At 70.8% G+C, this 48,130-nt stretch carries 43 protein-coding genes and 1 tRNA gene; 19 read left to right on the top strand and 25 right to left on the bottom strand.

What is annotated here, in order from left to right; all coding sequences use genetic code 11:
* The coding region (locus VHC63_01030; protein ID HVV35156.1) for an amidohydrolase family protein at positions 1–1,034 on the top strand (1,034 nt) is incomplete at its 5' end.
* 29 nt (positions 1,035–1,063) lie between these two features.
* On the opposite strand, the gene VHC63_01025 is transcribed toward VHC63_01030, so the two are convergent.
* From VHC63_01025 to VHC63_01005, 5 genes are read right to left on the bottom strand one after another with little or no spacing between them, the layout of a single operon-like run.
* The gene (locus tag VHC63_01025; GenBank protein ID HVV35155.1) at positions 1,064–1,822 is read right to left on the bottom strand and encodes an MTAP family purine nucleoside phosphorylase; all 759 of its coding nucleotides are present in this window, start codon (positions 1,820–1,822) and stop codon (positions 1,064–1,066) included.
* Positions 1,815–2,873 carry an NAD-dependent epimerase/dehydratase family protein gene (locus VHC63_01020; protein ID HVV35154.1) on the bottom strand — a complete coding sequence of 353 codons (1,059 nt, stop codon included), beginning with the start codon at positions 2,871–2,873 and terminating at the stop codon, positions 1,815–1,817. Before VHC63_01020 ends, VHC63_01025 begins: the two co-directional genes overlap by 8 nt.
* Positions 2,874–2,875: 2 nt before the next feature.
* The gene (locus VHC63_01015) at positions 2,876–4,246 is read right to left on the bottom strand and encodes a hypothetical protein (protein HVV35153.1); all 1,371 of its coding nucleotides are present in this window, start codon (positions 4,244–4,246) and stop codon (positions 2,876–2,878) included.
* Positions 4,210–5,352: an ATP-binding protein gene (locus tag VHC63_01010; GenBank protein HVV35152.1), complete on the bottom strand. Its 1,143-nt coding sequence runs from the start codon at positions 5,350–5,352 to the stop codon at positions 4,210–4,212. Before VHC63_01010 ends, VHC63_01015 begins: the two co-directional genes overlap by 37 nt.
* Positions 5,349–6,044 carry a response regulator transcription factor gene (locus VHC63_01005; protein HVV35151.1) on the bottom strand — a complete coding sequence of 232 codons (696 nt, stop codon included), beginning with the start codon at positions 6,042–6,044 and terminating at the stop codon, positions 5,349–5,351. Before VHC63_01005 ends, VHC63_01010 begins: the two co-directional genes overlap by 4 nt.
* Positions 6,045–6,157: 113 nt before the next feature.
* Between VHC63_01005 and VHC63_01000 the strand changes: the two genes are divergently transcribed.
* The 5 genes from VHC63_01000 to VHC63_00980 are packed head-to-tail and all read left to right on the top strand — an operon-like array spanning position 6,158 to position 9,654.
* Positions 6,158–6,808: a DUF2064 domain-containing protein gene (locus VHC63_01000; GenBank protein ID HVV35150.1), complete on the top strand. Its 651-nt coding sequence runs from the start codon at positions 6,158–6,160 to the stop codon at positions 6,806–6,808.
* The gene (locus VHC63_00995) at positions 6,805–7,971 is read left to right on the top strand and encodes a molybdopterin-dependent oxidoreductase (protein ID HVV35149.1); all 1,167 of its coding nucleotides are present in this window, start codon (positions 6,805–6,807) and stop codon (positions 7,969–7,971) included. The genes VHC63_01000 and VHC63_00995 overlap by 4 nt, the downstream gene beginning before the upstream one ends.
* A complete protein-coding gene (locus VHC63_00990) occupies positions 7,968–8,414 on the top strand; it encodes a hypothetical protein (protein ID HVV35148.1) in 447 nt (148 codons plus the stop codon). The genes VHC63_00995 and VHC63_00990 overlap by 4 nt, the downstream gene beginning before the upstream one ends.
* On the top strand, positions 8,411–9,001 hold the full coding sequence (locus VHC63_00985; protein HVV35147.1) for a methyltransferase domain-containing protein: 591 nt from the start codon (positions 8,411–8,413) through the stop codon (positions 8,999–9,001). Before VHC63_00990 ends, VHC63_00985 begins: the two co-directional genes overlap by 4 nt.
* Entirely contained in the window at positions 8,998–9,654 is a 657-nt protein-coding gene (locus VHC63_00980) for a glycosyltransferase family 2 protein (GenBank protein HVV35146.1), read from the top strand. The genes VHC63_00985 and VHC63_00980 overlap by 4 nt, the downstream gene beginning before the upstream one ends.
* A gap of 47 nt (positions 9,655–9,701) precedes the next feature.
* Here the strand turns inward: VHC63_00980 and VHC63_00975 are convergent, their stop codons facing one another.
* The 7 genes from VHC63_00975 to VHC63_00945 all read right to left on the bottom strand — a co-directional run bounded on the left by VHC63_00975 (position 9,702) and on the right by VHC63_00945 (position 15,455).
* Positions 9,702–10,040 carry a hypothetical protein gene (locus tag VHC63_00975; protein ID HVV35145.1) on the bottom strand — a complete coding sequence of 113 codons (339 nt, stop codon included), beginning with the start codon at positions 10,038–10,040 and terminating at the stop codon, positions 9,702–9,704.
* 131 nt (positions 10,041–10,171) lie between these two features.
* Complete coding sequence (locus tag VHC63_00970; protein ID HVV35144.1) at positions 10,172–10,540, bottom strand: hypothetical protein; 369 nt, start codon at positions 10,538–10,540, stop codon at positions 10,172–10,174.
* A gap of 336 nt (positions 10,541–10,876) precedes the next feature.
* A complete protein-coding gene (locus tag VHC63_00965; GenBank protein ID HVV35143.1) occupies positions 10,877–11,329 on the bottom strand; it encodes a hemerythrin domain-containing protein in 453 nt (150 codons plus the stop codon).
* On the bottom strand, positions 11,322–12,020 hold the full coding sequence (gene ric, locus VHC63_00960; protein ID HVV35142.1) for an iron-sulfur cluster repair di-iron protein: 699 nt from the start codon (positions 12,018–12,020) through the stop codon (positions 11,322–11,324). The genes VHC63_00965 and ric overlap by 8 nt, the downstream gene beginning before the upstream one ends.
* On the bottom strand, positions 12,017–12,661 hold the full coding sequence (locus tag VHC63_00955; GenBank protein ID HVV35141.1) for a helix-turn-helix domain-containing protein: 645 nt from the start codon (positions 12,659–12,661) through the stop codon (positions 12,017–12,019). Before VHC63_00955 ends, ric begins: the two co-directional genes overlap by 4 nt.
* Before the next feature lie 53 nt (positions 12,662–12,714).
* Positions 12,715–13,941 carry a hypothetical protein gene (locus VHC63_00950; protein ID HVV35140.1) on the bottom strand — a complete coding sequence of 409 codons (1,227 nt, stop codon included), beginning with the start codon at positions 13,939–13,941 and terminating at the stop codon, positions 12,715–12,717.
* Between the two features lie 50 nt (positions 13,942–13,991).
* Positions 13,992–15,455 carry a hypothetical protein gene (locus tag VHC63_00945; protein HVV35139.1) on the bottom strand — a complete coding sequence of 488 codons (1,464 nt, stop codon included), beginning with the start codon at positions 15,453–15,455 and terminating at the stop codon, positions 13,992–13,994.
* Between the two features lie 133 nt (positions 15,456–15,588).
* On the opposite strand from VHC63_00945, the gene VHC63_00940 reads away from it, so the two are divergent.
* Positions 15,589–15,661, top strand: a tRNA-Arg gene (locus VHC63_00940).
* A 378-nt stretch (positions 15,662–16,039) separates the two neighbouring features.
* Here VHC63_00940 and VHC63_00935 read toward each other — a convergent pair.
* Genes VHC63_00935 through VHC63_00920 form a run of 4 tightly spaced genes read right to left on the bottom strand, consistent with a single transcriptional unit; the run spans position 16,040 to position 22,347 of the window.
* Positions 16,040–17,269 (bottom strand): cytochrome P450, encoded by a 1,230-nt coding sequence (locus VHC63_00935; protein HVV35138.1) that lies wholly within the window; start codon positions 17,267–17,269, stop codon positions 16,040–16,042.
* A gap of 19 nt (positions 17,270–17,288) precedes the next feature.
* Positions 17,289–18,800, bottom strand: coding sequence for a hypothetical protein (locus VHC63_00930; GenBank protein HVV35137.1), 1,512 nt, complete (start codon positions 18,798–18,800; stop codon positions 17,289–17,291).
* A gap of 2 nt (positions 18,801–18,802) precedes the next feature.
* Entirely contained in the window at positions 18,803–21,601 is a 2,799-nt protein-coding gene (locus VHC63_00925; GenBank protein ID HVV35136.1) for a branched-chain amino acid ABC transporter permease/ATP-binding protein, read from the bottom strand.
* Entirely contained in the window at positions 21,598–22,347 is a 750-nt protein-coding gene (locus VHC63_00920) for an ABC transporter ATP-binding protein (GenBank protein ID HVV35135.1), read from the bottom strand. The genes VHC63_00925 and VHC63_00920 overlap by 4 nt, the downstream gene beginning before the upstream one ends.
* 74 nt (positions 22,348–22,421) lie before the next feature.
* On the opposite strand from VHC63_00920, the gene VHC63_00915 reads away from it, so the two are divergent.
* Positions 22,422–23,021, top strand: coding sequence for a TetR/AcrR family transcriptional regulator (locus VHC63_00915; protein HVV35134.1), 600 nt, complete (start codon positions 22,422–22,424; stop codon positions 23,019–23,021).
* Positions 23,022–23,026: 5 nt separating this feature from the next.
* Here VHC63_00915 and VHC63_00910 read toward each other — a convergent pair whose 3' ends face one another.
* Positions 23,027–23,812, bottom strand: coding sequence for an SDR family NAD(P)-dependent oxidoreductase (locus VHC63_00910; protein HVV35133.1), 786 nt, complete (start codon positions 23,810–23,812; stop codon positions 23,027–23,029).
* 106 nt (positions 23,813–23,918) lie between these two features.
* Between VHC63_00910 and VHC63_00905 the strand changes: the two genes are divergently transcribed.
* The 7 genes from VHC63_00905 to VHC63_00875 are packed head-to-tail and all read left to right on the top strand — an operon-like array spanning position 23,919 to position 31,086.
* On the top strand, positions 23,919–25,142 hold the full coding sequence (locus VHC63_00905; protein HVV35132.1) for an aromatic ring-hydroxylating dioxygenase subunit alpha: 1,224 nt from the start codon (positions 23,919–23,921) through the stop codon (positions 25,140–25,142).
* A complete protein-coding gene (locus VHC63_00900) occupies positions 25,139–25,957 on the top strand; it encodes a hypothetical protein (protein ID HVV35131.1) in 819 nt (272 codons plus the stop codon). Before VHC63_00905 ends, VHC63_00900 begins: the two co-directional genes overlap by 4 nt.
* Positions 25,958–25,960: 3 nt before the next feature.
* Complete coding sequence (locus tag VHC63_00895; GenBank protein HVV35130.1) at positions 25,961–27,148, top strand: cytochrome P450; 1,188 nt, start codon at positions 25,961–25,963, stop codon at positions 27,146–27,148.
* Positions 27,148–28,017 (top strand): hypothetical protein, encoded by an 870-nt coding sequence (locus tag VHC63_00890; GenBank protein ID HVV35129.1) that lies wholly within the window; start codon positions 27,148–27,150, stop codon positions 28,015–28,017. Before VHC63_00895 ends, VHC63_00890 begins: the two co-directional genes overlap by 1 nt.
* Positions 28,014–29,081: a phosphotransferase family protein gene (locus VHC63_00885; protein HVV35128.1), complete on the top strand. Its 1,068-nt coding sequence runs from the start codon at positions 28,014–28,016 to the stop codon at positions 29,079–29,081. The genes VHC63_00890 and VHC63_00885 overlap by 4 nt, the downstream gene beginning before the upstream one ends.
* On the top strand, positions 29,078–30,004 hold the full coding sequence (locus VHC63_00880; GenBank protein HVV35127.1) for a hypothetical protein: 927 nt from the start codon (positions 29,078–29,080) through the stop codon (positions 30,002–30,004). Before VHC63_00885 ends, VHC63_00880 begins: the two co-directional genes overlap by 4 nt.
* On the top strand, positions 30,001–31,086 hold the full coding sequence (locus VHC63_00875) for a phosphotransferase (GenBank protein HVV35126.1): 1,086 nt from the start codon (positions 30,001–30,003) through the stop codon (positions 31,084–31,086). The genes VHC63_00880 and VHC63_00875 overlap by 4 nt, the downstream gene beginning before the upstream one ends.
* Here VHC63_00875 and VHC63_00870 read toward each other — a convergent pair.
* The 3 genes from VHC63_00870 to VHC63_00860 are packed head-to-tail and all read right to left on the bottom strand — an operon-like array spanning position 31,061 to position 37,185.
* Complete coding sequence (locus VHC63_00870; protein HVV35125.1) at positions 31,061–31,696, bottom strand: helix-turn-helix domain-containing protein; 636 nt, start codon at positions 31,694–31,696, stop codon at positions 31,061–31,063. The genes VHC63_00875 and VHC63_00870 overlap by 26 nt on opposite strands.
* A 3-nt stretch (positions 31,697–31,699) precedes the next feature.
* Positions 31,700–33,472, bottom strand: a complete 1,773-nt coding sequence (locus VHC63_00865; GenBank protein ID HVV35124.1) for a hypothetical protein — start codon at positions 33,470–33,472, stop codon at positions 31,700–31,702.
* 8 nt (positions 33,473–33,480) lie between these two features.
* On the bottom strand, positions 33,481–37,185 hold the full coding sequence (locus tag VHC63_00860; GenBank protein HVV35123.1) for an ATP-binding cassette domain-containing protein: 3,705 nt from the start codon (positions 37,183–37,185) through the stop codon (positions 33,481–33,483).
* Positions 37,186–37,340: 155 nt separating this feature from the next.
* On the opposite strand from VHC63_00860, the gene VHC63_00855 reads away from it, so the two are divergent.
* Both VHC63_00855 and VHC63_00850 read left to right on the top strand, forming a co-directional pair.
* Entirely contained in the window at positions 37,341–40,022 is a 2,682-nt protein-coding gene (locus VHC63_00855; GenBank protein ID HVV35122.1) for a cation:proton antiporter, read from the top strand.
* 141 nt (positions 40,023–40,163) lie between these two features.
* Complete coding sequence (locus VHC63_00850; protein HVV35121.1) at positions 40,164–41,699, top strand: ammonium transporter; 1,536 nt, start codon at positions 40,164–40,166, stop codon at positions 41,697–41,699.
* A 106-nt stretch (positions 41,700–41,805) separates the two neighbouring features.
* On the opposite strand, the gene VHC63_00845 is transcribed toward VHC63_00850, so the two are convergent.
* Positions 41,806–42,396, bottom strand: a complete 591-nt coding sequence (locus tag VHC63_00845) for a helix-turn-helix domain-containing protein (GenBank protein ID HVV35120.1) — start codon at positions 42,394–42,396, stop codon at positions 41,806–41,808.
* 52 nt (positions 42,397–42,448) lie between these two features.
* Between VHC63_00845 and VHC63_00840 the strand changes: the two genes are divergently transcribed.
* Positions 42,449–43,828, top strand: coding sequence for an AarF/ABC1/UbiB kinase family protein (locus VHC63_00840; GenBank protein ID HVV35119.1), 1,380 nt, complete (start codon positions 42,449–42,451; stop codon positions 43,826–43,828).
* 15 nt (positions 43,829–43,843) lie between these two features.
* Here VHC63_00840 and VHC63_00835 read toward each other — a convergent pair whose 3' ends face one another.
* Genes VHC63_00835 through VHC63_00825 form a run of 3 tightly spaced genes read right to left on the bottom strand, consistent with a single transcriptional unit; the run spans position 43,844 to position 47,000 of the window.
* Complete coding sequence (locus VHC63_00835) at positions 43,844–44,671, bottom strand: fumarylacetoacetate hydrolase family protein (protein ID HVV35118.1); 828 nt, start codon at positions 44,669–44,671, stop codon at positions 43,844–43,846.
* A complete protein-coding gene (locus tag VHC63_00830) occupies positions 44,668–46,140 on the bottom strand; it encodes a bifunctional 3-(3-hydroxy-phenyl)propionate/3-hydroxycinnamic acid hydroxylase (protein HVV35117.1) in 1,473 nt (490 codons plus the stop codon). The genes VHC63_00835 and VHC63_00830 overlap by 4 nt, the downstream gene beginning before the upstream one ends.
* Positions 46,140–47,000, bottom strand: a complete 861-nt coding sequence (locus VHC63_00825) for a VOC family protein (GenBank protein HVV35116.1) — start codon at positions 46,998–47,000, stop codon at positions 46,140–46,142. The genes VHC63_00830 and VHC63_00825 overlap by 1 nt, the downstream gene beginning before the upstream one ends.
* A gap of 65 nt (positions 47,001–47,065) precedes the next feature.
* Here VHC63_00825 and VHC63_00820 point away from each other — a divergent pair, with 65 nt between their 5' ends.
* The gene (locus VHC63_00820; GenBank protein HVV35115.1) at positions 47,066–47,674 is read left to right on the top strand and encodes a TetR/AcrR family transcriptional regulator; all 609 of its coding nucleotides are present in this window, start codon (positions 47,066–47,068) and stop codon (positions 47,672–47,674) included.
* 88 nt (positions 47,675–47,762) lie between these two features.
* On the opposite strand, the gene VHC63_00815 is transcribed toward VHC63_00820, so the two are convergent.
* Positions 47,763–48,130: hypothetical protein (locus VHC63_00815; protein ID HVV35114.1), on the bottom strand; the 368-nt coding region annotated here is incomplete at its 5' end.

Raw genomic sequence — 48,130 nt, 5'->3', positions numbered from 1 at the left:
TGAGCGTCACCGTCGGGGTCGTCGACGGGCGCGTCACCCGCACCGAACCGGCGCGGTCCACCCTCGTTGCGGACAACGTGTGGCTGGTGCCAGGGTTCGTTGATGCCCACTGCCACGACGGGCTCGAGGACGACGGTGCCGTTGACGAGGCGAGGCAGCGGCAGCAAGCGACCGAGGACCGCGACGGCGGCACCCACGCCATCCGTGACTGCGGCGTGCCGGCCGACACCCGCTGGATCGACGCCGCGGACGACCTCCCGCGGATCATCCGCGCGGGTCGTCACATCGCGCGGCCGAAGCGCCACACCCGCGACATCGGGCTCGAGGTGGAGCCGGACGAGTTGGTCGCGACGGTGGAGGCCGAGGTGCCCCGCGGCGACGGCTGGATCAAGCTCGTCGGCGACTGGATCGACCGCGACCGCGGCGACATCGCTCCCCTGTGGCCGTTCGCCGAGCTGACCGCCGCGATCGCGCGGGCGCACGAACTGGGTGCCCGCGTCACCGCCCACGTGTTCGGCGAAGAGGCGCTGCCCGACCTCATCGCCGCGGGCATCGACTGCATCGAGCATGGCACCGGTATGTCGCCCGACGTGATCGACGCGATGGCGGCGCGACGCATCGCGCTCGTGCCAACGCTGATCAACATCGCCCGCTTCCCCGAGATCGCCGAGAAGGGCCACCGCTTCCCGGTGTACGCCGACCACATGCGGTCGCTGCATCGCACGGTGTACGCGCGCGTCCGCGACGCCTACGAGGCGGGCGTAGCGATCTACTCCGGCACCGACGCCGGGAGCGAAGTCGTCCACGGCCGCATCGCCGACGAGGTGCTGGCGCTGCGCGGTGCCGGGCTGTCGGCCGCCGACGCGTTGGGCGCGGCCTCGTGGCGCGCCCGCGAGTGGCTCGGCGTGTCCGACGGCCTCGCCGAAGGCAGCGACGCCAACTTCGTCGTGTACCCCGCCGACCCGCTGACCGACGTCACCGTGTTGCGCCACCCGAAGTACGTCGTGCTGCGCGGCGCGTTGTTCGCCCGTTAGACGTCGGCGGTCGAGCGGGCGAGCGCGTCTCACCCGGCGGCGAGGCCGCGGGCGGCGTCGAGCACCACGGCGCGCAGGCGCGGCAGGTGACGGGCAAACTCTTCGAACACCGCTTCCTGCGTGACGGCGGCAACGTCGGGGCGATCCTCGAGGCCGGCGTCGAAGTCGGTCACCAAGCCCACTGCGCCATACGAGAGGCCGAGTTCAGTGGCCAAGACCGTCTCGGGATACTGCGTCATGTTGATCACGTCGGCGCCCCAGCTGCGATACAGGCGCGACTCGGCGCGCGTGGCGAAGCGCGGCCCGTCGATCACCACGACGGTCGCGCCGTCGGCGGCCGGCTCGCCCCGTTCGCTCGCAGCCGCCAGCAGCGCGGCGCGCACCGCCGGCGCGTAGGGGTCGGCGAAGGGCGCGTGCGCCGGACCTTCCTCGAAGGAGTCGTAAATCGTGTCGGCCCGGCCCCGCGTGCGGTCGATCAGCTGGTCGGGCACCACCAGCGTCCCTGGCCCCCACTCGCCCACCAGCGAGCCGCAGGCGAACGACGCCACCACGTGCGCCACGCCGAGGCAACGCAACGCCCACAGGTTCGCGCGGTACTCGACCCGGTGTGGGGGCAAGGTGTGGCCGGCCCCGTGGCGCGGCACGAAGGCCACCGGGACGCCGGCGAGATCACCGATGTGGGCTTCGGCCTCGCCCCAGGGCGTCGCGACGCGCACGGGCGACGTGTCGGCACCGAGGTCGTAGAACCCCGAACCGCCGATGACGCCCACCGTGACGGTGCTATCCATCCCGCTCTCCTCGACGTAAGGGAGCGTGCGCGAAGGCGCGTACCCCGGTGGCAAAGTCGACGGTTGCCCGGAAGCCGATGTGTTCCGCCGCCGCAACCGTGCTGCCTACGACGTGGCGGACGTCGCCGAGCCGGAAGGCGCCGGTGACGATCGGGGGCGGGGCCGCGTTGCCGAAGGCGCACGCCAGCACCGTCGCCATCTCGCCCACCGTGTGCGGCTGCCCCGACGCCACGTTGAGGGCGCCGCACCAGTCGGAGCCAAGCGCCAGCACGTTCGCCGCCGCGACGTCGTCGACGTGGACGAAGTCGCGCAGCTGGCCACCGTCCTCGAACACGCGCGGCGCTTCGCCGCGCTCGAGCGCGCTACGGAAGATGCTGGCCACGCCGGCGTAGGGCGTGTTGTTCGGCATCCGTGGGCCGTAGACGTTGTGATAGCGCAGCGCGCACACCGCCGCGCCCGACTCGCGGCCGAAGGCGGCGGCGAGATGCTCGCCGTGCAGCTTCGTCGCGGCATACACGTTGCGCGGATCGAGCGGCGCGTCCTCGGGCACGGCTTGGGACGCCAGCGCCGCGCCACAGACAGGGCAGGGCGGCTCGAACTCGCCGCGTTCCAACGCGTCGACGCGGCGCGGTCCCGGGCGCACGTCGCCGTGGACCGAACACGAGTACCGGCCTTCGCCGTACACCACCATCGAAGACGCCACCACGAGGCGGCCACGGAACCGCGCGCGCCACAGCGCGTGCAGCAGCGTCGCGCTGCCCTGGTCGTTGTCACGCACGTAGCCGGTGACGTCGCCGAAGTCGACGCCCAAGCCGACCCGCGCCGCCTGGTGGCAGACGGCGTCGACGCCGCGCACCGCCTCTTCTACGGCGTCGGCGTCGCACAGGTCGGCGATCAGATACGTCGCCGCCGGATTGAGATAGTCGGGCCGCACGACGTGCGCCGCCGGGTCGAGGGAGTCGAGCACGACGACGTCGTGGCCGGCGGCGACCAACTGGTCGACCACGTGACTGCCGATGAAGCCGGCGCCGCCGGTGACGAGGACGCGCACGGCTACACCCGCGTCCAGAGGAACGTCTGGAAGCCGAGCGCGACGACGGCTTGGAGTGCGAGCCATCGGCGTGCCCGCGAGATGTCGAAGCCCCCGGCCGTCGTGCTCAGCCGAGCACCGTCGACCCACAGCGCGCCGCCCGCCAGCAATGCCAAGGGAACGAAGGGTTGCCAGATGCGCTCGGTCTCCGCCGACGACAACCCGCTCAGACCGGCGAGCACGACGCAGGCGACGGCGCCGAACACCAGGGCGCGCGCGGCACGCCCGCGCACGCTGGCCAGTCCCGCCACGATCGCGGGGCCGATTAGCGCGGCATAGATCGCCGCGTTGCCGAGCAACCAGTAGCGGTAGCCGCGGATGCGGGCGACGCTCTGCGCGTACTGCACCCGCGTCTCGCGCAGCCCCGCGAGCCACGAGAAGCCCCACAGCGCCGGCAGGGCGAGGACGGCCAGCGCCGCCAGCGCGGCGACGAGCAGCGGGCGCAGCTGGCGGCGCGCCGCGGCCACGGCCACGACCGGGCAGGCGAGCAGAACCAAGCCGTAGGACAGCAGCAGCGTCGCGCCGAAGGCGACGCCGCCGGCGAGGGCGAACGCGTCGCGCCGCGCGCCGGGCGGCTCGACGATGGCGCGAATCAGCAGCCACACGGCTACCAGGCCGACGGCACCGAAGACGACGTCGGGGTTGGTGCGCCACACCAGCACCGGGCCGATGGCGACGAAGGGCGCAGCGGCGCGCACCGCGGCGTCGCCCGTGAGCGCGCGCAACGAGGCCAGTGCGGCCACCGTCATCACTGCGCCGGCGGCGAGCATCAGCGCGAGATGGAACGTTCGGCTCGCCAGGCCGATCCGCTCGAAGGCCCAGAGGACGAGCACGAGTCCCGGCGGGTGGGCCCGCAGATGGGCGGTGAGGAACGGCTGGCGATCGACGTAGCGCCGCAGGAACGCCGCCGGACCACCCCAGTCGTCGACCAGATGCGTGTGTGCGCCGTAGCCGAAGCGCAACGACACCCAATGCGTGTTGTCCGGACCGGCCCACGCCAGCACCAGGGTGAGCACGACGGTCGTCGCGGCGGCCGCCAGCACGACGGAGCGCAGGTGCCACCGAGTCGCCCAGCGCGGCGCCGCCCAAACGGCGAGCGCCAGCGCACCCGCGGCGACGCCCAGCCGCGGCAGCAGCGCCACCGCGAACCCCCAGCGCCCGACCCAGGGCACCGCGCCGACCTCGATCGGACGGCCCCGCCGGTACACGACGCCGACCGCAACGGCCACCACGAGGAGTCCCGCCCACGCGGCAACCAAGACCGGCCCGCGGGTTGTCGCCGCCGGCTTGGACTCGGTCAGCCGCGGAGGGGCAGCGTGACCGTGAACCTGCATCCGGACCGTACGTTGTCGACGTCGATGGCACCGGCGCACGCCTCGACGAGACCCTTGGCGATGGCGAGGCCGAGCCCACCACCCTGCTCGCCCTTGCCGCGGGCCGCGTCGCCCCGGAAGGCGACGTCGAAGACGCGCTCGAGGTCGGCTTCGGGAATCCCACCGCACTGGTCCTGCACTGACACCGTGGCGCAGCCGTCGGCGGCATCGACCCGCACGACCACGACACCGCCCGCCGGCGTATGGCGAATCGCGTTGTCGATCACGTTGTGCAGCACGCGACTCAGTTCGGGAACGGCGACCTCGACCTCCGCGTGGTTGTCGGCGCCCGCGCCCTCGTCGACGAGCCGTACGCCGCGGCGCTCGGCGCGCTCGAGTTGGCTCGCCACCGCGTCGGCGACGACGGCATTGAGGACCACACACTCACGCCGCATCTCGTGGACGCCGCTGTGGATGCGCGACAGCTCGAACAGGTCGTCGACCAGCGCGCTGAGGCGCTCGGCATCGCGTCGGATTTGCAGGTGGTAGCGGGCGGTCGTCTCGGCGTCGGACACGATGCCGTCGTCGAGCGCTTCGGCCATGGCGCGGATGGTGGCGAGCGGACTGCGCAGATCGTGGGAGACCCACGCCACGAGGTCGCGGCGCGACTGCTCGAGCGATTCGGCGCGCTGGCGCAGTTCCTCGAGCCGGCGGGGCAGGTCGACGACTTCCTCTGCGAGTTGCGTGAACTCGGGCGCTGCCGGCGGGAGCCGGTCGACGCCGTGATCGGACTCCCCCGCGCCAATCCGACGCGCCAGGTCGCGTACCGACGCCGCGTTGCGCTCGAGCTGCGAGCCGAGTTGCGCGGCGGCGCCGAGGCCAACCGCCGCGCTGGCGCCGAGCACGACCAGCAACGCCTTCAGGTCGTGCGCCGAGATGAACATCTCCTCGGCGGCGAAGATCACACCGACCAACGTCGAGACGACGGCGGCGGCGGCGATCACCAACGCCTGCGTGCGCACGGGACGCCGGCGCGTGCCACGTGCCAGGCCGGCGCCGACGAGCGCCGCGACTGCCGACGCCGAGGCCGCCATGAGCAGCAGCGCGACGAGGTCGTGCGCGCTCACGGATCGAACCGGTAGCCGACGCCGCGCACGGTCACGAGATGCCGCGGTGTGCTGGCGTCGTCCTCGATCTTCTCGCGCAGGCGACGAACGTGCACCGTCACCGTCGACGTGTCGCCGAAGGACCATCCCCACACCGACTCGAGCAGTTCGTCGCGACCGAAGGACCGCCGGGGATGCGACATGAGATGGACCAGCAGGTCGTACTCCTTGGTCGTGAGTGACAACGGGTCGCCGTCGAGGCGCGCTTCGTGCGCGGCGCGGTCCACGCAGAGCCGGCCGGCGACGAGTGGGTCCGTGCGGCCGCCCGAGTCGCGCAAGGTGCGGCGCAGCACGGCCCGCACGCGTTCGACCAGCTCGCCCGGCGAAAAGGGCTTGGTGACGTAGTCGTCGGCGCCGATGCGTAGACCGGCGATGCGGTCCTCTTCCTCGCCGCGCGCGGTCAGCATGACGACGGCGATCGGCGCCACCTCGCGCAGGCGCCGGCACACTTCGATCCCGTCGAGTCCCGGCAGCATCAAGTCGAGCACCACCAAGTCCGGTAGGGCCGTCAAGGCGGTGGCAAGCCCGCTCTCACCGTCGGTGGCGAACAGGACTTCGAAGCCGTCGCGTTCGAGATAGCGGCCGACCACGTCAGAGAGCACCGGGTCGTCGTCGACGACGAGGATGCGCGCGCCGCTGATGCCGTCGACCATGCCAGCCAGCGTACGGAGCCGGACCGCGCCTCCGCGTGGCGCGGCGAGCGAGTTTCGCAAACTGTAAGACGATTTCGGGCTCGCAGGTGCGGCCGTTCTCTTACCGTGCGACGGTGCGCTCGCGCCGGTCGACCCACCTCCTCGTGATGGCGAAGGCCCCTGTCCCCGGACAGGTGAAGACCCGTCTCATCCCGAGCTTCGGCGCGCAAGGCGCGGCGGCGATTGCCCGCGCCGCGCTGTGCGACACCCTCGATGCGGTCGACGCCTGCGCAGCGACGCGGCGCATCGTTGCCGTCGCCGGGGCGCCGCTTCCCACCGGCGTGGGGGCGGGCTGCGAAGTGCTCGCGCAGCGGGGCGAGACGTTCAACGACCGGCTGGCGGCCGCCTGGGCGCACGCCGGCGCGCCGGGGTTGCAGATCGGCATGGACACGCCGCAGGTGACGCCCGCGCTGCTCGATGCCGCGCTCGCGCAACTCGTCGACGGGCCCGACGACGCCGTCCTGGGTTTGGCGACCGATGGCGGGTGGTGGGCCATCGGGTTCCGGCGCCCGATCCCGGGGGCGTTCGCCGGTGTCCCGATGAGCGCCGATGACACGGGCGCGCGGCAACTCGCGCGCTTGCGCGCTCTCGGCGTGCGCGTCGGGTTGCTCCCCGAGCTGCGCGACATGGATCGACCCGAAGACGTCGCCGCGATCGCCGCCGATCATCCGCACCTGCGCGTCGCCCGCGAGGCGGCGATTCGCGCGGACCGGGTGCGCGCATGAGCATCGCGGGCGTCGTCACCCGCGCCCAGTCGGCGCGCGACGAGGCGTTGCAGGATGAGGTGCACTCGACGCGCACCGCCGCGCTCCTCGGTGTCGCCCTCGGCGCCTGTTTCCTCGTGTGCTTCGCCACCGGACTCGTGTCGCATCTGATCCAGCATCCGACGGGGTGGTTCCGCTGGCCGCCGCGCCCCGTCGGCCTCTACCGGGCGACGCAAGGGATTCACGTCGCCACGGGACTTGCCACGATCCCGCTGTTGCTGGCGAAGTTGTGGAGCGTGTTCCCACACTTGTTCCGTTGGCCGCCGGTGACGTCGGTCGCCCACGCCGTCGAGCGGATCATGCTCGTGCCGCTCGTGTGCGGTGCGGTCTTCATGCTCTTCAGCGGCGCGGCGAACATCGCGCAGTTCTACCCCTGGCACTTCGCGTTCCCCGTGGCGCACTACTGGGTGGCGTGGATCACCATCGGCGCGCTCGTCGCTCACACCGGCGCCAAACTCGCCACGACCCGCGACGCGCTGCGGCACCCGCCGGCGCCCGGCACGGCGATGGACGGGTCTGCGATGTCGCGACGCAGTTACCTCACCCTTGCCGGCGCCAGCGCCGCCGCCGTCACGCTGACCACCGTCGGCCAGACGTACTGGCCGCTGCGCCGCCTGGTGTTGTTCGGTCCCCGCCGGCCCGACATCGGACCGCAAGGACTGCCGGTCAACGCACTGGCCACCGCCGACATCCGCGCCGCCGGGCGCGACCCGGCGTACCGGTTGCGCGTGATCGGCGACGTGCCGACGCCGCTCGAACTCGGCATCGACGACCTCGCGGCGATGACCCAGCACGAAACGCGCCTGCCCATCGCCTGCGTCGAGGGCTGGAGCGCGACGGCGGACTGGCGCGGCGTCCCGGTGCGCGATCTGCTGGCGCGTGCCGGCGTGCGCGCCGACGACGTCGTCGAGGTGACGGTGCACTCGCTGCAGCGGGGCGGGTCCTACGGGCACTCGCGGCTGTCGAACGCGCAGGCCCGCGACCGCGACACGCTCGTGGCGCTCGAGGTCAACGGCGAGACGCTGCATCCCGACCACGGCTACCCGTGCCGGCTGATCGGTCCGAATCGGCCGGGTGTGCAGCAGACGAAGTGGCTGCGCGACCTGACGGTGACCCGGCTGTGAGCGAGTCCCGTCCCGCGGGCGGGCGCCTGTTCTGGACGGCGATGGCGCTCGGCGCCGCCATCGTCGGCTTCGGCGTACGCGGCGCGCTGCTGCACTTGCGCCCGGCGCGGATCGTCAACCTGTCGCTGTTCCTCGGCGCGTCCGGCGTGGCCCACGACTTCCTGTGGGCGCCGCTGCTCGTCGCTGGCGGCGTCGCGACGCGGATCGTCCCACTGCCGTTCCGCCGCCCCGCGCGCGTGGGCCTCGCGCTGAGCGCCAGCCTGGTGCTGTTCGCTGTGCCGCTGCTGGCGGGGCCCTCGACGCGGGTGCGCAACGCGACCGTGCTGCCGTTGGATTACACCCGCAACCTCGTCGTCACCATCGCCGTCATCACCGCGGTCAGCGCGACCGTCGGCGCCGCCGCATGGGCGCGCACCCACCGACACGGGACGCCCCAGTCGTGACGGCGGCGCTGCGCCGGCGTGGCGGGTCCGTCGCCCACTTGCCTGTCGATGCGTGGGACGCGCCGGCGACTCCCGGCGAGCGTGCGGTGTTGGCGACCATGCACGGGCCGGTGCTCGACGTGGGTTGCGGTCCGGGTCGGCTCGTGGTCGCGCTCGGAGAGATCGGCGTGCCGGCGCTGGGCGTGGACACGTCGCCCTACGCCGTCGACCGCACGCTCGGTCGCGGCGCGTCGGCGATCTGCCGCTCAGTGTTCGACCGGGTGCCGGGCGAAGGACGCTGGCGCTCGGTGTTGCTCTTCGACGGCAACGTCGGGATCGGCGGCGACCCGGTGCGGATCCTGTCACGGGTGGCCGAACTGCTGGCCCCCGCCGGCGTCGCCTACGTCGAGGTGAACCCGCCCGGCACCGCCACCCGCGTCGAGGACGTTCGCCTCGAGGTGGACGACCACGTCGGGCCGTGGTTCGCGTGGGCGTGGGTCGGCGCCGACGAGTTGGCCACGCTGGCAACCGCGGCCGGCTTGCGACTGCGTCAGTGGTTGCGGATCGACGGGCGCTTCATCGCCCAGCTGGCGCCAGCGGCGTCGTGACGGCCGCCGTCGACGTCATCCTGCCCGTTCTCGACGAAGTCGAGGCGTTGCCGTGGGTGCTGGAACGGCTGCCCGCGGGCTACCGGGCGATCGTGGTCGACAACGGATCGACCGATGGTTCGGGCGCGGTGGCCGCCGCCCTCGGAGCCACCGTCGTGCGGGAGGACCAGCGCGGCTTCGGCGCCGCCTGTTTCCGCGGGCTCACCGAAGCGTCCGCCGCCGTCGTAGCGTTCATGGACTGCGACGGCTCGCTCGACCCCGGCGCGCTGCCCCAGTTGGTCGACGTCGTCGCGCGAGGAGATGCCGACCTCGTGCTCGGGGCGCGGCGGCCCGAGCGGGGGGCGTGGCCGTTGCACGCCCGGCTGGCCAACCGCTATGTGGCGCGGGCAGTCCGCCGCCAGACCGGCGCCGCGATCACCGATCTCGGACCCATGCGCGTTGCCCATCGCACCGCATTGCTCGACCTCGACCTGCGCGACCGCCGCTCGGGCTGGCCGCTCGAGATGGTGCTGGCCGCCGCAGCCGCCGACTGGCGCATCCGCGAAGTCGGTGTCGCCTACCGCCGCCGGAGCGGCCGCAGCAAGGTCACCGGCACAGTGCGCGGCACCCTCACCGCCGCCGCCGACATGCGCCGTCAGTTGCACCGCGCCTGACGGCCACACTCCGCCCCATCAGCGTTCGGGCGCCCGCGTCCACGCCCTCATTGCGGACTCACCGCGAGATAGGTGACGGACGCGACCGCGCCGACGGCGAACGATGCGCGGGTCCCCCACCGCGCTCGGCGCAGCGTTGTCTGCGCACGCGCCGTCGGTGGTTCGTCGAGTCGCATCAGCTGACGGGCAAGGTCGAGACCGCAGAGGGCGAATCCGGGATGGAGTACTCCGACGACCGCGAGGATGCGCGCCCAGCGGTCGTAGCGGATGCGCATTGACAGCGGCGTGTGTCCGTGGATTCCGTCGTGAGTGAAGGCCATGTAGAGCAGGAAGATGCTGAAGCCGATGCCGAGATAGAAGAGAAGCAGGGTGTCGTGATTACTCAAGGCTGTTGTCCTTTGGTTACGCGTGACCGACCGCGCGGCGGCGCGAGTCATCGGGGTGAACGGTGCGCGCACGCGCGACAAGAAGGCGCGGTGCGGCTTGGCATGCAGCGCGGAAGTCGCGCCCGGAGCGGCTAGCGAACGGGCGGTGCTCGGCCGGCGACGTCGTTCGCCAGCAAACGGCGAACCTGGATCGACGGGGTCAGCGCGGTGGCGAGCAAGTCGTTAGCCGGGCCGGTCCCGCGAAGACCGGCAGCGAAGAGGGCAGCGACTTTGGGCGATGCGACGTCGACGTCGCGGCGTGCGGGTCGCGCCAAGGAAGCCACGGCGCTCGGCTCGGTGGCGGCGCCGATCATGTGCGCCGCGCGCTGCTCGGTGAAGACGCCGGCGTGCATCGACGACGACACCGGCGACGCGACCGCGAGTTCCGACACCGCGGCCGAACCGACGATGCCGAGCGCTGCGGCGACGAGCGCGACGAGGATCGCGACGTGGCGGCGCATCACGCTGTCGGAGGGTACTCGGAGTGCGACGCTCTCCCACCAGCGCTCGCAACCTTCACGTCGATTAGGGATCAGCAGGGGCGTGTCCCGATCCCGGTCCTGGTCCCGGGTGGGGCCGGAAGAAAACCTCGAGATTCGTCGGAACCGGGAACGGATGGAACGGTCGAGCCATGAACGACCGGCTCGCGGCCTACCGCGAGGCCGGCGTCGCAGTGCTGAACGTGCAACCGTGGGCCCGAACGCCGGCGGGGCATCGAGACACTCGCCGGCTGGCTCTGATCAGTACGGCGGTAGACGCGGATCAGGCGACGCGGCGCATGTTCCGCCGAACCGGCGTCACATTCCTCGACTCACGACCGTGAGCGCTTGTTCGACGTGGCGGTGCGCGGACTCGAGGTCGTCCCACGCGTCGCCGTCGAACCGGAACAGCGCCGCGTTGAAGAGGACTTCCTCTTCCTCTTCGATATGGCGCTGCAACGCGTACAGCGCCAGGTGGTCGAAGCTGCGCTGCTCGAGGGCCGCGAACAGCTCGGCGTGCTCGGCTTCGAGATGCGCGAAGGCGTCGGCCGCGTCGCCGGTCACGGCAATAAGCAGCGGGTAAAGCCCGGCCTCTTCCTTGGTGACGTGGAGATCGAGCAGTTCGACAAGCCGGGCGCGGCCAGGCTCGTCTACAGGTCGCTGGTGACGGATGGCGTCGGCCAACGGTTCGGCGAGCGCGAGGATCGCTTCGTGTTCGGCGGTCAGCTCCGCGATCGGCGGGTACTCGCGGCAACCGCAGTGGTCACACATGGTCGTCAGCCAATACGAGCGCGGCGGGGAACAGCGTGTGGTTCTCCTTGAGGATGTGCAAGTGCGTGTCGGCCTCGAGCGCTTCGAGACGTTCGTACAGCGACCGGTAACTCGCGCAGGCGTCGTCGGGGATCGCGAAGTCCCGCGTCACCGACCGCAGGGCGCGCAAAACGTCACCGTCGCGCTCGTGCTCGAGGGACATCATCCGGATCGGGTTGGCGATCGACCCGAACGGGAAGTCGCGGGGCCCGTCCGCCAACGCGGTGATGGCGGGAAACAGGATCCGCTCCTCTTTCAGCATGTGGGGCTCGAGGTCGGCGTACAACGCGTTCACGAGACGCCGTACCTCGACCAACTCAGGATGCCGCTCGCCGTGCACGCCGAGCACTTTGGCTGCGAGGCCGTCGAGGGCGGGCAGTTCCTCGTGGAGGTAGGCATGGTGCGTGGCGACAATGTGTGCCGCAAGCGCGGGCGCGTCGAGGTCGCGCCACGCGGTGTCGCCGTGAACGGCGAGCCCGGCGAGATCGGCCTCTACTGCGGCCGGGTCGACGTCGCGCGCGCGGCACGCGTCCGCGAGGGTGTCGGCGCCATGGCAGCAGTAGTCGAGCCCGTAGCGCTCGAGGACGCGGGCCGACGCGGGATTGGCCGCGACGAGATCGCCGAGCGAATTCGAAGTGTGGACGTCGGTCATGGGATTCCTCCGAGGGGTGCGATGGACAGCGAGCACGGACCGCGCCGCGGATCGACGACGCTGAAGTCCTCGACCCGGGCGGCGAGCCGCGCTGCGAGGTGCTCGACCGCGGCACGATGCAGCGCACACACGGTGGGACCGGCGATGGCAGCGAACGGGCAGTCGTGCAGCTCGATTGCGGTGGCGGCACGGCGTGGCCGGCGACGGACGTTGAAACCGAGGTCGCCCGCGGCCGCGGCGACGGCGTCCACCGCCGAGCTCGCCGCGTGCGCGTCGGCGAGGCGAGCGCCTTCGTCGGCCGCGACCTCGTCGATCGACGCACCGTCGGCGACGCGGCTGAGCATGCCTGCGATCCGCTCGAACGGATTGACCGGCGAGATCGCTTGGACAGCGCGGTAGACGTTGCCGCGGCGGCCCGGTTCGTCACGGGGCGGCGAAGGCTCACGTACCACGAGGCCGGCGGACTCGAGCACCGCAAGGTGTTGGCGGATCGCGTTCACGTGCAAGCCCGTCGCCGCGGCCAGCGCGACCACTGCAGCCGGTCCCTCCTGCAGGATGGCGAGCAGTTCGCGGCGACTGCGGCTCGCGAGAGCTCGAGCGCGGAGTGCGTCGGGCTCGGCGTCGGAACGGGGCAGGGTCATTTCTCTACCGAAGGGTAGAGAAATAGCGGAGGCGGCGGTAGGGCCGATCGTCCCTATGCGGCGTTGGCCGGTGGCGTCTGCGTGAGCCGACGCCGAGCCACCACGAGCAGTACCGCGCGCACAGCGCCGTCGAGCGCCCATGCGGCCAGCGCCACGCCGTATACGACCCGGAGCCCGCCCACGGTCGCCGCTACGACGGCAACGTTGCCGCTGACCAGTCCGAGCCAGGAGCGGGTGATACGGAAGCTGGCGGCCAGCTGCTCGTGACCGCCGCCGACCAGCACGGGCCCGAAGTACGACAGCGAGCCCACGATGAGCTGCACGTAGCCACCGACGACGAGCGCCGGCACAACGCCGCCGGCAAAGGGCGGCAGACCGCGCCCGGCGCGTGCGCCGGCGTAGACCACGGAGCCGACCCACCATGTGATCGCGGCGCCGGTTTGGACGAGCCGTGGACCTGCCCAGCGCAGTTGCTTGCCGCGCACGCGCGGCATCAGGGCGAGCAGGCACAGCAGCGCGGCGGCGTAGCCGACGAACCCCGCGGCTGCGGCCACACGCCAACGCCCGACCAACCCGATCGTCGCCACCGCGAGCCCCGCCGCCATCAGCGATTGGATGCCCCACTGCGCGGCGTGCGTCGCGCGCCGCGACATCTTCACCTTTGCCTCGGTGGCCACGAAGAACGGCAGCGTTCCCGCCACCACGAAACCCGCGAGTCCGAGGAGGTTCAGCGTCTCGTGCACGTCGCGCAACCGCCCCGCGAGATCGCCGCCACCGCCGGAACCGAGGACCCCTCCAAGGACTACGCCCACCACCCCTGTCGCGATACCGACGAGATACGCCGTTATGGCGGGCCGCACCCGTGGCTGGACGGCACGCCGGGCGATGGCGCACAGGATTACGGCGAGCGTCACGAGACCCGCGACGGTCGACACCGCGCCGACGGCGACGACCCAGGACCAGCTGCCCTGGCGGCCGGCGACGACGAGCACGGCGCCGCCGGTGACGAGCCACCGCTGCGTCACAGAGACGGCGCGCACAGGAGGCGGTGCCGCGCCCCACGTGACCGCCAGGAACTGCGTTGCGCCGGAGATCGCCAGGACCAGGGCGCCGGCCAGCGCCAGGTGCAGCGACAGCCAGCGGCCCGTCCAGTGCGGCACGGCGGTCCCGGCCGCCGCGGCTACGAGGAACGCACCGGCGAGCAGCAAGGTCGGACGCGCTTGGCGCTGCGCGTCCGCGACGCGCCCGGGCGCGCCCCTGGGGCGGCCCCGTCCTTCCACCGGCAAGGGACTTTCGGAGCTCAACGGTCGACGCCTACGTCTGTTTGCGCTCACACCATGTGAAGTTCTCCGTCGGCCGTGCGTGACGCCGCCAGGCCCGCGATGCCGTGGTTCATCGCTTCGGTCATCGCAGACTCGTCGGCTGTGCGAGCGAAGGCGCGTGCTCCTTCGGCGGTGCGCAGCGCGGCGAAGACGTTGGCCGGTCCCTCACGGTCGTACACGACGGTCGCCGCTTCGACGACACCCTCACCAGCCCATCCCTCAGGCACACCGGCGCGCGCGTTGTCGACGACATCGCCCTGGCAATCAATGCGACGGAACTGTGAGGGAGGCGTCGTGCCGTACACACCGAACGCGTGCTTCGTCGCGACACCGCCGTTGCCGTGCACCAACCCGTAACCACCGCGGCGTACGAGCGGCACGATCGCGGCGATCGACTGGCCCGCGGCATTCGCCAGCGGCGCGCCGGCGAACCCGAGACCGCCGGTGACGGTCAGTGGCCGGTCTGTCGACAAGCCCAGCGCGTTAGCCGACATCTGCACGATCGACGGAAAACACGCGTAGAGATCCACGTGCTCGACGTCATCGGCCGCGATGCCCGCTTGCGCGAAGGCGGTCGTTCCCGCGGTGGTGAGTGCCGGGCAGCCGTGCAGTTCGTCACGGTTGATGATCTGCCACGTCTCGTGGGCCACGGTGACGACGAGCGGAAAGACGAGTCGGTCGTCGGCGACGCCGGCGGCGCGCGCCGCGTCGACCGAACACAGCAGCGTCGCCGACGCCATGTCGACCTGATTGTTCGCAACCATCGCCTTCGTATACGGGAACGAGATCATGCGGTTGTCCGGTGTGGGCTCGCGCACCTCGGTCGGCGAGTGCGCATTGCGATCCCAGGCGTACGGGTTGCCGGCCGCCGCTTCGCTCATGGCCGCCCACAGCTTCGCCGCTCGATCGCGCATCGCATCGATCGACTCGCCGCGCGACGCCCGCAGACTGTCCTCGAACAGTGCGTACGCAACCGCCGGCGGGCCGAGCGTCGCCATCTCCGCCAGCATCTCCGGCGCAAACGGTGACAGCGACTCGGGCGTGCCGTCGCCCGGCTCGGTGATCCAGCGCGGCACCTCACCGGCCTTCTTCAATCGTTGCTCGGAGTAGCGCGCCTCACCACCGACCACGAGCGCGACCTCGATCTCGCCGCGGGCAATGCGTTCGGCCGCCATGCCGACGAGGTCCTGGCCCGAAGAGCCCGAAAACGCCGAGAGTGCGGTCGCGGCGTCGGGTGAACCGACCGCGCGGGCGATGAGGGCGCCCGGGTTCGTAAAACGCCACACGCCGCCGACCACGGCGACCCAGTCCAGCTTCTGTAGCAACGCGGGCACGCCGGCGTCGTCGGCGGCAGCGCGCGCGGCGTCGACCATCAACTCGATAGGCCCGCGCCCGTCGACGAGCACGACCTCGTCGGGGCGTTGGACCACTTGCGCCGCACCGGCAATCGCGGGAGTACGTCCGTCAATCATCACGAGAAGCTAACGGAGGTTGTGACCACGAGTTGCGCTGACGACGAGAGCGAAAAGAACCTACGACGTACGCTTACGCTGCTACATGGGATCGAAAGCGAGGAGGTTCTCTCCCACGTTTTCTTCCGGTCCCGGTCCCGTAGCTCAGGGGATAGAGCGTCGGTTTCCTAAACCGTGCGTCGCAAGTTCGAATCTTGCCGGGACCGCTGGCTGGCTGGCTGGTGCCTCGCCGGTGTCGGTGATGGGCACGTCGCAGGTACGACTTCTGCGCGTGTGTGCCGTTGGTGAGCAACGCGACGGACTCCCACAAAGGCCGTTGCGCCGGATGACGGCGCGCAGGCGCGGCAGGTGACGGGCGAGTTCTTCGAACACCGCTTCCTGCGTGACGGCGGCAACGTCGGGGCGGTTCTCGATGCCGGCGTCGAAGTCGGACACCAAGCCCACTGCGCCATACGAGAGGCCGATTTCGGTGGCCAAGACCGTCTCGGGATACTGCGTCATGTTGATCACGTCCGCGCCCCAGCTGCGGTAGAGCCGCGACTCGGCGCCAGTTGCGCCGCGCCCAAGCGTCGCCCGCCGACGCCTCAGGTCTCCGGCTCGGGCCGCAGCTCGACCGAGAGCGAATGGCGGCCGCGGAACTGCATGGCGTCGACCCAGTCGGTCACGCCGTCGACGGCGTGCTCGCCGGCCACCAGACGGGGCACGAGTGGGCGCAGCGCGCTCATCGTTTCGGCGCGGGCCAACGCTGCGCCCAAACAGAAATGGGGCCCGAACCCGAACGCCACGTGACCGGCCGTGTCGCGGTCGGCGTTGAACCGGTCGGCGTCGTCGCCCCAGCGCGCTGGGTCGCGGTTGGCCGAGCCCAGCAGCAGCGTGACGGTGCTGTCGACGGGGATATCCACGCCGTGGCGGGTCACGGGTCGGGTCGTGCGCCGGAACACGTACTGCACCGGCGACTCCCACCGCAGCGTCTCCTCGATGACCGCTGCCAAGCGAGTGTCGTCGCCCTCGGCGCGGAGTCGCAGTAGCTCCTCGGGATGGCTCAGCAGCGCGAACACCGTGTTGCCGATGAGGTTGGTCGTCGTCTCCGTTCCGGCGAACAGGAGCAGGGCGGCGAAGCCGACGGCTTCGCCACGCGACAATACGTCTTCGTCCTGGGCCCGAACGAGTGCAGTCAACAGGTCCTCACGCGGCTCGCGCTGGCGCTCGTCGATGCGGCGCCCGAGGTCGTCGGCCAACTGCAACATCGCCAGCATCTCGTCCTGCCCCAGTCCGACGCCGCGGGCGCTCCCGCTCATGACCTTGGTCATGGCGTCAGCCCACGCGCGGAATGAGTCGGCCTCGGCGGGGTCGGCGCCCACGAGCGCGCAGATGACCCGCACCGGCAGCGGCGCCGCCAACCCGGCGATTACGTCGAAGGAGCCGCCGGCGCGGGCGGGGTCGAGCAGTTCGGCGACGGTGCTGTCCATGTGGGCGCGCCACTCCTGCATGCGACGCGGCGTGAAGCCGCGGTTGACGATGCGCCGCAGGTCGGTGTGTTCGGGCGGATCGACGGACACGAGCATCCCCTGCGCGTCTTCGCGCGGCAGGCGTTGCTCGCCGTGGCCCGTCGGCTGATCCATCAGCACGCCGCGCATGGCGTCGGACGAGAAGAGGCCCGGCTCCGACAGGGCCCACGCCACGTCGTCGTGGCGCGACAGGACGAAGGTCCCCGTGCCCGGCGCCCAGTGGACCGGATCGTCGGCGCGCAACTTGTCGTACAGCGCGTACACGTCGGCTGGTGCGTTGTCGAAGGGGTCATAAGCGATGGTCATCGACGTTCCTTTGTGATCGTCAGGCGGCGGCCGGACGGAAATCGCTGATCGAGCGCCAGCAGCGGCACCCTTGCTGCCATTGCACGGTGTGGACGGTGTCGGATCCAGTGAGCTTGCCGGGGCCAAAGCGGCTCGGGCCGAACACGGCGCTGACGCGCTGGCCGAGCGCGGGTATCGCGGCGCGCCAGCGCGCCCGGGTCGGGTTCGGTCCCGCCAGGTCGAGCGCGTCGCGGAACAGCATGAAGTTGTCGCACAGGCCGAGCAGTTCGGCCGAGGCGGCGCCGTCGGGCGGGATCGGTGCGAGGCCCGCGTCTTGCGCGATCTGCGAACACAGTTGCCATCCGTCGTAGGGCGTCTTGCCCGAGGGGCGCAGCATCGATCCGAGCGACGCGATGCCGATGGCACCGTTGAACTGGTCGGGCGGGAAGTTGGCGGCGGTGGGGTCGCTCGTGTTCAGGAACCAGTCCGACGTCGAGTACTTCGGGTGGTAGTTCTGGCTGTCCGCGGCGTTCATGAAGATCTGGGCGGCGGCGAAGTTGCTCACGACGAGCACGTGGGTCACGTGCGCCAGCCGGAAGCGCGTCGCGATGTTCGACGGCTCGCCGACGACCGCGCTCAGGTTGCAGTCGTGGTCGCCGACGACGACGTTGCCCGCGCCGTTCGCCTCGAGCGCCGGCGCGAGCACGTTCAGGATCGTCGGCTCGGTCGCCGGGCATTTGTCGCCGAGGATCCCCACGGTCGCACCTTGGGGGAACCACCGCATCGCGCCGAGGTCGCGGGCCCACGTCACGCTGATGCGGTCGACCGCCGCCTGGTAGCTCACCTCGTTGCCCCCCGATCGCTTCTGCCAGTCGCGGGACCACATGACCGAGTGGACGAAGGGCGTGTCGCCCTTGGACGTGTTGGTGAGGCAGTCGAGCGACGCCGTGTCGAGCATGGCGGCCACGTCGACGACACCGAACGCTTTGGCGTCGTCGACCATGGCCCGGCAGGCGGCGGCCTGATCCTCGACGCTGGTGGGGTCGGTGTAGCGCAAGACGGGCACGATCCGGCGCCCGTCGACGCCGCCGTTGCGACTGGCCCAGTCGGCGAGGGCGCGCACGTACTTGTCGCCGTCGTCGCGCTGGCCCGTCGAGAAGCCGGTTCCGCTCAGGCCCGCCGGGTTCTGCAACATGAACCCCACGGTGACGGCATCGGTGGTGACCCCGCGGTCCGACGCGATCCGGGCGGCGTCGTCACCGGAAGCGCCACCCGTGCTGCGGCCGACACCGCCGGTCGTCGCCGTGCTCTGGCCGCCGCCGTTCGCCGCGACAACCGCTCCGGCGTCGCCGAGCGTCGTCGTGGTGACCGAGCGGCGCGAGCCGCCCCCACCCGCCTGCAGCGAACGCGCCGCGGCGGGGTCATCGGGCCGCACGGCGATCGACGCCACGAACAGGCACAGCAGACTGATCAACGCCGCCGCGGTGAAAACGCGCTCGCGTGGCGACGCACGGCCGATCCAGTCGCGCACCTGTGTGGGCAGCACGGGCACGCTCAGCGCCGCCCCGTCATCGCACGCCCGGACCGCTCGACCGCCGCTGCTTCAGTGCCGAGGTAACTCGCCACCACGCGCGGGTCGGCGCGCACTTCGGCCGGCGTGCCCTCGGCGATGACCTCGCCGGCCTCGAGGCAGTAGATGCGGTCGCAGAGCGCCATCAACAGCGGCATGTCGTGCTCGACCACGAGCACCGACGCGCCGTGCTGATCGTGCAACGCCCGCAGCAGGGGCGCCAGCGCCTCGACCTCGCGCTGGGCGAGGCCCGCCGTCGGTTCATCGAGGAGCACGATTCCCGCATCGGCCGCCACGACCGCCGCGAGATCGCACACCTTGCGCATGCCGGTGGACAGTTCGCCCACGAGCGTGCTGGCGCGCGGTCCCAGCCCAAGGCCGTTGAGCACCTCCAGCGCGCGGGCGCGCTTGGCGCGCTCGGACATCCGCAGCCACGGACTCGCCGTCATCGCCGAGACGGTGCCGGCAGGACTCTTCGCGTCGGCGGCGGCCATCACCACCTCGAGGACGGTGAGCCCGGGATAGAGCCGCGCGTCCTGGAACGTGCGGCTCAGTCCGCGCGCGGGGCGCGCCGCCGGACCCATGCGACTGACATCGTCACCGCCCAGCGTCACGGCACCGGCGACCGGCGCGCGATGGCCGGAGATCACGTCGAGCAGCGTCGACTTGCCCGCTCCGTTGGCGCCGATGAGCCCGACGATCTCACCCGGGTGCACGTCGAGGTCGACGCCGGCGACGGCGCGGATCCCGCCGAAGGCCACCGACACGCCGCGCACCGACAGCGCCCCGCGCTCGCTGGGCACCGCGACGGGCGCGGCCGCGGGGCCCTGCACGCTCCGCAACGCGGACTCGGCGGCGCTCTCGTCGCCGCCGTCGGCCAGCCACCGCGACACCGCGGCGCGCCGGGCGCGCTCGAACACCGACGCCAGGCCGCCGGGGAAGAACAGCAGCGTGACGAGCAGCAGCGCGCCCGAGGTGAACGACCGCACCGCGAGCGTGTTGGCGCCGGGCACGAGGAAGGGCCAGGCGAAGACGGCGATCGTGCCGAGGATGGGCCCCTGCAGGGTGCCGAGCCCGCCGACGACCGCGACGGCCAGCAACACGAATGACGTCGAGGGCTCGAAGGCGCTGAAGCTGAAGCTGCCGGCGGCCATCGCCCAGATGGCTCCCGCCATCCCGGTGATGAAGCCGGAGACGGCGAGGGCAGTGAGCCGTGCGCGTGTTGGCGACAGGCCGTGCGCCGCCGCCAGCGCCGGGTTGTCACGCGACGCCACGATGGCGCGCCCCACCGCACTGCGCCGCAGCGAGTGCAACGACGCCAGCGAGAGGGCGAGCACGCCGACGGCCACGGGGTACAAGCCCCGCACCGTGGTGATGCGCATACCGAACAGGTGGGGCGGGCCCAGGCTGACGATGGCCGATGCGTCGTGGGTGAAGATGCCCTGGCGGAAGAGCCAGCTGCGGGCGGCGAACGCGAAGGCCAGCGTGACGACGCCGGTGAGCAGGCCGCGGGAACGCAACGCCGCCGCGCCCACCACCGCGCTGGCCGCCGCGCCCGCCAACCCCGACGCAAGGAGCATGACGGGGAGGCCGAGGCCGTCGGCGCGCGTGGCGGTGTACGCGCCGACGCCCAGGAAGGCGAACGAACCCAGCGTCACCTGACCCGCCCACCCGGTGAGCAAGCTGATGGCGAGCGCGGTGAGGGCGAAGGCGACCATGAACAGCAGGAACACGGCGCGTTCCTGCGTGTGCAGACCCGGCAGCAGCGGGGCGAGGGCCACGAGCCCGAGCAACGCCACCCAGCCGAGCCGGCCCGCGTGGCGCAGGACGAAGGGCAGGCGCGCCTGGGCCGGCAGCGGCATCGCCGAGCGCTCGACCACGAGCGTGTCCGCGTCGTCGCGGGATCCCGCGGCGAGGGCGCGCCAGCGCAGCAGCAACCCGGCGGCGAGCGCCAGCGCCAGCACCACGTCGGGCAGGCCGGCGACGTGGGTGTAGAACACCGTCGACTGCTCGAGCACGCCGATGCCGATCCCCGCCAGCACGGCGATGCGGAAGTCCGTCAGTCCCGCCAGTAGCGCGGCGGCGAGACCGCGCAGCAGCAGGCCCGGCCCGCTGTCGCTGAACCCGATGGCGGGCTGCGTGGGCGCGTACAGGATGGCGGCCACCGAGGACACGAGCCCGGCGAGGGTCCAGACCATGAGTGACACGCGGCGCACCGAAATGCCGGCGAGCCGGGCGGCGTCGGGGTTCGACGCGGCGCCGCGGATGACGCGACCCGTGCGCGTCCGCGTGAGGAACAGCGTGAGACCCACCGCGATGAGCGGCGCCACCACGATGGTGAGCACCTGGCTCGACGTCATCACCGCGCTGCCGATCTTCCAGTGCACGTCGAAGGGTTCGGGGTAACCGTCCGTCGCCAGTCGCCGGGCGTCGGGCTTGAGCGGACCGGCCAGCACCAGCATCAGGATCAGCTGCGACACCCCGATGGTCGCCACCAGCAGCGTGAGCCGGGACTTGTCGAACAGCCGCCACATCAACAGACGCTCGACGAGCGCACCGGTGGCGGCGCCGAGCGCCAGCGCCAGCGGAAGCGACACCCAGTACGGCGCGTCGAAGCGGAACACCATGACCGCCAGCGCCGCACTCGCGACCGTGCCCATCTGTCCCTGGGCAAAGTTGACGAACCGGTTGGCGCGGAACACGAGGATCACGCCGATGGCGAGCAACGCCGCCTGCAGGCCGCTGGCGGTGCCGAGCAGCGCGACGACCGGTAGGTCGCTCATGCGCCGCCCGGCGTGTCGCCGCCGAGGAACACGGCGCGTGCGAGATCGCCGCGCTCGAGCAACGCGCGGGGGTCGCCTTCGAAGCGCACCTCGCCCTTCTCGAGGAACACCGCACGCCCGCACAGCTCGGCGGCCAGGTTGAGCGACTGCTCCACGAGCACGCACGTCACGCCCGACGCGTTCACCTGGCGCACCGTCGCCAGCAGGTCGGCCACGACCGCCGGGGCCAGACCGAGCGAAAGCTCGTCGATGCAGAGCAGCCGCGGGTCGACCAGCAGCGCCTTGGCCACGGCCAGTTGCTGCTGCTCCCCGCCCGACAGCGTGCCGGCGAGGTTGCCGAGTCGCGCCGCCAGCGCCGGGAAGCGTTCGAGCTCGCGCGCCATCCGGGCGTCGAGCACGGGGGCGGTGAGAGTGAAGCCGCCGAGCTCGAGGTTCTCGCGCACGGTGAGATCGGCGAACACCGCCCGCCCGCCCATGACGAGCGCCACGCCGCGCCGCAACCGGTCTTCGGCGGGCTCACGCGTGACGTCTTCACCGTCGAGCACAACCCGTCCCGACGACGGGGTCTCCAGCCCCGCCAGCACCCGCAGCACCGTCGACTTGCCCGCGCCGTTGGTGCCGAGAAGCCCGAGGATCTCGCCGGGGGCAACGCTGAACGACACGCCGAACAGCACCGGCGTCTTGCCGTACGCGAAGTGCACGTCGTCGATCTCGAGCCGCGTTGCCGTCGTGGATGCAGTGGCCATTCGTCCCCCCGACCGATGCCAGCCGCACGTTAAATGATGGCTCGTTCATATGCAATCGGTTAGCGTCGCGCGCCGTGGCGACCAAGTCGCGAGCGTCAACCAGCACCCGGGGCCGGCCCGTCAACGCCGACGGCGAAGCCACCCGCGCCCGCCTGCTCGACGCCGCGGCAGCGATCTGCGCCGAGACAGGCTTCGACGGGGCCACGGTGAGCCAGATCGCCCGTCGCGCCGGGCTCACTCCCGCTGCGATCTACAACTACTACGACAGCCGCGAGGATCTGCTCTACGCCGCCGGTCGCCGCGGCCTCGAACAGGTGACCGCCGTCGTGCCCGCGGGCGCCGGCGCCGACGCCGCCCGGCTCATCGCCACCGCCTACCTGCGACCGGAGCTGGCCCAGACGCGCCGCCTCCTCGCCGAACTGCACGTCGCCAGCAACCGCGAGCCCCGGCTGGCCGCGCTGCTCGCCGAGTGGCACCACAGTTGGAGTGCCGCGCTGCGCCGTGTGCTGCCGCCCGGCGACCCCGATCCGGGCGCCACGGTCAAGGCGCTGTTCCTGCTGCTGCTCGGCCTGTGCCACCTCGACGATCTCGAATCCGTGCGCGCCCGCCCAACCGCGCTCGCCCGCACCGTCGAAGCGCTGGTCGAAGTGCTCGTGCCCCAACGCCGCGCCTGAGCCGATCAGCCGCCGCGGCCCCACACGTCGTCGCCCCGCTGCACGCACTCGCCGCCGGCGTCGGCGAACAGCACCTGGCCGGTGACCGCCGCCAGTTCGGGGCGGGTGAAGGTCACGAGGAGGCGGGCGATCGCGGCGGGGTCGGCCACGCCACCGAGTGGCATCGGCACCAGGTCGAGCAGGACGGCGGACATCGCCTCGTCGGCAAGGAGCGGCGCCGTCATGGGTGTGCGCACCACTCCGGGCGCCACCGCGTTCAGCGCGATCCCGGCACCCGCCCACTCCGGCTCGACGGCGCGGGCGCGGATCCAGCGGGCGAGCGCACGCTTGGTCGACGCGTAGCCGGCGAGCGGGTCGACGCCGGCGCGCGCCACGTGCTCCAGCGCGGCGGGCTCGTCGCCCGCGAGGCACAGCGCCACCAGCTTCGGGTCGACGCCCTGCAGCAGCGCGACCGAGGCCGTGGCGACCGCCCGCGGCGCGTCGCTTGCCGCCAGGTAAGGCTGCAGCCCGCCGAGGGTGGCCACCGCTCCGAAGAAGTTCACGGCCACGATCGCGCCGGTGTCGTTGCCCATCACGCCGGCGTTCGCCACCACGGCGTCGACGCGGCCGCCGCTGAGCGTGTCGACCTGCTCGACCATGGCGCGGCGCCCGTCGGCGGTGGACAGGTCGGCGACGACTTCGGCGTCCGCGCGGTCGACGCCGATCACTCGGTCACCGCCCGCCGACAGCAATTCGACCACAGCGGCGCCGATTCCCGACGCCGCACCCGTCACCACTGTTGTGCGTGCCACCCTGCTCCTCCCACCGGGCCCTTGGCAGCGCCCCACGCGCCGACTATATGTATAGCGATTCATTTCCTGTCGTGAGAGTGGCCGTGGGGGACGAGCGTCGATGGCGATGAGCGCAGCACTGATCGACAAGGTGAAGCAGCAGGCGGCCACCGAGGCGGCGCGGCGCGCCCACCCCGAGGGGTTTCCGGCGCTGCCGGGAGTGCCCGCCGCCCGCTACTGCGACGCCGACTTCGCCCGCCTCGAGCACGACACCGTGTTCAGCCATAGCTGGCTCATGGTCGCCCATCTCGACGAGCTTGCGAACCCGGGCGACTACCGCCGCGTCGACCAACTGCCCGAACCGATCGTGCTCGTGCGCGGCACCGGCGACGAGGTGCGCGCCTTCTACAACACCTGCCAGCACCGCGGCGCCGAGCTGGTCACCGAGGCGTCCGGCAACGCGGGGCGCCGGCTCACCTGCCCGTACCACAGCTGGGTGTACGACCTCGACGGCGCGCTCGTCGGCCTGCCCGAAACCCACAACTTCCCCGAAGGCGACCGCGAGTGCCTGGCGCTGCGGTCGGTGCGCTGCGAGACGTGGGGCCCCCTGGTGTTCGTGAACCTCGACAATGCCGCGCCGCCGCTGGCGGAATACCTCGACCCCGTCAACCGCGACCTCAGCGAACTCGGCGCCCTCGCCGACCGGCTGCACCTGGTGAGCCACCCGGCCATCGACGTCGACGTGAACTGGAAGCTGCCGGTCGACGCCAACATCGAGACGTATCACGTCAACACCGTTCACCGCGACAGCGCGGCGCGCCTCCTCGACCAGGCGGCGACCGCGATCCAGCTGCTGCGCAACGGCCACTCGCGCATGCTGATCGCCACCCGCGACGGCCGCTCGATGGGCGACGTCATGCCCTTCGCACCGCTCTTCGACGGCGTGGGCGACCTGCCCGACGCCGGCACGTTCAGCTACCACGTGTTCCCGAACCTGAGCATCGTGTTCTCGGGTCGGGGCTTCGTGTTCTTCATCACCAACTGGCCGATCGCGCCCAACCGTTCGAGCTACCACGTGCACTTCTGCTCGTCGCTGGCACCGGCGACCGAAGACTCCGCCAAGCTCAACGACGCGTTCGCCGAGATCAACCGCGCCGTGCTGCTCGAAGACCTGTCGGTGCTGCCCGGCATGCAGCGCTCCATCGACGCCGGCGGCATCGACGTGGTGCGCCTCGGCTACCAGGAACGGCGCATCTACCACCTGCACGAAACCATCGACCACTACATGGGTGAACGCACGCCCGCGCACCTGCGGGTGCCCGCGGTGCTCGCCGATCACATCGAGAGTTGACCGACCACGCCATGCATCCCTTCGTCGCGCTGATGCGCCGCTACTGCGTCGACTACACCAACACCCACGACCAGTCGGTGTGCGACGACATCATGGAACCGGACTACGTCGTGCACATCAGCGGGTTCGACCTCGTGCGCGACGCGTCGTACAAGCCCGCCGTCGCCGACCTGTACCGCCGCGCCCCGGGGCTCGGGCTCGTGGTGCACGAGTTCGTCCTCAACGGCGACCGCTTGTGCATGCGCTTCAGCGAGCACGCTGCCATGCCCGCGGGCGACGGCGTTGCGCTGGCGTGCTGGCGCGGCATCGGGCTGTACAAGTGGAACGGCACGCGCCTCACCGAGAACTGGGTCGAGCAGGACTACGTGGCCATGCACCGCCAGCTCGCGACCGGAACGCCTGACGCGCTCGAGCCGCCGCACCTCGACCCGTGGGTGGCGACCCAGCCCGTCGCCGCCGATCCCGCCGCCGAGGCGGTGGTGCGCGCCTGGCTCGAGGCCGGCGATCTCGGCAACGCTGCGGTGGTCAGGATCGACGACACGCCGAGCGACGCCGCGTGGTCGGCCGCGGTGACGCCGGCCGCGATCACCGTCGACGACCTCTTCTCCGCCGGGCCCCGCGTCCCGTTCCACGTGACGATCGCCGGCGGGTACGCCGGAGGCATTCCGGAGGTCCCCGACTCCCACGTCGGCGACCCCGTGACCTTGTGCGTGTCGGGGATCGCCGAAGTCGCCGGCGGCCGCGTCGAGGCGGTGCGCGCCGTCACGAGCCGCGCCACTGTGCGGTTCCAGCTCACGGGCGCGGCGCCGATCTGATCCATGAGCCGTCCCGACGTCGATCTGCTCGATCCCGCATTCCACGTGGGAGACCCGCATCCCGCCTACCGGTGGATGCGTCAACACGAGCCCGTGTACCGCGACGAGCACAACGCACTGTGGTGCATCACGCGCATGGAGCACCTGCGCCACGTCGAGCGCAGCACCGACGAGTTCGTGAGCAGCCAGGGGTATCGCTCGATCTGGGTGCACCACGAGACCTCGATGATCTCGAAGGACGACCCGGAGCACGCGCACCAGCGCCGGCTCGTCTCGGACCGCTTCACGCCCCGCGCCGTCGCCCGGCTCGAAGACGACGTGCGCGCCCTCGTGATCGACGCCATCTCGATGTTCGCGTTCGCCGGGATGGTCGAAGTGGTCGACGCGCTGGCGGCGCGTATTCCCTCGATCCTCACGTGCCGCCTGATCGGGTGGGACGACAGCCACTGGCGCGACGTGCGCTCGTGGTCGGAGCGCCTCATGCGCGTCGACACCATGTTGCGCGTGCCCGGCCACGCGTCCGACGCCATGCGCGCCGTGGGCGAGATCGCCCGGCTCGTCGACGCGTCGCTGGCCCAACGCTCCGCCTGTCCGGCCGACGATCTGCTGAGCGCGTGGCTCGCCGGAGCCGAGAAGAGCTGCCCGATGAGCGCGGCCGACGTCAATTCCGAGCTCGGACTCGTGATCCCGGGCGGCGCCGAGACGACGCGCACGACGCTCGCCCGCGCCCTCATCCTCTTCAGCGAGCGCAACGATCTGTGGGAACAGCTCGCAGCCGACCCGGCCGGCATCTCCACGGCGGTCGAAGAGCTGCTGCGTTTCATCACCCCGCTCAACAACATGTTCCGTACCGTCGCGTCGCCCGACGGCAACGGCGTCGAGATCGACGGCGTGCGCATGGCGCACGGCGATCGCGTCGCGCTCGTGTACCCGTCGGCCAACCGTGACGAGTCGGTGTTCGCAGAACCCGACGGCGTCGACTTGGCGCGCGACCCCAACCCGCACATCGCCTTCGGGTTCGGCACGCACTTCTGCCTCGGCGCCCACGTGGCGCGCCTCGTGCTGCGCGTCGCGCTCGAGGAGTTGACGCCGCGGTTCAAGAACCTGCGTGCCGTGGCGCCCCCCGTCTACGAGGCCAACGTCTTCGTGAAGGCCGTCGAACGCTTCGAGATGGGGTTCGACCCGAGGTGATGACGACCCGCCTGCTGGCCCGCGGCGCGGCGGTTGCGGTCGCCGTCGTCGTCGCCGTGGCCCTGCTCTGCGGCGGCGGTCCGGCACAAGCTGGTGTGGGCGACGCCGTCCCGACGCCCGACACCGTGGTGCCGCCCTTGCCGCCGGCGGTCGATCCCGCGACCGCGGCGGTGAGCCCCGTCATGTGGCAAGCGTGCAACGGGGTGGGTCTGGCCGTCGGGCTCGTCGTCGTCGCCGGCACGCTGGCCGGCGTGCCGCCGCAGGTTGGAGTGCCGCTCAACCGGGCGGTCGCCACGGCGAGCGGGCCCGCGCTGACGGCCTTCTTCGAGTTGTGCCAGCAGATCCCGCTGCCCGACGAAGCGCCCGACTGCGCCACCGATCAACAACTGCCCGCACTGCCGACGCTCGGCCGGCCCGTCCTGCCCTTCGCGCTCCTGGCGAACGAACTGCGCGCCCTCGACCACACCCTGTCCGGGGCGGGCGTCCCGCTCAACGGAGCGCTGAGCCGCGCCGCCGACAATCTTCTCCAGTGCGCCGACGGCCACAACCCGGCGCCCGATCCCCAACCGGAGGCGTCGGACTCGGTGCTCCCGAGCCGGGCCGAACGCGGCGACATAGATGCGGGCGGCGTGAGCGGCCTGTTGGGTTCTTTGCCCAGCCTTGACGCGGAGCCCGGCGCCGCCGGCGCGCCGGCACCATCGGCGCTCGACCTGCCGCCCGTTGGCGCCATCACCACGCCTGGACGGGCCCACGGCGCCGCGCTCGCGTTCGCGCTCCTGGCGCTCACCGCGCTTTCCGTCGCGCTGTGGGTCCAAGCCGGTAACGCCCGGCCGGCCGCCGCGGACGACGACGCGACGGGCGCCGCGTGAGCGACGACCTGTCCCCGCAGCGACGCGAGTGGGTGGAGCACGCCATGGGTTCGACCATCGCGGACGCGCGGCGCATCGGCAGCGGCGCGTCGCGGCGCATCTGGTGTGTCGATCTCGCGTCGGGCGACGCCGTGATCGTGCGCGAAGACACCGGCGACGGCCCGGTCGCCGGCACGCCGCTCACGCTGGCGCGCGAAGCAAGCGTCTACGCCGCGCTGGCCGACACCGACCTTCCGGTCCCCGCGCTGCGCGCCGTCGCTCCCGACGGCGCCGCGCTGCTGCTCGACCGCGCCCCGGGCGACGAGCGGCTGAAGGACCTCGACGACGACAGCCGCGGTGCCGTGGCCGCTGACTACGGTCGCTGCCTCGGTCGGCTGCATCTGCTGGCACCCGAAGCGCTGGAACTCGGACCGTTGACCAACCCACCCGCCACCGATCCGACGGCGCAGGATCTCGCGTTGTGGCATGGCATTCACCGCACACGCGGCGCCGCGGCCGCGTCACCGGCGGCAGCAATCGCGCTCGACGCGCTCGCCGCCGCCCTCCCGGCACCGACGGGCCGCGCCGTGCTGTGCCACGGCGACGCCGGGCCCGGCAACTTCCTCCACGACGGCCAGCGGGTGACCGCGCTACTCGACTGGGAGTTCTCCCATGTCGGCGACCCGCACGACGACCTCGCCTGGGTGGCGGTACGCAACCAAGCGTTGCGCCACCCGCTCGACGCGTCGATCGTGTTCTCGGCGTGGCGCGCCGCCACCGGCCAGTCCCTCGACCTCATGCGGCTCGAGTGGTTGCGCGCGCTGGTGCTCACGCGGATGCTCGTGAGTTGCGACGCGACGATCGGCTGGGCCGGGGCCGACGCGCCGGCGGCGCGGGTACAGGCAGTCCTCCAACCCTGGCTGGCCGTCGCCGTGTTCGAAGCGCTGCGCCGCGCCGGCCTTGCCGCCACGGCGACCACACCCTCCGACGAGGAACGCGACGCCCGCCGCGCCTGGGAGCAGTCCCCCGTGGCGCACGTCCTCGACGACCCCCTTCACCTCGACGACCTTGGAGCATTGCTGTGACCTCCACGCTCACCGCCGCCGACGACCGCTTTCACGACGTCGCCGACACCCATCCGCTGTGGACCGAGACCACGTGGTGGGGCCTGCACGTGCCCGAACGGTCGCTCGGCGGCATGATCTACACGCTGTTCCGCCCCAACCTCGGGGTGGCGACGCTCCTCGTCGCGGTGTGGGACGCCGAGGCGTGCGAGCCGTGGCGCGTGCCGTACCACCGCAGCCAGTGGCACATCCCGCTGCCCGACTCTGACCTCGACGACATCGACGTCGGCGGGCTGCGGATCCGCGTGCGCGACCCACTGCGCGCCTACGAACTCACTTACGCCGACGGCGAGGCGCTCACCCTCGACCTGCGCGTCGACGCCGCCATGGACCCGCACGTCGCCATAGCTGAACGACGCGCCGGCCACTTCGACCAGCTGTGCCGCGTCACCGGCCGCCTCGTCGTCGCCGGCGAGCCAGTCGACGTCGACTGCCTCGCCATCCGCGACCGGTCGTGGTACGTGCGCGACGACGCCCGCTCGATGCAAGCGGGCTACGTCTACGGCGCCGTCGACGAGCACCACCAGTTCCTCGCGTTCACCGGTGCGTTCACCGACGACGACACCAGCACCGTTACCGGCGGCTACCTGATACGTGACGGCGAGAAAGCCACGCTCACCGGCGGCACCCGCACGGTGGTGAGCCGTCGCCGCGGCCATCCCGACGCGGTCACGCTGACGGCGACCGACGCCCTCGGCCGCGAGTTCGTCGTGTCCGGCCGGGTGACGGCGTCGCTGGCGAGCCAGTCCACGCCGGGCATGTTCGCCTGGATGAGCATCGCCGACTGGACCATCGACGGCCGCGCCGGCCACGGCGAGGACCACGACGTGTGGTCGCCCGACCGGCTCGCCCACCGCCCCGCCGCGGCCGGAGCGGGTCGATGAGTTCCATCCCGGCATCGGTCGCCGACATCGACGCTGCTTGGCTACGGGCGGTGCTCGCCGGCTCCTTCGCCGGCGAGGTCACCGGCGTGCGCGCCGACAACCTCGGCGCCGGCCTCGGCCTGCTGGGCGAAGTCACGCGGCTGCACCTCGACTGGTCACCCGCCGGTGCCGGCCCGTCGACGCTCATCGCCAAGACGCAATCGCCCGCGCCCGAGAGCGCGTTCGTGGCACAGCTGATGGGCTTCTACCACCGCGAGGTCAGCTTCTATCGCGAGCTGGCCGGCCGCATCGAGGTGCACACGCCGCGCTGTTACCACGCCGACATCAGCGACGACGGCGCGTCCTTCGTGCTGCTGCTCGACGACATCACCGGGGCGCGCGCCATCGACCAGATCACCGGCGCCACCCGCGCCGACGCCGAAACCGTCGTCGACCAGGCCGTCGTCCTCCACGCCCGCTTCTGGGACTCCCCCGAACTGTGGGCCCTCGATTGGCTGCCACCCATCAACACGCCGTTGTTCCTGGCCGCCGCCGATCTCGCGGCGGCCAAGCTGCCGCGCTACCTCGAGTACTGGGACGGCAAAGCTCCCGCCGCGGCCGTGGCGTTCGTGCGCGACATGACACCGCACTATCCGGCGCTCCTCGACTGGTGGGTCGCCCAGGGCCACCCCACCTTCGCCCACATGGACTACCGCGCCGACAACTTCCTCTTCGGTGGCTCCCCCGGCGCGGACGTCGTCACGGTGCTCGACTGGCAGCTCAGCGTGCGCGGGGTCGGTGTGTGGGACATCGCCAACTTCCTCGCCGGCTCGGTGACGGTCGAGAACCGCCGCGCGTGGGAGCACGACCTCGTGCGCCGCTACCACGAAGGCCTCCTGGCGGCCGGCGTGACCGGATACGACTGGGATCGCTGCTGGCGCGACTACCGCTACGCCATCGGCCAGCAGGCGTGGTCGACGTGCCCGATGGGTGACATGGACCCGGGTAACGAACGCGGCCAGCTCCTGCTCGACACGATCACGCCGCGCTACCTCATCGCCGCCGACGACCACGGCGTCAACGAGATGCTCGACCTGTTCTAGCCAAGCCGGCGGCCAAGACGTCGGGAACGAGCCGCTGGGCGATCAGCGGCATGGTGCCGGTGAGCAGCACGCGCACTTGCGCCCGAGTGAGTCGTCCGCGCTCGAGCCATTCACGGGTCGCCTCCTGCGCGAGCCCGCCGTAACAGCGCACGACGGCGCGTAACTCCGGGCTCACGGCCACGGCGTCGACCCCCAATGCGGCGAGCACGCGTTCGCCCACCGCCTCGCTCGCGTCGTCGATGATCTGGCGCAGTTCGGGGTCGTGGCCGCTCTCACCGGCGCGCACGGCGGCAAGCCAACTCTCGCGATTGGCGTCGACGAGGTCGAGCCAGCCATCCACGCTGCGTTCCCACAGGTCGGCATCGGTGTCGCCGTCGGCGCGCAGCGGGAGGGCGGCGACGCGTAACAGGTCGCGGGCCACTTCGAGATACAGCTCGCGCTTGGACCCGAAGTAGTGATTGAGCAGCCCGCGAGCCACACCGGCGGCCTCGGCGATGTCCTGCATCGACACCGAGGAGTAGTCACGCGTCGCGAACAGGCGGCGCGCTTCGTGGAGGATCTGGCGGCGCCGGACGTCGGTGTCGAGTCGGGTGCGAGGGACGCTGCTCATGGGTCAGTGCCCGAAACAGTGCAGCTGCTCGTTGGGTCCGCCCAGCTCGTCGAGGTGGTTCACGTTGTAGATCTGGCCGCCGTTGCAGTTGAGGTAGCGGCCCGCCTTGCCGTCGAAGGCGCTGGTACCGTTCGGGTCCCAGTACGCGATGCTGAACGACGTGACTGGGTCGTAGACCTTGTTGCCGAACTCCCACTGACCGCCGATGGGATCGACACCTGAGGGCGGCAGCGAGAACATGCCCTGCTGGAAGTTCGCGGCGGTCAGGTTCGGCCCCGCGGCCTGAAGGCCTTCGAACACGTGCAGGAGCGTGTAGTAGGGCACGTAGAAGTACGGCGGCCCGCCGTTGGAGCTGCCTTCGGCCGGCTCGCCGCCGGGGTTGGCCAGCTTGAAGACCTTGTACGCCTCCGTTGTCTTCGGGTCCGGGGACTGCGCGCCGCCGCCGAGGGCGTGGGCCCACTCCGTCTGCTGGTACAGCCGGCCGGACGGATCGCCGGCCAACACGGCCACCCACTCGGGGTGATAGCCCTGCCCCTGCGCGCTGCGGGTGAGGAAGATTGGAAAGATCGGATCACAGGCGCACAGGATCGTGGTGACCCCCGACGAGCGCATCTGCGCCCCGATCGTGCCCGCCTGCGTCGGGAACTGCGCGACGTTGACGGTGTACCCCGACGTCTGGGCGACGGTGACGCCGCACTGCGACTTCAGAAGGTCCTGGTACTGCTTGGCCAGCGCCGCATACGTGGGGATCTCGGGAAACACGATGCCGAAGACGCGCTTGGTCTTCTGCGAGACGGCGTCGCCCGAGAAGATCGCCGGCATGTTGGCCATGCGGCGGCAAACGAACGCCGCGGCTTCCAGAACGCCCGTCGAACCCGACGGCCCCTGCACCGACCACTCGTAGGGCGCGTACTGCTCGAACCAGCTCTGCGGTTGGCCGAGGGCGCTGAACGACATCACGTGCTCGTCGGCGAGGTCCTGCTCGTAGGGCTGCGACGCCCCGAGCGAGAACGTGACGTCACCGAACGCGCCCATGTCGTGCGCGGTCACGGCGTCGGCCTGCGCGCCGGCGAGGTTCTGGCCCTGGTCCTCGGAGATGTAGTCGCCCTGACCCTTGTAGGCCTTCAACACGACCTTGCGGCCGTACAGCTCGAACTGCTTGTTGAAGAAGCCGATGTAGGTCTGCATGTCGGCGACCATGGCGTTGTAGTTGACGTTGGCCGCGCCCGCCGCCGCGCCGATCGCCTGGTCCTGGGTCGAGCTCGGGATGCGGAAGGTGAGGGTGACCGTCGACGCCGTCACGCCTTGTCCCGTCGCGCCGCCGTTGTTGCCCGAGAACGCCGCTTCGCACAGCGGCGCGTGCGACGACCACGTGAACTGGCGCACGCCCTCGCCGCAGGTCACGCCCGAACGCGCTACACCACTGGTCGAGCCGCTCGACCCGATGAAGTCCGCGGCGGGACCGGTCACGGTTCCGGAGTCACCCCCCGAGGTGTCGCCCGACGCGGCGGGGGTGGTGTCACCGGTGACGTCGCCGGTGCCCGTGGAGTCGCCCGACGACGATCGGCGGTTTCCCGTGCCGAGCGCCGTGTTGTCGCCCGTTCCGAGCTGGCTGTTCACCGGCTCGGTCGTCGGCACGAGGATCACCACGATCAGGAGCAGTGCGAGGCCGATCAGGAACGGGGCGTAGCGCCGTCCGAGCTTGGCGAAGTAGCGCCGCAGCATCGCTTCGAACTCGGCTTGGGCGGCGGGGGTGGGGTCGGGCGTGTCTGCCATCGGATTCCTCAGTTGGTGGGCGTCAGCGCGCGGGAGCGTCGCGTCCGGGTTTTGGGTCGAGCGGTGTTCGAGCGGGCGATCGCGGCCTGGTCCTCGCCGAGGTAGGCGGCGACGACGTCGGGATTGGCGAGCACTTCCGCCGGCGTTCCTTGGGCGATGACCTCGCCGAGGTGCAGGCAGATCATGCGATCGGCGAGCGATGCCACCAGCGGCACGTCGTGTTCGATGATCACGAACGTGGCACCGGTTTCGTCGCGCAGGTCGGCGAGCACGTGGCCGAGCGCTTCGCTCTCGCGCTGGGCGATGCCCGAAGTGGGTTCGTCGAGCAACAACACCGACGGGTCGTGCGCCAGCACGCAGGCGAGTTCGACGATGCGACGGGTGCCGGTGGACAGTTCGGAGACGAAGGCATCGGCGTAACGCTCGAGGTTCAGCCGTTCGATGAGCGCCGCGACACCGTGCGCCACGTCGGCTTCGGAGTCGACCACGGCGCCGGTGCGGAACATGCTCAGCAGCGGGTCGCGCGTCTCGACGTGGCGTTCGTAGGCCACCGCGATCGTCTCGCGCACCGGCAGCGACGGGAACAGGCGCGCGTCCTGGAACACGCGGCCGAGGCCGAGGTCGGCGCGCACGTGCGCCGGCAGGTCGGTCACGTCGACGCCGCCGAGTTCGACCCGTCCGGTGGTCGGCGGGGTGAAGCCCGAGCACACGTCGAACAGCGTGGTCTTGCCCGCGCCGTTCGCACCGATGATGCCGAGGATCTCGCCGGGATAGGCGGCGAGCGAAACGTCGGACAGGGCGCGCACGCCGCCGAAGGTGCGGCTCACCTCGGTGACTTCGAAACGGGGCGCAACGCCGGTGGTGCGCGGCGCCGCTCGCTTGGCGCGGGCCGGACTCTTGCGGTTGCCGAGGAACACGGAGCGCAGCAGGTCGTCGCGGTTGGCCAACTCGGCGGTCTTGCCGCTGAAACGCACCTGGCCGCGTTCCATGAACACGGACCGGTCGGCGACCGACGTCGCCACGTTGAGCGATTGCTCCACGACGACGACGGTGACCCCGCTGGCCGCGAGGTCGCGCACGACGCCGAGCAACTCACCCACCACCGACGGCGACAGGCCGAGGGACAGCTCGTCGATCATCAACACCTTCGGCTGGCAGTACAGCGTCTGCGCGATCGTGAGCATCTGCTGCTCACCACCCGACAGCGATCCGGCGAGCGTGTCGAGCCGCTCGCGCAGCCGCGGGAAGATCGTGAGGGCCCGCTCGGTGGCGGCCGCCAGGCCGGCGTGATCGCGGCGCAACAACCAGCCGCCGAGGCGCAGGTTCTCGGCGACGGTCAGCGACGGGAAAATGCTGCGCCCGCTCGGCACCATCGCCAAGCCGGCCTTGACGCGTTCCACGGGCTTCAGCGTCGTGATGTCCTCGCCGCGGTAGAGCACGCGACCCTTCCGGGCCGGGAGCAACCCCGACGCGACGCGCAGCGACGTCGACTTGCCCGCGCCGTTCGTGCCGAGCAGGCCGACGATTTCGCCGTCGTTCACTTCGAGGTTGACGCCGAACAGGACGGGCACCGACCCGTAGGACGCTTCGACGTCGACGAGCTGCAGCACCGCGTCGCCCGCAGTCGCAGTAACGACCGGAACCGGCGCCGTCGGTTCGTCCGCCGCGTCGTCGGTGGCGAAGGCGGCGGTCTCGGCGAGACTCGGCACCGACAGGTCGTGGCGCGCCGCGACCCGTCGCAAGAGGTAGTCGCGGCCGCGATAGAGCAGATCGGCGAGACCGCCCGGCAGCACGAGAACCACGAACAGAATGCCGGCACCGGTCGCCAGGAGTTGCAGGGCGCCGTGCAGGAAGAACTGGGCGCCGTACACGTAGAACGCACCGAGCACGCCACCGGTGAGGCTGCCGAGCCCGCCGACCACGACCATGGCGAAGACCTGGAACGACAGTTCGGGGTTGAATCCGGAAAAGCCGATGCCCTTGAGGGCGATGGCGTACAGGCCGCCGCCGACGCCGGCGAGCGCGCCGGCGAACGCGAAGGCCACGAGGCGCACCCGCACCGGGCTGACGGCGAACGCCGCCGCGCCGCGCTCGTTGTCGCGCACCGCCAGCGCCACGCGCCCGGCGCGGCTGCGCCGGTAGTTGTGCGCCAGGTAGAGACACAGCGCCAATATGCCGGCGCAGAACCAGCAGAATACGAGCGCCGAGTTGAGGTCGAAGCGACGCAGCAGCACCGGGCGCACGATGCGCGCCGGCGCGAGGCGCGGGAAGTACGTCGAGTTCAACAGGAACGTCGACACCGGCACCGCGAAGGTCATCGTGGCCGCCGCCAGGTACAACCCCGGCAGGCGGATTGCCGGGATGCCGACGATGGCGGCGGCGACGGCGCCGGCGAGCGCGGCGGCGATCAGGCACACCAGCAAGTCGACGTGGGCATACACGTACAAGCTCGCCGTGGCCGCGGCGCCCACGCCGGCGAAGGCGAACTGCCCGAGGCTGATCTGGCCCGACCACCCGGTGAGCACGACCAAGGAGACGGCGAGGATCCCGAAGATGGCGACGTAGGCGAGCAGCGTGCGGCGCGAGTCGTTGACCACGAGCGGCACGATCACCACCGCGGCGAGCAGCAGCGCACCCATAAGCCGCGTCGCGATCTTCACCTCCGGGAGTCGGCGTAACGCGTCGGGAATGCGGCGGACTTCTTTGAGGGCGACGTAGCCGCCGAGGCCGCTGTCAGAGGTCCGCGACAGTTGGCGGCGCTGGCGCAGCATGCCGACGAGCACGATGGCGAACAGCGCCACGTCGACCGTCGTCGCCCGCGGGTAGGACCAGTACACGGCCTGCTCGAACACGCCGATCGCCAGCGACGCGAAGAACGCCACGGTCAGCTTCTCCATGCGGGCGAGGATCGCGGCGGTCAACGGCGCCAGCAGGGCGATGGGGCCCGCGATCACGCCGAGCTGCGGGCCGAGCACCGGGGCGCTGAGCATGGCGCCGATGCCCGACAGGGCGGCCGCCACCATCCAGGTGACCGTCGACAGCCGCCGCACCGGGATACCGAGGAGTTCGGCGCGATCGCCTGAGTCGGCGGCGCCACGGATGGCCACGCCGATCAGCGAGCGGCCGAAGAACAGCGCCAGCAAGCCGAGGGCGACGACCACGGCGACGGCGGCGACGAGATCGTTGCCGTCGAAGAGGAACGGGTTGATGCGGTGCGTGAACGTGAAGGGCGTGGTGAAGGTGGTGAAGGGCTGCAGGTTGTGACTGAACGCGTTGGGTAGCGCCAGCTCCGCCGCGCCGAGCACCTGCGCCAGGCCGATCGTGGCGACGGTCACGATCAGGCGCGGCGTGTTGAACAACCGCCGGATGACGAGGATGTCGACGAGGGCGCCCGTCGCCACCGCGACCGCCAAACCCACCGGCAACGCCAACCAGTACGAGTGATGCTGCGCCACGACGACGATCACCGCCGCGGAGGCCGCCAGCCCACCGATTTCGGCCTGCGCGAAGTTGATGATGCGCGCCGAGCGGTACACGATCACGAGACCCATCGCCGTCAACGACGACAACGCGCCGAGCACGAGCCCGTACAGCAGCACGCCGAACGGCAGCCCCTTGGGCAGCAGCGCCGCCGCGGCCAGCAGCGCGACGAGCGTCGCGGCCACGCCGATGACTGCCTTTTGCGCCGAGCCCAATGGCCGAGCAACGTGCATGCCGGAAAGTTCCCCCCTGAACTGCGGGCCCTTATGCGGCCCGCTCGGTGCACGCTAATAGCCCTATTGGCGTCACGCCAATAGGCGTTACCCGCGTCATCCGGCCTCGTCCGCCGTCATATTCCCGAAATATTCGTGCCGTAACGTCCGGCCGGATGAATCTCGGGGACGTTCTCTTTCACATCTTGGTCGTGTTGGTGGCGGCCAAGGTGGCCGCGGAGTTGGCCGAGCGCATCGGCGTGCCCGCGGTCGTGGCCGAAATCCTCGCCGGTGTTCTGATCGGACCGTCGGCGCTGAATCTCGTCGGTCACGACGAGATTCTCACGGTGCTGGGCGAGCTGGGCGTGCTGTTGCTGCTGCTCGACGTCGGGCTCGAAATGGATTTGGGCGAACTCGCGGCCGTCGGGCGCGCCTCGATCGCGGTCGCGTTCGTGGGCGTGGCGATCCCCTTTGCCGCCGGCGCGGGCGTCGCCGCGGCTCTCGGGCACGGCGGTAACACCGCCGTCTTCGTCGGTGCCGCCCTCACCGCAACCAGCGTCGGGATCACCGCCCGCGTCTTCGGCGACTTGCGGGCGCTGGCGACCGTCGAGGCACGAACGGTGCTCGGCGCCGCCGTCGCCGACGACGTGCTGGGCCTGGTCATTCTCACGGTTGTCGTGCGGCTCGTCGGGGAGGGTTCGGTCTCACTCGCATCGGTCGCGGGCGTGATCGCCATCGCCGTCGGCTTTCTCGTCGCCGCCGCGTACGTCGGCATCCGCGTCGCTCCCCCGGGCGTCCGCCTGCTGCAACGCTTCGCCCGCAGCCCCGGGACGCTCGTGGCAATCGTGTTCGCCTTCACGCTGACCTTCGCCAAATTGGCCCAGGGCGCAGGCTTGGCGCCCATCGTCGGGGCCTTCGTCGCCGGAGTGGCGCTGTCGCGCAGCAACAACGTCGAACGCATTCGACGCGAGCTCACGCCGGTTGGCCACCTGTTCATCCCGGTGTTCTTTCTGCAGATCGGCATCGACGCGGACCTCAAGGCGATGGCGAAACCTTCGGTCATCGGGCTGGCGCTCGCGCTGCTGGCCGTCGCCGCGATCGGCAAACTCCTCGCCGCCGTCGGCGCGTTCGGGTCGCCGGGGGACAAACTCCTCATCGGTATCGGCATGCTGCCCCGCGGCGAAGTCGGCCTGATCTTCGCCGGAATCGGCCTGCGCAACGGCATCCTCAGCGACGACCTCTACGCCGCGCTCCTCATCGTAGTGCTGGCGACCACGCTGATCACGCCGTCGATGCTCAAGGCACGGCTGCGCCGAGTGCAACAACACAGCAGCCCGCGCGAAGTTGTACTGCCCGAGGGCGGGCGGTGGATGACCGTCGACGACGGGGTCATCAACGTGCATGGCTCGCCGCCACCGGACGTCGCCTTGCAGTTGGCGTTGCGCGGCGCCCGGCTCGGCGCCGAGGCTCGTCCCAGCGCCTCGCTGATCGACATGGCAAGCGCGTTGGCGCACGAGGAGGGCGTCCAGTGGGACGTGGCGGCTGCCGACGAACTGCTCGACCTCCTGCGCACCGGCACGCCGCGCTCGTGGCGCTTCCTCGAGGTCACCGGCGTGCTCGCCACGATGCTGCCTGAACTGGCCGACGCGCTGCGCCGCCGACGCGCCAACCCCGCGGAACTGGATCCTGCGGGCGTACTGCGCTGGACACTGATCGATTCGCTGCGCGGTGTCGTCGAAGACGACCCGGTGGCGACCGAGGCGTACGCGCGTTTGGAAAAGCCAGAGTGGCTGATGTTGGCGTTGCTGATTCTCGACGCCGCCGGACCCGACGCCGCGCCCGTGGACGTCGGTGAAGCGCTGGTTCGCCGTCTCAACCTCGGGCGCTCGGCCGAGGAGGAAATCTGCCTGCTGGTCGGCGAGCGGGACCTGTTGCGCGCCGCGGCGCGCCGCGCCGACGCTCTGGAAGAGGCCCGTGTCCTCGCGCTCGCGACCCATATCGCGCGTTCCGAACGCGCCACTGCCCTCCTGTTGCTCACGCTGGCCGAAGGCGGAATCGAGGGAGTTGTCCGAGGTCGCCTGCTCGACTTGCACGACCGCATCCAGGCGGTGCTGTCGCACCCCGAGCTGTCGGGCAGCGAGGCCCGGACGGCTCTTGACCAGCGCCGCAATGCCGCGGTGGCGCTGGCGGCACGCGAACCCGACGTCGCCCAGCGCATCGCGACCGGACCACGAACATGGCTGTTGTCACATCCCCCCGACGTGTTGTTGCGCCACGCACGCCTCGTCGAGCCCGTCCCGTTGCGCCGCACGGTTCGGGTGCGCTCGACATACGACTCTCCCGAGTCGCTCGTCATCGATGTGGCCGGGCGTGACGCGCCCGGTTTTCTCGCCGCGGTGACCGGCGTCCTCGCCAGCCACGGCATCGACGTCGCGCACGCGTCGGCCGCTTCCTGGTCCGATGGCGGGGTCATCGAAACCTTCACGGTGCGCACCGGAGTCAGCCCCGACACGAAGACCCTCGAACGGGCGATCAGCGCCGCCCTCGGTTCGCCGCCGCGGCCAACACCCGTCGAGGGCGTACGCGTCAGCTTCGACGATGCGGCCTCGCCGTGGACGACGATCTGCGATATCGAGGCCCCCGATCGCGCCGGCCTGCTGCATCAACTCGCGGCCGCGTTCACGAGCTGCGGCATCGACGTTCGCTCGGCGGTGATCAGCGGCGACGGGACGCTTGCCACGGACCGTTTCGAGTTGACCGACGGTCGCGGACGCAAGCTGTCAGAAACCGTCAAGCAGAACCTGACGCAGACGCTTGGCGGGGCGCACCCGTCGAAGCGCTTCGCCCGCCGGCACTAGCGAGGCGACCGGTCGCGCACCGTTTCGCTACGCGATTGAAACAATTCGGAGACGAAAGAGAAACGTCAGCTTCGTAGGTTGCCAACGGGGCAATGAGGCCTCGTAGCGAACCTTGACCTGACCTCTTTCGAAAGGAAACACATGCGACGACTCCGAAGCAAGGGAGCCTTGGGCGCCTTGCTCACCGCCGCACTCGTACTCGCCTCCAGCGCATCGGCCTGGGCCAGCTCCGTCGACAAGACGCCGCTCAAGGCCGGTCCGGACCACACGGCGCTGGGCCTCAACCTGCTCTGGGTGATCATCGGCGCCGTACTCGTCATCTTCATGCAGGCCGGCTTTGCGCTGGTCGAAACCGGTTTCTGCCGCGCCAAGCACGCGGCGCACGTGGTGTCGACCAACTTCGCCATCTTCGGCCTCGGCTTCGTCGCCTTCTTCCTCGTGGGCTACGCGTTCATGTTCGGTGGCTTCAGCTTTGGTGTGTTCGGCATGAACACCGCTGTGGGCCACGCGCTCATCGGCTCCGGCTCTCACGTGTTCCTGTGGTGGGGCGGCGCGGCGCTGAGCGGCAAGGCCTATGACGTGTCGGTCGCAGCCATGTTCCTCTACATGGTGGCGTTCATGGACACCACCGCCACCATCCCGACCGGCGCCATGGCCGAGCGCTGGAAGTGGAACGCCTTCGTCGGCTGGGGTCTGTTCTGCGGCGCGATCTACTACCCGCTGTTCGGCGCGTGGACCTGGGGTGGCGGTTGGCTGAGCCAGCTCGGCAACTCCCGCGGTTGGGGCTTCGGCTACGTCGACTTCGCCGGCTCTGGCGTCGTGCACGCCATGGGCGGCATTGCGGGTCTTGCGGGTGCCATCGTGCTCGGCCCTCGCATCGGTAAGTACGTCAACGGCAAGTCGAAGACGCTCGCCGGTCACCACATCCCGATGGCCATGCTCGGCTGCTTCATCCTCCTGTTCGGTTGGTTCGGCTTCAACGCCGCGTCGACCTTCGCCGCTACCGACTTCCGCTTCACGGTCGTCGCCGCCAACACGGCCATCGCTGCCGCCTTCGGCGCAACCATCGCGATGTTCTGGGCGATGATGCGTGGCGGCAAGCCCGACCCGGGGATGATGGTCAACGGCATGCTTGCCGGGCTGGTCGCGATCACCGCGCCATGCGCGTTCGTGCAACCGTGGGCGGCGGCCGTCATCGGTGGCCTCGCGGCAGTTATCTGCTACGAGTCGGTGGTCTTCATCGACACGAAGCTCAAGATCGACGACCCGGTCGGCGCCATTTCCGTGCACGGCGTCTGCGGCATCTTCGGTGTCCTGTGCGTCGGCATCTTCTCCGACGGCACCTACGGGGCCGGCTGGAACCTCACGAAGACGACCTACACGAAGGGTGTCACCGGCATCCTGTACGGCGGCAACGGCGGTGGCCAGCTGCTGGCGCAGATCGCCGGCGCGCTCACGATCATCGTGGTGATGGGATTGGTGGCGTTCGTCTTCTTCAAGCTCCAGGACATGATCATGCCCGGCGGCATCCGCTCGAAGGAGGCCGACGAGATCGCCGGTCTCGACGAACCGGAGATGGGCGCGCTCGCCTATCCCGAGTTCGCCAAGGAGCCCGAACTGGTAGCGGCGGGCGTGGCCGCACCGCTGTCGGAGCCGCACACACCGACTCCGATCTAGGCAAGCGCACACTCGACGCATGGAGCCCGGGCCGTTGGCCCGGGCTCCATGCTTTTGTCGATCACATTCCGATGTGTGTCTCAACCAGAAAGGGACCTGAAAGAGGTCAGCGCCGGCTGGACGCCTCCAAAAGGGCCACGACCATTTCGACCCACGTTGCGATGACCTCGTCGCGTTCCGCGTCGACCGGTGTCTGACCAAGCAGAAGCTCGGCCGACGCGAACGCGACGAGCGACCCGAGCGCCAATGCGGCGCCGACCTCGGTGCCCCCCGAACGGGCCAGCAACGCAGCGAACTCGTTGAACGTCCCACGCACAACCTGCTCCACCGCGCCCGTCAACAAGTGCGGACGCTGCCGGCCCTCCGACACCAGCACGCGCAGCAACTCTTGCTCTTCTTCCAATTCGAGGAAGACGTAGCGAGCCACAAGCGTCAACTCGGCGCGCAAGTCCCCAAGTGGCGGCATGGCGCCGCGGATCTGGCGCACCGCTTCCAGGCGGGCAAGTTGCCGATCAATGCCGGCGCGCAGGACCGCCTCCTTGTTGGGGAAGTGGTGGAACAGCCCACCCGCGCCCGGAGTCAGGCCGGCCGAACGTTCGATCTCCGCCACCGACGTGGCGTCGTAGCCGCGCTCACCGAACAGGCGCATCGCCTCGTCGAGGAGCCGCTCTTTGGTCGAGGTTGACGCCGCCGCCATCGCCTAAGTAAACACTGAGGGACACTCAGTGACAAGTGAGGTGGATTTTGCGATGACGATCCCGCAGGGAAGATTGCGCCGCACCGCTCCCCTGGCCGCGGCGTCGGCACGCGCCGCCGGCGGTGGGCTCGTGAGTGTCCTCAAGCGACGCCTGAAGGGTCAGCGCGGCGCGGGCCTCGACTTCCACGTCCGCAACGCGCAGCGCTATGCGGAGTTGCTGTCGCATTCCAAAGGCGTGCTTATGAAGGTCGGACAAATCGTGTCGTTCGTAGACACAGCGCCGGCGCTCGACCGCCAGTACGGCGACGTGTACCGCACCGCACTTTCATCGCTTCAGGCGGACGCCGACCCGATGGACCCGGTACTCGTGGGCGCCGTCGTCGAAAGCGAGCTCGGGCGCCCGCCGGAAGAACTCTTCGCTTCGTTCTCGCCGACGCCGCTCGCCGCCGCGTCGATCGGACAGGTTCACGCGGCGCGGCTCTATGACGGCACCGAAGTGGCAGTGAAGGTTCAGTATCCCGGCGTCGCTGATGCGATCGGCGCCGACCTCGCGAACGCCGAGTTGCTCCTGACTTTCGTGAAGCTGGCCAAGGGCTTTGCGCCGCAACTGCGCAACGTCGACGTGCGCCCGATCGCCGAGGAGCTAACCGAACGCATCAGCGAAGAACTCGACTACCGCCGCGAGCTCGCCAACCAAGCGGAGTTCGCCGACCACTACCGCGGCCACCCCTTCGCGCGCGTGCCCACAGTTTTCCCCGAACTGTCGAGTGACCGCGTGCTCACGATGGAACTCGCGCGCGGCCGGCGCTGGACCGAAATCGCCGACGCCGACCAAGACCTGCGGAACAAGTGGGGCGAGGCTATCGATCGCTTCTTCTTCGGTGCCATCGCCCGCTTCGGCATCTTCAACGCCGATCCGCATCCCGGCAACTACCTGTTCCACGACGACGGCACGGTCACGTTTCTCGATTTCGGATGCGTGAAGCGTCTCGACGACCGGGCCCGCCGCGGCTTCTGGGAGATGCCGCTGGCCGCGCTCGCCAACGACGGCGAGTGGCTCGAGCGTGTCCTCGTCGAGCAAGGATTTTTTCCGGCGGCCAAGCCCCCGCCGCGAGACAAGATGCTCGCCTGGATCCGCGGCAACTTCGGTTCGCTCGATCGACCCCAGCCCTTCACTTTCACGCCGGAGTTCGCCGCCGAGACGCTGGCGCACCTCGTCTCGCTCGACAAAGACGTCATGCGTTACGTAAACGTGGCGCGCGACTTCATCTTCGCCAACCGCATCTACGTGGGGCTGTACTCGATTCTGGGCGCGCTGCGGGCGACGGCGGACTGGCGAGCCATCTTCGACGAGGACGTGACCGGCGTGCCTACGACCCAACTCGGTCGCATCGAAGCAGACTTCTTCGCGCGCACGTCGCCAGCCTTATGAGCCGCGCGCGGCGCGTCACACGCAGCGGTTGCGAATGGTGCCGATGCCGTCGATCCAGGTCTCGAGCACGTTGCCCGCACGCAGGGCGCGCGGGGGTTTGCGCGCCATGCCGACGCCGGCGGGTGTACCCGTGAAGATGACGTCGCCCGGCAGCAACGGCAACACCGCGGACAGCTCCGCGATGAGCTGCGGCACCGAGAAGATCAAGTCGTTGGTGCGCGCGTCCTGCACGACTTCACCGTCGACCGAGCAGCCGAGGGCCAGGTCGTCGGGGTCGGGGACTTCGTCGGGCGTGACGATCCACGGGCCCATCGGGCCGTAGCCGCGACGCGACTTGCCGAGCGAGAACTGCATGCCGGCGGCGAACTGGAGCGTGCGGTCGCTGATGTCCTGGCCGACGGTCAACCCGGCGACGTAGCTCCAGGCGTCGGTCACGCCGACGTGGTTGGCTGCGCGGCCGATCACGGCGACCAGCTCGACTTCCCAGTCGACGGCGTCGCCCACGATCGTCACGTCGTCGAACGGGCCACCGAGCGACGCCGGAAACTTGGTGAACGTCGCCGGCACGTTCGGCACCTGCATGCCGGACTCTTCGGCGTGGCCGCGGTAGTTGAGCCCGATGGCGAACACCTGCGCGGGGTGGGGCACCGGACAGCACAGCTTCGACTCGTCGAGCGGCTTGGCGGCGGCGGCGACGCCACTCCCCCACGCCACGAACGCGTCCCAGTCGGTGTAGGCCGACATCGGGTCGGGCCCGAAGCGACCGTCACTGGCGGTGGCGACGTCGACGACGCCGTCGGCGACGACGAGCGCCAGGCGACCGTCGTAGTTGGCGAACTTCACGTGAGTTGTCCTCGCAATTCGGTCAGCAGCGCGGTGGCGCCGGCGGCGTCGGAGGCGACGCCGAAGAGGTGGAAGTCGGGGCGTTGCAGCGCGAACCGCGCGTCGTGGGCGTCGAACCAGTCCACGAGGTTCGGCGCGGCCGCCGACACGTCGACCACCGCGCCGCCGATGGTGGCGAACCACGCGACGGAATCGGCGTCGAGCGCGGCTGCATCGTCGAGGGTGACCAGCCGCCAGCCGGCGCCGTACACGTCGTCGAACCACGCGCCAGCGAGTTGGCCCTGCGGGAACAGCTCGCCGGCGAGCGGGGCGGACGCGCTGATCACCCCGGATGCGATCCCGGGCAGCGGCGGCGCCTCGCTCACGCTGCCGTCGAAACCGGCGCTCATCGCCTCGTCGCGCGCCGCGGCGGCGTGGGGGTCGGCGACGCAGATCACCTCGCCGAGCGACACCGAGAAGTCGATCGCCGCCTGGGCGTTGGGCCGCCGCTCCTCGTCGTAGGTGGCGAGCACCCGCGGCGCGGCGCGGCCGTCGAGCACGAGGTCGAGCTTCCACGCCAGGTTGACCGCGTCGCGCACGCCCGAACACATGCCCTGGCCGGCGAAGGGCGGCATGAGGTGCGCGGCGTCGCCCGCGAGGAAGACGCGGTCGACCTGCCACCGCTGCGCCGTGCGCGCCTGGAACGTGTACAGCGCGTGACGCTCGAGCGTGGCGTTGCCGGGGTGCACGTCCCAGGGCGCCAGCAACTCCCAGGCGCGGCCCTCGCGGCCGAGGTCGTCGAGCGACTCGTAGGGCAGGCGCATGAACTCCCAGCGCCGCCGGCCCGGACCGCCCGACACGGCGGTGGTCGGTCGCACCGGGTCGCAGATCTGGACGTTGATCGGGTCGAACACGCGCGCTTCGTGCAGCTGCACGTCGACGATCAGCCAGTCGTACTGGAAGCCGCGGTCGTGGACGTCGACGCCGAGCAGGGACCGGATCGTCGAGTTGGCGCCGTCGCAGCCGACGACGTAGCGCGCCGTGATCGTGCCGCCGTCGGCGGTCGTCAGGACGACGTGGTCGGCGTGCTGGGCGACTCCCGTCACCTTGACGCCGCGACGGATCGTCAGCGACGGCAATGCGTCGGCCCGGGTTTGCAGCAACGCCTCCATCTCGGGCTGGCAGAACATCGACGAGAACGGCCACCCCGACGCGGCGGTGCCGATGCGCCCGAAGCGCAGCAGCGTCTTGCCGTCGCCGTTGCGCCACTCGTAGACCTCGGCGGGTTCGGAGATGGCGCGCACGGCGTCGCCGACGCCGCAGCTCTGGAGGACCCGGCCGATCTCGTGGTCGAAGTGGACGGCGCGGGGCAGCGTGTAGGGACTCGGCCACTGCTCGGCGATGACGACCGAACGCCCCCGCTGCGCGAGCTGGATGCCGAGCACCAGGCCGACAGGCCCGGCGCCGACGATGGCGACGTCCGCGTCCACTACGCCTGCCGCAGCGGCTGATGACCCCACGCGCTGATGGCGCTGTACTTGTGGTTGTCGTCCCAGTCGTCGCCCACGACGCGGGCGCCGTGACCGACTTCGATCTGGAAGCCCGCCGGCGTCTGCAAGTAGAAGCTGAACATGCCGTCGTTGGGGTGACGGCCGAGCCCGTTGGGGATGCCGAGGTCGGTCGCCCACAAGCGGTCGAACGCCTTGCCGACGTCGTCGCGCTCCTTGAGCTCGAACATCATGTGGTGCAGCTTCTGGGGCAGGTCGAAGGGCGCCTTCGCCAGCGCGATCGTGTGGTGACGCGGGTTGCAGTGGAAGAAGCGCACCTCGAGTTCGATGCCCGGCGCCAGTTCCATCTCGAGCCAGTCCGACTGCTCGAAGCCGAGCCCGTCGACCAGAAACGCCACCGACTCGTCGAAGGCGGCGGTGGCGAACACCGCGTGGCCGAAGCCGACGCCGTCGGTCAGGAAGCCGCCGGGCGCGAAGTCGGAGTGGAACGGCGTCGGCGCGTCGGCGAGGCCGAGCACGATCTCGACGTCGACACCCCACGGCGCACGGGTGCGCGCCAGCCGCTTGACGCGGCGCGCCGCGGCGAGCGACGCGTCGGGTGTCGCGCCGGTGCGGGCGACGACGGCGTCGAACGCCGCGGCGTCGACCGCTTCGATGCCAACCGCCACCGCGTCGTTGGCCGCACCGGCCTGCACGATCACGCGCTGCGCCTTGTCGTCGTTGCGCCACGTGTTCGGCGCGTCACCCGGCATCAGGCCGACGACGTCGCGCAGCACGGGAGTGAGGATGTCGGGGTCGGGCACCTCGATGACGAGGTAGCCGAGTTCGATTGCACTGTTCACGGAAGGATATTGATCGGTCGATCAGGATCTTGTCAAGAGCCTGATCAGTCGATTAAGCTCGACGGATGCCCGACGAGGCAACTTCGCCCGCTCGCGACCGCATCCTTGCCGCCGCTGTCGACCTGTTCTCCGAGCGGTCCTTCGAAGGCGCCAGCACGCGCGACATCGCAGCGCGCGCCGGCGTCACCCAGCCGTTGCTGAACTACCACTTCCGCTCGAAGGAGGAGTTGTGGCAGGAAGCGGTCGACGCGTTGTTCGCCCGGCTGCGCGCCACGCTGCGCGACCGCGCCGCCGGACTGCGCGGCGTCGACGACGTCACGGCGGCGAAGCTGACCGTGCACGAATTCATCACGTTCTCGGCGCGCAACCCGCAGCTGCACCGCATCATCATGCAGGAGTCCAAAGCCGACGGGCCGCGCATGGACTACCTCGTCGATCACCACGTGCGCCCGATCTATGAGTCGACGGTGGCGCTGTTCGAGCGGCTCGTGGCCGAAGGTGCCGTGCCCGACATCGCCGCCGCGCACCTGTATTACATCCTCACCGGCGCCGGCCCGACGATGTTCGTACTGGCGCCTGAGGCGCGCCGGCTGACCAAGCTCGACGTGTCGTCGGACGAAGTGATCGAAGCGCACGCCGACGCGGTGTGCCGTCTCCTGTTCGGCAGCGTGTGAGTGTGACCGCCGCCTGACGCGAACTGGCCCCGCTCGACACCGCAGAGCGGGGCGTGAGCAGGGCCAGTTCGGGACCGATGTCGATGGCTTACGAGGCTTGGCGCTGCGCCTTGAGCGGACGGTTCGGTCGCGTGCTCGTGCGCACGGGCACCACCGGGGCCGGCACGGGAACGACAGCGTTGGCGTCCGAGTACTGGTAGTTGGTGATCAGGCTCACGAGGACGACGGCAACGCCGGCGCCGAGATACAGCGCCGTCAGACCGGTGTCGGTCGAGTGGAACTTCAACACGAACGGGGAGCCGAGCAGCAGCGTGGCGGCGAGATAGTCGCCCGCCGAGTGCAGCGTGAAGGGCAGCACTTTGAACACGCCGAGCGGGTACTTCGTGCACACGCTGACGGCGAGCACGGTGGCACCGACGACGACGCCCGTGGCGACGGCGGCGGTGCTGCCGCCGA

This window comes from Acidimicrobiales bacterium, assembly GCA_035546775.1.
In the GTDB taxonomy this organism is placed as follows: Bacteria; Actinomycetota; Acidimicrobiia; order Acidimicrobiales; family JACCXE01; genus JACCXE01.
The sequence above is the reverse complement of the archived record's forward strand: the minus strand, read 5'-3'. Positions and strand labels throughout refer to the sequence as shown.

What these genes read in the sequence shown, in the direction of transcription:
- VHC63_01025 (HVV35155.1), bottom strand. Translation starts at nt 1,822, where the DNA reads ATGGATAGCACCGTCACGGTGGGCGTCATCGGCGGTTCGGGGTTCTAC.
- VHC63_01015 (HVV35153.1), bottom strand. Translation starts at nt 4,246, where the DNA reads ATGCAGGTTCACGGTCACGCTGCCCCTCCGCGGCTGACCGAGTCCAAG.
- VHC63_01005 (HVV35151.1), bottom strand. Translation starts at nt 6,044, where the DNA reads ATGGTCGACGGCATCAGCGGCGCGCGCATCCTCGTCGTCGACGACGAC.
- VHC63_00995 (HVV35149.1), top strand. Translation starts at nt 6,805, where the DNA reads ATGAGCATCGCGGGCGTCGTCACCCGCGCCCAGTCGGCGCGCGACGAG.
- VHC63_00970 (HVV35144.1), bottom strand. Translation starts at nt 10,540, where the DNA reads ATGCGCCGCCACGTCGCGATCCTCGTCGCGCTCGTCGCCGCAGCGCTC.
- VHC63_00965 (HVV35143.1), bottom strand. Translation starts at nt 11,329, where the DNA reads ATGTGTGACCACTGCGGTTGCCGCGAGTACCCGCCGATCGCGGAGCTG.
- ric (HVV35142.1), bottom strand. Translation starts at nt 12,020, where the DNA reads ATGACCGACGTCCACACTTCGAATTCGCTCGGCGATCTCGTCGCGGCC.
- VHC63_00955 (HVV35141.1), bottom strand. Translation starts at nt 12,661, where the DNA reads ATGACCCTGCCCCGTTCCGACGCCGAGCCCGACGCACTCCGCGCTCGA.
- VHC63_00945 (HVV35139.1), bottom strand. Translation starts at nt 15,455, where the DNA reads ATGATTGACGGACGTACTCCCGCGATTGCCGGTGCGGCGCAAGTGGTC.
- VHC63_00935 (HVV35138.1), bottom strand. Translation starts at nt 17,269, where the DNA reads ATGACCATCGCTTATGACCCCTTCGACAACGCACCAGCCGACGTGTAC.
- VHC63_00925 (HVV35136.1), bottom strand. Translation starts at nt 21,601, where the DNA reads ATGAGCGACCTACCGGTCGTCGCGCTGCTCGGCACCGCCAGCGGCCTG.
- VHC63_00920 (HVV35135.1), bottom strand. Translation starts at nt 22,347, where the DNA reads ATGGCCACTGCATCCACGACGGCAACGCGGCTCGAGATCGACGACGTG.
- VHC63_00905 (HVV35132.1), top strand. Translation starts at nt 23,919, where the DNA reads ATGAGCGCAGCACTGATCGACAAGGTGAAGCAGCAGGCGGCCACCGAG.
- VHC63_00895 (HVV35130.1), top strand. Translation starts at nt 25,961, where the DNA reads ATGAGCCGTCCCGACGTCGATCTGCTCGATCCCGCATTCCACGTGGGA.
- VHC63_00890 (HVV35129.1), top strand. Translation starts at nt 27,148, where the DNA reads ATGACGACCCGCCTGCTGGCCCGCGGCGCGGCGGTTGCGGTCGCCGTC.
- VHC63_00875 (HVV35126.1), top strand. Translation starts at nt 30,001, where the DNA reads ATGAGTTCCATCCCGGCATCGGTCGCCGACATCGACGCTGCTTGGCTA.
- VHC63_00870 (HVV35125.1), bottom strand. Translation starts at nt 31,696, where the DNA reads ATGAGCAGCGTCCCTCGCACCCGACTCGACACCGACGTCCGGCGCCGC.
- VHC63_00865 (HVV35124.1), bottom strand. Translation starts at nt 33,472, where the DNA reads ATGGCAGACACGCCCGACCCCACCCCCGCCGCCCAAGCCGAGTTCGAA.
- VHC63_00860 (HVV35123.1), bottom strand. Translation starts at nt 37,185, where the DNA reads ATGCACGTTGCTCGGCCATTGGGCTCGGCGCAAAAGGCAGTCATCGGC.
- VHC63_00855 (HVV35122.1), top strand. Translation starts at nt 37,341, where the DNA reads ATGAATCTCGGGGACGTTCTCTTTCACATCTTGGTCGTGTTGGTGGCG.
- VHC63_00850 (HVV35121.1), top strand. Translation starts at nt 40,164, where the DNA reads ATGCGACGACTCCGAAGCAAGGGAGCCTTGGGCGCCTTGCTCACCGCC.
- VHC63_00845 (HVV35120.1), bottom strand. Translation starts at nt 42,396, where the DNA reads ATGGCGGCGGCGTCAACCTCGACCAAAGAGCGGCTCCTCGACGAGGCG.
- VHC63_00840 (HVV35119.1), top strand. Translation starts at nt 42,449, where the DNA reads ATGACGATCCCGCAGGGAAGATTGCGCCGCACCGCTCCCCTGGCCGCG.
- VHC63_00820 (HVV35115.1), top strand. Translation starts at nt 47,066, where the DNA reads ATGCCCGACGAGGCAACTTCGCCCGCTCGCGACCGCATCCTTGCCGCC.